Origin of the sequence: Allobosea sp. NPDC003192 (assembly GCF_050275675.1) — a bacterium.
Taxonomy (GTDB): Bacteria; Pseudomonadota; Alphaproteobacteria; order Rhizobiales; family Beijerinckiaceae; genus Allobosea.
Window position 1 is genome coordinate 1 of the sequence record NZ_JBNNPK010000018.1, and the last position, 55,658, is coordinate 55,658.

Genomic DNA, 55,658 nt, shown 5'->3' on the forward strand with positions numbered 1-55,658 from the left:
GGATCGACCTGATCAGTGAATCCGCCTCCAAATTGATCTGGAGACCGCTTTTCCCCGCCTGCTTGCGGTGCAAGCAGGCGGGAGCGGGCTCTAGAGGAGTCGCGTGACGGTTGGGTGACGCGGGGCGGCGCCGGAGAAGAGACCGGTCGCCGCTCAACGCGGAAGTGAAACAGGCCGTCTTGCACGGGGCTGAAATCAGGAAGACAAATCCCCATATCTCGCGCGACAATCGAACAAGAGCGCACGGAAAGGAGCCTCGCATGGGCCTGATGGACATGTTCGCCAAGACGGGGAAGCCGGCGGAGCGCGACTACCCCTTCCAGCTCACCGATGCAGAATGGCGCGCGAAGCTGACGCCGGAGCAATACCGGGTGCTGCGCGGCCATGGGACCGAGCGGGCGGGCTCCTGCGCGCTGAACTTCGAGAAGCGCGCCGGCACGTTCTCCTGCGTCGGCTGCGGCCAGCCTCTGTTCAAGTCGCACAAGAAGTTTGAGAGCGGCACCGGCTGGCCGAGCTTCGACCAGCCGCTCGAAGGCGCGGTCGAGGAAAGCGAAGACTACAGCTTCGGCATGCACCGGGTCGAGGTGCACTGCGCCAATTGCGGCGGCCATCTCGGCCATGTCTTCCCCGACGGCCCCCCGCCGACCGGCCTGCGCTACTGCATCAACGGCGTGGCGATGGATTTCGCGCCGGAAGTCTGACCTGCGTCAGAGTTTGGCCGTCCTGCGCCCGTCGATCAGGTCGCGGACGCGCCTTGCGAAGGCCTCCATCTCGAACGGCTTGGTCATGATGTGCATGCCTGGTTCGAGATGGCCGTGGTTGAGCACGGCGTTCTCGGCATAGCCGGTCACGAACAGCACTTCGAGCCCCGGCCGGCGCACGCGCGCCGCGTCGGCGAGCTGGCGCCCGTTCATGCCGCGGGGCAGCCCGACATCGGTGACGAGCAGGTCGATCGGCTGCTTGGTCTCGATGATCTTCAACGCCGAGGGACCGTCACCCGCTTCGATCACGGCATATCCCAGTTCTTCCAGCTGCTCGACGCAGAGCATCCTCACCAACGGCTCGTCATCGACGACGAGCACGGTCTCGCCGCCGGCGGCCGGCGCGGGATCAGCGAAATCCGAAGCGGCTTCGCCGGCTTCGACGACCTCGCCCATATGGCGCGGCAGATAGATGCAGATCATCGTGCCTTTGCCGGGCTCTGAATAGATCCGCGCGGCACCGCCGGACTGGCCGGCAAAGCCGTAGACCATCGACAGGCCGAGCCCGGTGCCCTGCCCGATCGGCTTGGTCGTGAAGAACGGGTCAAAGGCGCGCTCGACCACGTCCGCCGTCATGCCCGTGCCGGTGTCGGAAACGCACAGCGAGACATATTGCCCCGGCTTCAGGTCGCGCGCCTTGGCCGCCCGCTCGTCCATCCACCGATTGGAGGTCTCGATCGTCAGCCGGCCGCCATCGGGCATGGCGTCACGCGAATTGATGCAGAGGTTGAGCAGCGCGTTCTCGAGTTGCCCGGCATCGGCATGGACCGTCCATAGGCCGGCAGCGCCGACAGCCTCGATCGCGATCGTCGGGCCGACGCTGCGCGTGATCAGGTCGAGCATGCCGTTGACCAGCGTGTTCACGTTCACCGGCTTGGGATCGAGCGTCTGGCGCCGCGAGAAGGCGAGCAGCCGATCGGTCAGGCTGGCGGCCCGGCGCACTGCGCTCTTCGCGCCCGTCAGGAAACGCTCGGTGTCGGCGATCCGTCCCTGCGCGATCCGCGCCTGCGCCATTTCGAGGCTGCCGCCGATACCGGCGAGAATATTGTTGAAGTCGTGGGCGATGCCCCCGGTGAGCTGGCCGACAGCCTCCATCTTCTGGCTCTGGCGCAAGGCCTCCTCGATCTTCATCAACTCGGCCGAGCGCTTTTCGACTTCCTGCTCCAGCGTCGCATTGAGCTCGGCCAATGCGATCTCGGCTTTGCGGCGGGCGGTGATGTCCTGGAAGATGACGGCAACCTGCCTGCGGCTCGGCGGATCGATGCGGACCGCGGCGAGATCGAGATAGCGGCCGGTCGCGACGAGTTCCTGCTGGAAGCGGATCGGCTCGCCGGTACGCAGCACGGCGCCATAGCGCGCCACCCAAGCATCCGCCTCGTCCGGCACCATCTCGCGCAGCTTCTGGCCGACGACATTGGGGATGCCGGCATGCCGCTCATAGGCGGCATTGGCCCGGATATGGACATAGTCGCTGGCTGGGCCGTGCGGGCCGTCGAAGAACTCGATGATGCAGAAGCCTTCGTCGATGGCGTCGAAGAGCCCCTTGTACAGCGCTTCGCTGTCGCGCTGCGCCCGTTCCGCCAGGGTCCGCTCGGTGACGTCGGCCCCCTCGACGAAGATCGCGTTGACCTTGCCATCTGCGTCGCGCAGCGGCTGGTAGACGAAATCGAGGAAGCGCTCCTGCGTCGGCCCGCCGGGCTCGGCCTGAATCAGGAAGCGCGCGCCGTTCGCGGTGTAGGGCACGCCGGTGCGATAGACGTCGTCAAGGATGCCCACGACACCCTGCGCAACGGCGTCAGGCAACGCCTCCGCCAGGGTACGGCCAACGATCTCGCGATCGCCGATCAATCTGAGATAGCTTGGATTGGCGAGATCGAAGCGGTGTTCCGGCCCGCGCAGCAACGCCATGAAGGTCGGCGCCTGCTCGAACATCTGCGTCAGGATGGGGGCGATGAGGCCGGCGTCGCTTTGCACGTCGATCGTTCCGCAAATGTCGAGCTGAACTGCTCCGACACGACAGAATGCGCGGCGCCGGCTGCTGGTTCCTTCGCATGCGGGCGCAAGTGAGAAAAGATGGCTTTGTGCGGCCGTCGTCAAACCTCCGGCACCGCCCTTCTGGCCAGCGTCACTGCATCGACCGCCAGCGGCAGGTCGCCGAACTGGCCGGACCAGTGCCCACCGAGCCGCGTCGCGACGAAGGCGTCCGCCACCGCATGCGGCGCATGGCGGATCAGCAGCGCACCTTGCAGCATCAGCGCCAATCGCTCGGTCAGCAGGCGCGCCTGGCCCTCATGCCGGATGAGCTCGTGCAGGTCGTTGTCGAGCGCCTGCAGAGCCGCGTCATAGCGTCGGTCCTGACCGGAAACCGCATGGAACTCGGCGCGCAATGCCTGCAGCGAGCCTGGCTCGCGCTCGAGCGAGCGCAGCACGTCGAGGCAGATGACGTTGCCCGAGCCCTCCCAGACCGAGTTGAGCGGCGCCTCGCGATAATGCCGCGCCATCGGGTTCTCCTCGATGAAACCGTTGCCGCCATGGCACTCCAGCGCCTCGACCACGACGACGGGCGTACGCTTCGCCACCCAGTATTTCGCCAGCGGCGCGCCGATCCGGGCCAGCAACTTCTCGCTCTCCGACTGCTCCTGCCGATCCACCGCCGCAAACAGCCTAAAGGCGAGCCAGGCGGCGGCCTCCGCCTCGATCGCAAGGTCAGCGAGCACGTTCTGCATGATCGGCTGGTCGATCAAGAGGCGCTGGAACGCGGTGCGGTGCTGGGCGTGATGGCCGGCGAGCATCACCGCCTGCCGCATCAGCCCGGCCGAGGCCGCGGCGATGTCGAGCCGCGTATTGTGGTTCATCGACAGGCCGGTGCGCAGGCCCCGGCCGGGATCGCCCAGCATATGGCCGATCGCGCCGCGGAACTCGACCTCGGATGAGGCGTTCGAGCGGTTGCCGCATTTGTCCTTGAGCCGCTGGATCGCGATGCCGTTGCGCTCGCCATCCGGCCGCCAGCCCGGCACGACGAAACAGGAGATGCCTTCCTCATTGCGCGCCAGCGTCAGGAAGACGTCGGAATGCGGCACCGAGAAGAACCATTTGCTCCCATGCAGCGAATAGGTGCCGTCGCGATTGTCATAGGCGATGGTCTGGGTCTGGCGCAGGTCCGAGCCGCCCTGTGTCTCGGTCATCGCCATGCCGACGATCGCCCCTAGCTTGCCCGCTGCCGGTCCCTGCGACTTGTCGTAGCTCTTCGAGGAGATCAGCCCGCCCCATTGGGTCCAGAGCGCCCGGTCCTGCTTCAGCACGGGGATGGCCGAATAGGTCATCGAGATCGGGCAGCAGATGCCGCTCTCGCAGCCATACCAGAGATATTGCAGGGCGGCCCGCGCCACCTGCGCGCCCGGCCCCGGCTTGTTCCAGGCGAGCGCGTGGGTCTCCTGGCCGATGGCGCGGGCCATCAGCGCGTGCCAGGCCGGATGGAACTCGATCTGGTCGATCCGGTTGCCGAAGCGGTCATGGCTGCGCAGTTCTGGCCCGTGCCGGTTGGCGAGCCGCGCCATCTCGATCGTCTCGGCGGCGCCGACCGTCCGGCCGGCATCGTGCAGCCGCTCACTGGCCCAGCCGGCATCGAAGGCAGCGACGGCCGCCTTCAGCACCGGATCGGCGGCATAGGCGTCGTAATCGGCCAGCGGCGGCACCTGATTGGTGACGTGATGGGCGTGCCCTGGCGATGATCCTGCTGACGGCATCGGTCGCTCCTGGGATCTAAACTCTCTCAGCCCTCATCCTGAGGAGCCGTTTCGTCAGAAATGGCGTCTCGAAGGATGCTCCAGATGCCTCCCGAACCTCCTGGAGTATCCTTCGAGACGCGGGCTGGAGCCCGCTCCTCAGGATGAGGGCTTTCGGGAAGAATGGGCAAGCCGTCCAACCCTCCACAGCATGATCCAGCAATCGCCGGCGCGACACCCTATATTGACCGCGGAACGAATCACGATCGAGCAGCATCGCCCTTGTCAGATCACACCACCTCAGCCCCCCTGCCCCGTCCCGGCGGCCTCGCATCGCGCGCGGCGGCGCAGCCGGCTGCCGGCTATCTCATAGGGCTCAATCCGGAACAGCGCCTGGCGGTCGAGGCGACCGACGGGCCCGTCTTGGTTCTGGCCGGCGCTGGCACCGGCAAGACCCGCGTACTCACCACCCGCATCGCGCACCTCATCGCGACGGGCCGCGCCTTCCCCTCGCAGATCCTGTCGGTGACCTTCACCAACAAGGCGGCGCGCGAGATGAAGGAGCGCGTCGCCCATCTCGTCGGCCCGGTCGCCGAGGGCATGCCCTGGCTCGGCACCTTCCACTCGATCTCGGCCAAGCTGCTGCGCCGCCATGCCGAATTGCTCGACCTGCGCTCCGACTTCACCATCCTCGACACCGACGACCAGATCCGCCTGATGAAGCAGGTGATCCAGGCGGAAGGGATCGACGAGAAGCGCTGGCCCGGCCGCATGCTGGCAGGCTTCATCGACTCCTGGAAGAACCGCGGGCTCGCGCCGAAGGACGTGCCGCCGGGCGAGGCCGGCGTCTTTGCGTCGGGCAAGGGCGGCAAGCTCTACGCCGCCTATCAGGACCGGCTGAAGACGCTGAACGCCGTCGATTTCGGCGATCTCCTGCTGCACTGCCTGACGCTGTTCCGCGAGCATCCGGACGTGCTGGCGAGCTATCACGAGCGCTTCCGATACATCCTTGTCGACGAGTATCAGGACACCAACGTCGCCCAGTATCTCTGGCTGCGCCTGCTCGCCCAGGGCCGGCGCAACATCGCCTGCGTCGGCGACGACGACCAGTCGATCTATGGCTGGCGCGGCGCCGAGGTCGACAACATCCTGCGCTTCGAGCACGATTTTCCGGGCGCGACCGTGGTCCGGCTGGAGCGCAATTACCGCTCGACCGGCCATATCCTGGCCACCGCCGCCAAGCTGATCGCTCGCAATGAGGGCCGCCTCGGCAAGACGCTGCGCACCGAGGACGAGGCCGGCGAGAAGGTCACCATCACCGGCGCCTGGGACAGCCAGGAGGAAGCCCGCCTGATCTCGGACGAGGTCGAGGCGATGCAGTCCAAGGGCGAGAACCTCGCCGAGGTCGCGATCCTCGTCCGCATCTCCGCGCAGATGCGCGAGATCGAGGAACGCTTCGTCCATGTCGGCGTGCCCTATCGTGTCATCGGCGGCCCGCGCTTCTACGAGCGCGCCGAGATCCGCGACGCGATGGCCTATCTGCGCTGCGTGGTGAGCCCGACCGACGATCTCGCCTTCGAGCGCATCGTCAACGTGCCCAAGCGCGGCCTCGGCGACGCCACCATCCAGATCCTGCACAATTACGCCCGCGCCGCGCAGATCTCGCTGCTGCAGGCGGCCCGCGTCGTGGTCGAGAGCGAGGAGCTGAAGCCCAAGGCCCGCACCACTCTGCGCGAGCTGGTCGAGGCCTTCGGCCGCTGGCAGGCCAAGGCCGAGGCGATGCAGCAGGGCGAGCTCGCCGAGCTGGTGCTGGAGGAAAGCGGCTACACCGAGATGTGGCAGAAGGACCGCTCGGCCGACGCCGCCGGGCGCCTCGAGAACCTCAAGGAACTCGTCCGCTCGCTCGACGAGTTCCCCGACCTGCCGGCCTTCCTCGAGCACGTCTCGCTGGTGATGGACGCCGATAGCGGCGATGGCGGCGCCCGCGTCTCGATCATGACGCTGCATGCCGCCAAGGGGCTGGAATTCGACACCGTCTTCCTGCCCGGCTGGGAGGAAGGGCTGTTCCCGAGCCAGCGCGCCCTCGACGAGAACGGCCGCGCCGGACTCGAAGAGGAGCGCCGCCTCGCCCATGTCGGCCTGACCCGCGCCCGCAAGCGGCTGAAACTCTATTTCGCCTCGAACCGCCGCATCCACGGCCTCTGGCAGTCGAGCCTGCCCTCGCGCTTCATCGACGAATTGCCTGAGGACCACGTAGAGGTCGTCCAGGCGCCGACGGCCTACAGCCAGGGCGGCTACGGCGCCTCGCGCTTCGAGCGGATGGAAAGCTTCGGCTCCTCCTACCAGACGCCGGGCTGGCAGCGCGCCCAGGAGAACAAGGCCAAGTTCAGTTCGGGCGGAGGCTCCGGATTCTCCGACGCCGGCCAGCGCGGCTTCGGCTCAGGCGGCGGCCGTCAGCGCGGCCCGATGCTGATCGAGGGCGAGCTGACGGCGAAGTCGACGGGGACCTCGGCCTACGACCCCGGCGCCCGCGTCTTCCACGTCAAGTTCGGCCCGGGCTCGGTCGCCAGCGTCGACGGCAACAAGCTGACGGTGGATTTCGACAAGGCCGGGAGGAAGATGGTGCTGGACAGCTTTGTGCAGAAGGCGGGGTAGTTTCGGGGAGTTGGACACCGCTAATGGTGCAGCCCAAAGAGCTCGCAAAGGTAAGTCTCGGCGCAGGCGAGATAGCAGCGATCAAGCAATATATGGCCGGGGGCGCCCCTTACTGGAGCCGGCTGAGCTTGGCGCTTTGCATTCGGCTAATTGATCTTGAAAGCCGCCGCGGCGAAGCCCGAGACGTACTGGATGAAATTGAAGCTCTCGAAGGGCTCCGAGCACCTTTGAACACTAAGCCCGCTGCACCGTTCCGCAGACCTCCACTCAAAGGCTTCTGGCACAAGCATTTTTCGACATCTCGACATTTCGTGCGCAACATCGGTGAACGATGGGGCATCGCGAAAGGAGGCAACAAAGAACTAAGGGCGATGATCGAAGAGAGCGGGTCTCAATCGGGCTCCGATATCGAGAAAATGATTATGCGCACGGTCCATCGGTTCGTAATAGGCGGAGCTTCCGATCGGTCGCAAGCCAACCGCTTGACTGGCGACTGGATCATCTTCGCCAAGAACAAGGGTGGTGAGAATGTTTATCTCGACCTTGCGACGCATGAAGAAGGGCAGAACGCTCCTGACCAGCTTGTCCAAAAACTGATCGAAGGCAGCGAAGCAGAGTTCCCAGAGGTCTTTGCAGAAATCCTAGCAACTCCTTGAGGGCAAATGACCCATTACGTCGCCATCATCGAGGATGCTGGTCCGGACCATGCCGTCGGCGTCTGGTTCCCGGACCTGCCCGGCTGCTTCTCGGCCGGCGACACGCTGGACGAAGCGATGGCGAACGCGCCAGAAGCCCTGGCGCTCTGGATCAAGTCGATGATCGAGGACGGCAAGGCGATCCCGCGCGCCCGCACGCCGAGCGAACTGAAGGCCGATCCCGAGGTTGCGGCCGACATGGCGGCCCACGCGATCGCCCTCATTCCAGCACCGAGCCTCGCCTTCCAGCCGGCAGCGGAATAGCCCAGCGCTCATCCTGGCACGTCCCGGCCGTTGACCCCATCCTCGCAAACTTGACTGCCTACTTACTAGTAGGTAGAAAAATTCATGCTTGGCCCCACCACGACCTACGACGAAATCCTGAGCTGCGCGCGTTCGCTGCTGATCGAGGGCGGCTATAATGGCTTCAGCTATGCCGACATCGCCAAGGTGGTCGGCATCCGCAACGCCAGCATCCACCACCATTTTCCGAGCAAGTCCGACCTCGTCCGCACGCTCGTCGCCCGCTATCGCGAAGAGGCCGAGGCGGGCATCGCCGCTCTCGAGCGCCAGGTCGCCGACCCCGCCGATCAATTGCGCGCCTATATCGGCTATTGGGAGGCCTGCATCGCCGACGCCAGCGCGCCGTTCTGCGTCTGCGCCTTGCTGGCAAGCCAGATCCCAGTGCTGCCTGAAGAGGTCGCCCTTGAGGTGCGGGCACATTTCAGAGCGCTCTCCGCCTGGCTGACCTCGGTTCTCGAACGCGGAGCGCGGCAGGGCGGCCTGCACCTCACCGACACGGCCAAGGCCGAAGCCGAGGCCTTCATGGCCAGCGTCCATGGCGCGATGCTCTCGGCGCGCGCCTATGGCGATCCCAGGATGTTCGGCGTCATCACCCGCCCGCTCCTGGAGCGCCTGACGGCTCGGGGCTAGAGAGCCCTCTCCAAACGTGAAGCGCACGCCATGAACCTACCAACTAGTAGATAGATATAACTTCCCTGAACGGCTTGTCGCGACTGCCCCGCAACACCGTCAGGCACTCAAAGAAAGGACACGTCTCATGTTCGGCATTTCGACGCTCGGCTGGGTGCACACGCTCGGCAGCCTGCCCGCGATTCCCGCCGCAGCCTACATGCTGGCGGTCCATGGCCGGATCGTGCCGCGCTCGCCTGCGGGCACCCTCTACCTGATCTCCATGGTAATCGGCGCCGCCACGGTCTTTCTCGTCGGACATCAGCCGGTGAGCTACATCATCGGCGCGCTGACGCTGCTGCTTCTCGCGGTGGGCTATTCCGTCGGCCGCCTGCCGGTCTCCCTGGTGGTCGCGACTTATGTCGAGACCATAACCCTCAGCGTGACGGTGTTCCTGCTGATGCTGCCGACCGCCACCGAAATCCTGCGCCGCGTTCCGGACGGGCACCCGTTCGTCACAGACCTGAAATCCCCTCTGCTTCTCAGCGTGCAGGGCGGCATCCTCGCTGCGCTCGTGGTCGGCGTGACCGCGCAGATCATCCATCTGCGCAGAAAGGGCAAGACAGCGACGGCATGAAAGAGGGTGTTCGGCCCCGCGGCCGGTGCCTACCCCTCCTCCCGCTCCCGAAACGCCCTTCGCGCTGCCGAGACCTCGGCATGATAGGTCTCGGCCCAGGTCCAGACGCCGCAGAAGGCCGCGCTGAGCTCGCGACCGAGCTCGGTCAGCGTGTAGTCGACATGCGGCGGGATCACCGGATGGACGGTGCGCACCACCAGCCCGTCGCGCTCCATCTCGCGCAGCGTCTTGGTCAGCATCTTCTGGCTGATGCCGCCGACGATCCGCCCGCATTCGGTGAAGCGCAGCGTGCCGTGCTCCTCCAGCGCCTCCAGCACCAGCATCGTCCATTTGTCGGCGACCTGCGCGATCACCTGCCGCACCAGCGACTCCACCGCCTTCGAGACCGGCGGGATCTCCTCGCTGCGCTTATGCATCGCGGCCATCGCCTCGCGGATCGCATGCATGCCGACACTCTCCTTTTGGTGCGTATCGAACCTTTGGGCGCCTTCTTTCCACTAGAGAGTAGCGACGCCAGCTGATGTCTCGCAACCAGGAAAGGGATTTGCGATGAACATCACCGGCAACACCATCCTCATCACCGGCGGCGGCTCCGGCATCGGCCGGGCGCTGGCGGAGGCCTTCCACAAGGCCGGCAACCAGGTCGTCATCGCCGGCCGGCGCGAGCAGCTCCTGCACGAGGTGACATCCGCCAATCCGGGCATGGAGGCGCTCCTGCTCGACATCCAGGACAAGGACGATGTCGCGGCCTTCGCGCGGCAGGCGGTCGAGAGCTTCCCGGCGCTCAATGTCGTCATCCACAATGCCGGCATCATGCGCAGCGAGGCGATCGCGGCGGGCGATTTCCTCGCTACCGCCGAGGACACGATCGCGACCAACCTGCTCGGCCCGATCCGGCTCACATCCGCGCTACTGCCGCACCTGCTGAAGCAGGAGCGGGCGGCGATCCTGACCGTCTCCTCCGGCCTCGCCTTCGTGCCGCTGGCGACGACGCCGACCTACAGCGCGACCAAGGCCGCGATCCATTCCTGGTCGATGGCGCTGCGCGAGCAGCTCAAGACGACCCCGGTCGAGGTCATCGAGATCGCCCCGCCTTACGTCCAGACAGAACTGCTCGGCCCGCAGCAGGCGGTCGATCCCGCAGCGATGCCCCTGGCCGAGTTCATCGCCGAAGTGATGGCGCTGCTCGAAAGCGCCCCGGCCTCGGGCGAGGTCATCGTCGAGCGCTGCAAGCCGCTGCGTTTCGCCGCCGAGAACGGCCAGCTCGACGCTATCTTCGCCCAGCTCGCCGCGCAGCACGGCTGAGCGCCCTGCACTTGTGCGCCGGTCGTCCCGGACAAGCCGCGATAGCGGCGCCGATCCGGGACGACCAGCGGAGAATGCGCAACCGAATGACAAGCCGCCGCCACCCTGCTAAGCCGCGCCCATGCGCGAAGGCCTCCTGCCATCGACGGTCGCGACCGTCCTCGAACTCGAAACCAGCGGCGACAAGGCGCGCGCCTTGACCGAGCTCCTGGGCGAGGTCTTCGATCCCACAGAAACGGCCGTCTCCGCCTTCGAGGTCGAGAGCGGCGTCACCACCCTGTCGCTGAACGCGCCCTGGAAGGTCGAGATCTATTTCGCGACGCACCCGGACGAAGAAGCGGTGCGCGACATGCTCCGCCCCATCGTCGGCGACAGCATCGATGCCACGCCCTTCACCACGGTGAAGCAGCAGGATTGGGTCGCCGCCAGCCTGGACGGCCTGCAGCCGGTGCGCGCCGGCAGGGTCCTCGTCCACGGCTCGCATGACCGCGACGCCGTGAAGGTCAACGACGTCGCCATCGAGATCGCAGCGGCGCTCGCCTTCGGCACCGGCCATCACGGCACCACCGCCGGCTGCCTGCTGGCGCTCGACGCGGAATTGAAAAAGCGTCGACCGAGGAACGCCATCGATGTCGGCACCGGCACGGGCATCCTCGCGCTCGCGCTCGCCAAGCAGGTCAAGCGCAAGGTCGTCGCCGGCGACATCGACGCGATCGCGGTCGAGGTCTCCGCCAGCAATGCCCGGATCAACCACGCCCCGCAGGCGCTCGACCTCTATGTCGCGCCGGGCCTGCGCCACGCCAAGGCGGATCGCCCCCGACATTTCGACCTGATCTTCGCCAACATCCTCGCCGGCCCGCTGCGCAAGCTGGCGCCCGCGATCGCCCGTGCCCTGTCGGATGACGGCACGGTGATCCTGTCGGGACTGCTGGAGATGGACGTCGCCGGCGTGGTGTCGGCCTATCGCCATCAGGGGCTGGCGCTGGCGAAGCGCTCTTCGCGCGAGGGCTGGGCGACGCTGGTCATGAAAAGAGGCGGCGCAGCCGCCAGGCCGCGCCGCCTCTACTAGGCCTATCGCTTCGAGCGCTGCTGCGCTCAGAAGCCGAGATGGCCGTACTTTCCTTCGGCTTCAGCCTGCAGTGCGCGGGCGTCGTGCCAGACCGCGGCCGCGAACTTCGCGGCGTCGACGATCGAGTCATAAGCATGCTTGACGATGGCGATCATGGTCTTGGTTCCTTTGTTTGAAGCGCGCGGCGCGGTTCGCGGCCAGCAGCACTTGAAGTTCAGCGGTTGAAAGGCAGCTCGGCGTCGCCTTTCAGCGTCGTCTGCGGGAAGCCGCCGAGCACCAGCTCGCTCTCGCGCACCAGATAGTGATGGGCGCGCAGCTCACGCAGGGCCGAACGGCGGCGGCTCTCGATCATCGCGGCATAGAGACGCTGCCAGAAGCCCTGGCCGGCAGTCTTGGTTTCCGTCATCTCGGCGCGGGTCGCGACCGGAAGGACGTCGGTGGAATTCAGCACATAGGTCATAGGGTCTCTCCTCAGATCACGAAGGACAGTCCCGGTCGCTTCCTCGTTCTCTTATGCGACTAAAGTGGGCCGTCTTCGCACTTGCGAGAAGATATGTTCGCATCTGCTCAATATGCATAAAACGCATAACGAAAAATAAAATCCGTTAACGAGTGCGCACGTCGCATAACCAAGAGGCAGATAGCTCAAATGCGAGCCAGTATGCGCCTGCTGCGGAAGCAGGGGCGAAACGGCAGTTTTGCACTGGCCTTTCGCGCGCGCGGAGGCGAGCATGCGGCAAATCCCGCCTTGCCGAGCCCGACATGACCGATTCCCAAGCCTGCCGTTTCCAGTCCTTCTCCGAGCCGAGCGATCCCTCGCAGGTCGCGCCGCGTGTCGCCGCCTTGCGCGCCGCCCTGGCGAAACAGGGCCTCGACGGCTTCATCGTTCCGCGCGCCGACGAGCACCAGGGCGAATACGTTCCCGCCCATATGGCCCGCCTCGCCTGGCTGACCGGCTTCACCGGCTCGGCCGGCAACGCCGTCGTGCTCGCCGACAAGGCGGCGCTGATCGTCGATGGCCGCTACACTATCCAATCGGCAGCGCAGACCGACACCGCCGTCGTGACGCCGACGAAGATGGAAGAGACCCCGCTCGACAAATGGGTCGAGGCCAATCTGCCGGCCGGCGGCAAGCTCGGCTACGACCCCTGGCTCCACACCGTCGATGGCGTCGCCAGGTTGGAGAAGGCCGTCTCGGCGGCGGGCGGCATGCTCGTCCCGGTGACGCCGAACCCGATCGACGCGCTCTGGAGCGACCGTCCGGCGCCGCCGACAGCCCCGGTCAAGGCACACCCCGCCGCCTATGCCGGCGAAAGCAGCGCCGACAAGCTCGCCCGCATCCAGAAGGAGCTGGCCAAGGCTAAGGTCGACGCACTCGTCCTCTCCGATCCGCACGCTTTGGCCTGGGCCTTCAACATCCGCGGCGGCGATGTCGAGCACACGCCGCTGCCGCTCGGCTATGCCATCGTGCCGCGCGAAGGCCGCCCGACCGTCTTCCTCGCCCCGGAGAAGATCACCAACGAGGCCGGCGACGCCATCGGCGCGCTCGGCGAGATCGCTCCGCCGCAGGCGCTGGAGCAGCAGCTCAAGGCGCTCGGCGCCGCCAAGGCCAAGGTCCGGCTCGATTCCGCGACGGCGGCCTCCGCGCTCGCCACGCTGATCCGGGACGCCGGCGGCACGCCCGAAGCCGGGACCGACCCGATCGCGCTGATGAAGGCCAGGAAGAACGAGGCCGAGCTCGCCGGCAGCCGCCGGGCCCACTTGCGCGACGGCGCCGCAATCGTCCGCTTCCTGTCCTGGCTGGCGCGCGAGGCGCCGAAGGGCGGCCTGACCGAAATCGACGCCGTCGCGGCGCTGGAGGTCGAGCGGCTGAAGACCGGCGAACTGCGCGACGTCTCCTTCACCACCATCGCCGGCGCCGGCCCGAATGCAGCCTTGCCGCATTACCGCGTCACCGAAGCCAGCAACCGCAGGATCGAGCCCGGCATCTTCCTGGTCGATTCCGGTGGTCAGTACGAGGACGGCACCACCGACATCACCCGCACCATGGCGGTTGGCGAGCCCACGGCCGAGATGCGCGATCGCTATACCCGCGTGCTCAAGGGCCATCTCGCGATCTCGCGCGCCGTCTTCCCGAAGGGCACCTCGGGCGCCCAGCTCGACGCCTTCGCGCGCGCCCCGCTCTGGCAGGCCGGGCTGGATTTCGACCACGGCACCGGCCATGGCGTCGGCAGCTATCTCTCGGTGCATGAGGGGCCGCAGCGGCTTTCGAAACTCGGCACCACCCCGCTCGAGCCCGGCATGATCCTCTCGAACGAGCCCGGCTACTACAAGGAGGGCGCCTACGGAATCCGGATCGAGAACTTGATCGTGGTCGAGGAACGCCAGATTCCCGGCGCCGAGCGCACCATGTACGGCTTCGAGACGGTGACCTGGTGCCCCTATGAGCGGGCGCTCATCGACCTCTCGCTGCTCGACGAAGGCGAACTCGCCTGGATCAACGCCTATCACACCCAAGTCTGGAGCAACCTCGCGCCGCTGGTCGAGGGCGAGGCGAAGGCCTGGCTCGAGCAGGCGTGTTTGCCGTTGTGAGAAGATGAGGCGGGGGATCCCCTCTCCTGGAAGGAGAGGGGTAGGGGTGAGGTGTTCGGACTGAAAACGTTGGCCTGAACCCGACCGCGCGGTCAGCTCTCGCGGAACTGGTCGAATGGCCTACACTTCACCCTACCCTCTCCTTCCAGGAGAGGGTTCCCCGCGCTCTTTCCTGGGCCTGTCATCCCCACAAATCCGTCGACAGATACTTCAAGCCAGAATCGCAGACGATGACGGCGACCGTTTTGCCCGCCTCGGCGCCACCAAGCAGCTGAACCGCCGCCGCGACGTTCGCCCCGGCCGAGAAGCCGCCGAATATCCCCTCGAACCGCGCCAGCAGCCGCGTCGTCTCGCGCGCCTCCTCGCCGGTCACCTGCAGATAGCCGTCGACCGGCACATTCCTGAGAAAGGCAAGATCGGCCATCGAGTAACCACCACCCTGGATCGGATGATCAGGCCTGGCGACCGTCTCGCCCGCCGCGGCGGCAGCTCCCGCCGGCTCGACGACGTAGCAGCGCAACGTCGGGCTGCGCTCCTTCAGCGCCTTGGTCACGCCGGCATAGCTGCCGCCCGAGCCGATGAAATCGACGAAAGCGTCGATCGCCCCGCCGCTCTGCTCCCAGAGCTCCGGCCCGGTGGTGCGGTAATGCGCCAGCCAGTTGCCGTCGCGATGGAACTGGTCGGCGCGGAAGGCGCCGCGTTCCCTTGTGATCCGCTTCGCCTCGCGATCGACGAGCTCGAGGTCGCCGCCCGAGACCTGCCCCGGCACCGAGCCGGGCAGTTGCTCGACCAGCACCACTTCCGCCCCGAGCGCCCGCATCATCCGGGCGCGCTCCTCGGAATTGCCCTTCGACATCACGGCGATGAAGGGATAGCCCCTGATCCCGCAGACGATGGCGAGACCGGTGCCCATATTGCCGGAGGTGAGCTCGACCACGGTCTGGCCGGGCTTCAGCGCTCCCGAGGCTTCCGCCTCCTCGATGATCCCCAGCGCCGCCCGGTCCTTCTTCGAGAAGCCGGGATTGAGATAGTCGAGCTTGGCGAGGATCGTCCCGTCGACGCCGAGATGCCGCGTCAGCCGGTCGAGCCGGACCAGCGGCGTATCGCCGATCGCCTCGACCACGGAATCCATCACGGGGCGCATGCGTGTCCTCCCGGTCGGCTTCAGGCCACCATGCGCAAGGCAACCACGGTCGCGACGCCGACGGCAACCACGCCGAGCAGCGGCAGCCGCGTCGCGGCGAGGCCGCAGACCAGCGCCGCGACCGTCTCAGGCCAGCCGGTCGCCAATGCGCTCGGCGCGATCACCGCGATCAATACGGCGGGCGGGATCGCGTCGAAGGCGGCCTGCGCCCGCGGCGACAGGTTGAGCCGGCCGACGAGGGCAAGGCCGGCGATGCGGGTGAGATAGGTCACCAGCGCCATGCCGAGGAAGGCAGCGAGATTGATCGGGTCGAGGCTCATTCTGCCGGACTTTCGACAGGTGTCTCGGCGAGGTCGCCGGCAGCGATCCAGGCGGCGGCGAGCCCGCAGAGCGCTCCCGCCAGCACATGCCAGGGCGGACCGGCGAGCTTGTAGGCCAGCGCCGAGGCAAGGCCAGCCGCAGCTACCGTCCAGGCGGTGACACGGCCCTTCCAGAAGGCGGCGGTCAGCGCGATGAACAGCGCGGTGAAGGCGAAGTCGGCGCCGTAGCGCTTGGGGTCGCCGAGGGCGGCACCGATGATCGCGCCGGTGGTCGAGGTCGTCAGCCAGCCGAGCACGAAGGGCACGATCATGCCGAACCAGTAGGCCGGCGTCACCGGATGGCTGCGCGCCCGCTTCTCGGCCAGCGCCCAGTTCTCGTCGGCCATGTAGTACAGCCCGCCAAAGAGCTGCGCTGTCGAGAAGCCCTTGAGCTTCGGCGCGATCGAGGCGCTCATCAGGATATGGCGGGCATTGATCAGCGCCGTCGAGAACACCAGCGCGAAGATCGGCGCGGGATGCGTCCAGAGCTCGACCGCAGCAAATTGCGCTCCGCCGGCAAACACCAGCACGCTCATCAGGAAGACCTCGAACGGCGAGAGGCCCTTGCCGGCGGCGAGCGCACCGAACAGCAGCCCGATCGGCACAGCGGCAAGCGCTGCCGGCCAGATGTCGCCCAGCCCTGCGCGGGCTTCGTCTTTCCAGCTCATATCTTGTCCATCAGCCGTGATGGGCGGCGCGGAAGACGCCCGGCGTCACGCCGAGCCTCGCCTTGAAGGCGCGGGTGAGATGCGCCTGGTCGCAGAAGCCGGTGGCGGCCGCGACCGCGCCGGGGGATTCGCCACGCCGCAGCCGCTCTCTGGCACGGCGGATACGGACATCGACGAGATAGGCATGCGGCGTCAGCCCGGTCTCGCGCCGGAAGGCCCGGATCAGGTGGTGCCGCGGCAGGCCGGAGCGCTGGGTGAGGTCGGCCAGCGACAGGTCCTCGTCATAGCGCTGCTCGAGCAGCTCCTTCGTCTGCGCGATCGGCCCGCGCTCGCGCCCGACATCACGGATCGACAGATCGGCATGGCGCGACAGGCACCAGGCATAGGCGCGCAACAGGCCCTCCTCGCCGGCAAGGCCATCCCCGCCCTCCTCCAGCGCGCGATGCGCTTCGGAGAACAGAGCGGAGCCCTCCGGGTCCTGCACGGTCGGCTCGGGGAAGAACGGCGTGCCGATTGTCTCGTCGCCGGTGAGCGAGATCGCGACCTCGCGCATCAGCTCGATCGTCGGATAGGTCATCCGGTAGCGATAGCCGCCCTCGCTCGGTGCACCGTCATGGACATCGAGCGGGTGGTTGAAGACGAGATCGCCGGTGCGCGCGAAGAGCGTGCGGCCGCGGGCATGCCAGAGCTCGCAGCCGGAAAGGATGGTGCCGACCGCATAGGTCTCGTGGGCATGCGGCGAATAGGTATGGGTCGAGAACCGCGCCGACAGGCACTCCAGCCCGGAGAAGCGCGCCGCCGTGAATAGGCGGGCGTGCTCGCCCTCCCGGAGCGGCATCTCCTGCAATGCGTCGCCTTGGCTGATCAGATCCATGGCGCAAGATAGAGCGGAACCGCGCCCTCATGTCTTGAAGAAAAGTGATGGCGACGATCACGCGACCGTCGCCATTTTGTCGATCTCAGGGACGCGGCGGCTCCTTGCCGACGACCAGCACCAGCAGCGCGCCGGCGAGCGTCGCCACCGCCATGTAGCCGATCGGACCAAGGCCGCCGACATGGTTGACCAGCAAGCCGCCCAGCACCGCGCCGCTGGCGATCGCGACCAGGAACGCTGCCGTCACCAGCCCGCTCGCCGATTCGGCATGGTCGGCCGCGACACGCACCATCCAGGTCTGGAAGCCGACCGGCGCGAAACCGAAGGCGAAGCCCCAGAGCGCCACCGCGACCCCGGCCACGATCGCCGAGGCGCCGAACTGAAGCATGACCAGCCCCAGGATGCCGATTGCCAGCGCGAAGGAGACGATCGCAAGCTTGACGCCACGCCCGGCCACCGCCCCGCCAGCGAAATTGCCGACGACATTGCCGAGCCCGTAGCCGAGCAGCACGACGGTGATCGCTGCGACGCCGAGCTGCGGCGCATGCTCGAGGAAGGGCCGGATATAGGTGAAGCCGGTGAACTGCCCGGAGATGATGACGAGCACCGAGATCAGCATCAGCCGGATGCTCGGGCGCGCGAACAGGATTCCCAGCGTGCCCAGTCGCGGGGCCGCCTGCGGCGGCAAAGACGGCATCGTCGCCAGCAGCGCCAGCAGGGCGACACCGGCGAGCGCGGCCGAGAGCCCGAACACCATGCGCCAGCCGATCAGGGAATCGAGATAGGCGCCGAGCGGACCGCCGCCGATGAAGGCGGCCGAGACGCCGGCCGAGATCAGCGCGAGCGCCCGCGGCACGGACTGCGCCGGCACCAGCCGCAGCGTCAGAGCCGGCGCCATCGACCAGAAGCCGCCCAGCGCGAGGCCGAGCAGGAACCGCGCCGCCAGCAGCATGCCGAAGCCATTGGCCAGCGCCGTGACCAGGCTCGACACAGCGAGCAGCGCCAATAGCGACCAGAGCACGAGGCGCCGGTCGAAGCGGCTGGTGAGAATCGGGGTGAAGATCGCCGCTGCGACGCCGACCAGCGAGGTCACCGTCACCGTCTGCCCGGCGGCGCCGACGCTGATCGAGAGATCGGCGGCGATCGAGGTCAGGACGCTGGCGGGCAGGAATTCGGCGCTGACCAGCGCGAATACGCCCATGGAAAGGGCGAAGACCGCCGGCCAGGCGGCCGTACGCTCTTTGGGCACGATGTCGATGAGTTCGGCATCGGCTGTGGCTGACAAGGAATCCGACATCGGATGCTCCAAAAGGATCGGAGAAGTTCGGACACCGGAGTTAGGCGTGACCGGCTGGAGCTTCCATGCTAGAAAACCCGCTATGCTTGACCAATCGTCCAGAAAATCGGGACCGGACCCGCTGTCGGAGATGCTCCGAGGGCTCCGGCTCGAAGGCGTAGACTACGCCCGCTACGAGATGACGACGCCCTGGTGCCTGCTGTTTCCGGCCCAGCCGGCGGCGCGCCTGCATTTCATGGCCGAGCGGGGCTGCTGGCTGCGCACGCCCGAGGGCGAATGGGTCCGGCTCGAACAGGGCGATGCCGTGCTGATGCCGCGCGGCGTCGAGCATGCGCTGGCCAGCGAGCCCGGCCTTTCCGCGACGCCAAATGGCCATTGTGCCTTCCAGCACTGCTGCGGCGAGATCGCCGAGGCACGCGGCGGCGCGGGAGAAGGCGACGCGACCTTGTTCTTCAGCGCCAGCCTCTGCTTCAACGTCGACTCGCAGCACCCGATGCTGCGGATGATGCCGGAATTGATGTGGGTGCATGAAATGGCGGTGGCCGAGCCGGCCATCCCCGCTTTGCTCACCACCATGGCCTGCGAACTCGCGCTCGATCGCGTCGGCGCCGGCGGCATCCTCACCCGCCTCGCCGATGTCGTCGCCGCGGCTTTGATCCGCTCCTGGGTCGAGCGTGGCTGCGGCAGCGCTACCGGCTGGGTCGCCGCCGCCCGCGACCCGGATATCGGCCGCGTCCTCGCCGCGATCCATCTCAACCCCAGCGAGGACTGGACGGTCGATGCGCTCGCCAAGGTGATGCACGCCTCGCGTTCCGCCTTCGCCGAGCGTTTCGCCACCGTCGTCGGCGAGACGCCGGCCCGCTATGTCCTGCAAGTCCAGATGCATCAGGCCCGGCAATGGCTGGAGCGCGACCGGATGCGGATCTCGGCCGTGGCGCGCCGCCTCGGCTACGATTCGGAGGCGTCCTTCAGCCGCGCCTTCAAGCGCGTGATCGGCAAGCCACCGAGCCATTTCCGCAATACTGAACCGCCGATCCGCGCGACGCGGCCGGTCGACGCCTCGCCACGAAGCCTGGCCGAATAGCCCACTGGTCGAGGAAGCTCAGTCAGCCAGCGCTTCGGCCCGGCCTCCCGGAGGCTCGGTGAGCGGTGCGAAGCGCCCTTGCGCGAACAGTTCCTCGATGGTCTGCAGCGTCTTGGTGTAGTGCGCCACCAGCAGTGCACAGGCGTCCGCGGCGGTGCCGTTCAGGACAACCTTCATCAGCGCCTCGTGCTCGCTCTGGCCGTTGCGCGGTGTGTTGCCGTAGGCGTGCGAGATCGAGATGTAGCGCGCCGCATGGTCGGCGAGGATGTCGCAGAATTCGATGAGCCAGGGCGAGCCGCAATTGGCGAGCAACGCCCGATGGAAATTGCGATGCGCATCCTCCCAGCCGGCCCGCTCTTCCGGCTTGTCGGACCGGAAGCGCGACAGGCGGTGCAAGGCGAGCACGATACCCTCCTCCCAGTGCTCGTCGCGATTGGCGATCGCCTCTTCGAGTGCCTTGGTCTCGAGCCAGCAGCGCGTACGCACCAGGACGCGCCAGTCGTCGAGTGCGATCGCGGGCACGGCGAAACCGCGCTGCTCGTAGCGCTCGACCAGGCGCTCCGCCGACAGGCGTGACAGCGCCTCGCGCACCGCATTGCTGCCGACGCCATAGGTCGCAGCGATCGGCTCTATCCGCAGCTTCTCGCCGGGGCGGAACTCGCCCTGGATGATGTCGCTGCGCAGCTTCTGGTAGACCGTCGTCGACAGCGTGGTCTTTTCGCTCGGCTTCGCCATGCGTGTTCTCGGTTTCAGGCCGCTGGGCGCGGCGTCTTCGTGGTGATGCTGTTACTCGAACGCTGCCAGAACACGAATCGGTATTGCAGCCACGATACCAGCCCGAACATGGCGAGCCCGAGCAGGCTGAGATAGATGATCAGCGAGAACACCCGCGGCGTGTCGAGCTGGGAGGCCGCGACGCGGATCAGTTCGCCGAAGCCCGCGCCGCCGCCAAGAAACTCGCCGGCGATCGCACCCGAGACCACGCTGATCGCCGCGATCTTCAGTCCCGTGAAGAACTGCGGCAGCCCGGTCGGGATCTTGAGCTTGACCAGGGTCTGCAAACGCGAGGCGCCGATGCTCTTGAACAGCATCCGTGCGTTCTCATCGGCCGCGTGCAAGCCCGCCGCCGTGCCGACAATGATGGGGAAGACCGAGATAAAGGCGGCGAGCGCCACTTTCGACATGATGCCGAAGCCGAGCCAGGCGACGAAGAGCGGCGCGAAGGCGAGCTTCGGCATGGTGTCGATCGCGACGATGTAGGGCATCACCGCCCGCTCGCCGAAGCTGGTCTCGCCGACCAGGATGCCGAGCGTGACCCCGATGGTCAGTGCGACGACGAAGCCCCAGACGACTTCGCTCGCCGTCACCCAGAAAGCCGGCAGCATGTAGTCGCCCGCGCTGAGATTGCGGCCGACGAACCCGATGTCGCGGATCGTGTCGGCCGGGGTCGGCAGGATCAGCGGCGAGACGATCCCCGATGAGGCCACGCCCTGCCAGAGGCCGAGGAACAGCACGAGCAGGCCGAGCATCGAGACCCAGCGCGGAATCCGCGAAGCGAACGAGACCTTCTCCGCCCAGACGGTATCGGCAGGCAGCGCAGCCGCGGACTTGTCGACGACATCGCTCACAGGAAGGCTCCCTTGTCGAGCAGGCCGCGGATCTCGCTGACATAGGCGCCGAATAGCGGCAGCGTCGTCATGTCGAGCGTGCGCGGCCGCGGCAGGTCGATCGCGATGCTGCGCGCGATCCGGCCGGGCCGAGCCGACATCACATGCACGATGTCGGAGAGGATGACCGCCTCCGCGATCGAATGCGTCACCAGGAAGGCCGAGGCGTTGCGCTCGCGGCAAATGCGCTGCAGCTCCATGTTCATGAAGTCGCGCGTGATCTCGTCGAGCGCGCTGAACGGCTCGTCGAGCAGCAGCACGTTGGGCTCGGAGATCAGCATCCGGCAGATCGCGGCGCGCTGCGCCATGCCACCGGAGAGCTGAGAGGGGTAGGTCGCCTCGAAGCCCTTGAGGCCGACGAGCTCGAGCAGGCTTCTCGCCCGCGGTGCCGCCGCCTCGGCCGCGGCGTGCCCCTCGCGCACCTCGATCGGCAGGAGGATATTCTGCAGGGTCGTCCGCCATGGGAACAGCGTCGCCTGCTGGAACATCATGCCGATATCGGAACGCGCGCCCAGCACCGGCGTGCCAGCCAGCATCACCCTGCCCTTCGAGGGCGGAGTCAGTCCGGCCATGATCTTGAGCAGGGTCGACTTGCCGCAACCGCTCGACCCGATCACCGCGTGGAACTCACCCTGGCGCAATGTCAGGTCGACGCTCTCCAGCGCGACGACGCTTTCGCCATAGACCTTCGAGACCCTGGTGAGCTCATAGACCGGCCGGGCAAGCTGCCCGGCCGCTTCGGCCGTCGCCAATGTCATTTCGGCGCGTTCCAGGCCGCGATCAGATCGTTGGAATAGGCCTTGCTGAGATCGTCGAGCGGCTTCTTGAGATCGCCCGAGGCGAGCAGCGTCTTCTGCCACATCTCCCAGGCCTCCGGATTGTTGTAGCCGAAGCCCTTGGCGGGATCGAGCGGCGCCGTCAGGCGGTAATAGACCTCCATCAGCGCCTCGGCGAAGGGCATGTTCTCCAGCTGCTGCGGATTGCCCATGCGCGCATGCTTCAGCACCGCCGCCTTGTTGGCCGGGTCGAGCCCGAACTTGGTGCCACGCACCAGCGCCCGGCCGAAGCGCTCCAGCATGCCACGGTTCTCGTCGAGATATTTGCGGGTGACGACATAGCCATTGCCGAAATAGGACTGGAAGCGCGGCGGTGTCAGCGAGCGCAGCTTGATCCCGCGCAGGCTCAGCGTGGCTGCACCGGCGGTGTCGGAGGCGTAGGCATCGATCGCCTTCTGCATGAAGCCGGCGACCGCCATGCCGCCCTCGCCCACCGTGATGAACTTGTAGTCGGCGCCCTCCTTCATGCCCTCGGCATCGAAGATCGAGCGGACGAAGGCGACCTCGGCGCCATCGGCCGTGCCGACGCCGATGACCTTGCCCTTGAGGTCGGTCGGCTTCTGGAAGGCGGAGGTCTCCGGAACGACGAGGTTGAACTGGCTGCGCGTGAAGTAATTGTAGATGTAGACGAGGTCCTGGCCGCGCTCGCGCGCTGCCATCAGCGGCCCGGGCCCCGGATGGGCGAGCTGGGCCTGGCCGGCGAGCAACGCCTGGATCGCGGCAGCCGAGCCGTTGACGCTGCGCGGCGTGATCTTGAGCTTCTCTTCGGCGAAGTAGCCCTCGCCGATCGCAGAATAGAGCGCGAAGTAGCCCAGCCCGCCCGGGCTCGGATAAACGATCGTCAACTCGTCCAGCGCCTGCGACAGCGCCTTGGGCGCCGCAAATGCGAAAGGCAGCCCCGCGGCCGCCGCCATGAACTGCCTACGTTCCATCCCGTTCCCCTTGGATTTTTAAACGCGAACGAGGGAACGATGCACCATCACGGCCGCATGTCAAATTAAATTCATATTTTTTATCTCAAACAGAAAATATGCAGATTTATGTAGACTCCCGATTGGCGCGTCCTATGCTGGCTTTGTCGCCAACCAGCCACGGCCGCTCGATGACCACGCTCGCAGATTTCGCTGTCCCCGCTCCGACCCAGCCGACCCTGCCGATCATCGGCTCGTCGGCGCGCTTTCCGGTCCGGCGGATCTATTGCGTCGGCCGCAACTATGTCGCCCATGTCCGCGAGATGGGCGGCGACGAGACGCGCGATTTCCCGCTGATCTTCCAGAAGCCGGTCGACGCGGTCGTGCAGGATGGCGGCACGGTGCCCTACCCACCAATGACCGACGACTTCCATTTCGAGCTCGAGCTCATGGTCGCGATGAAGTCCGGCGGTTACAACATCCCGCAGGACGAAGCGCTGTCGCACGTCTTCGGCTACGGCATCTGCCTCGACATGACCCGCCGCCGCCTGCTCAACACGCCGGACGGGCCGCGCATTCCCTGGGAACTCAAGAAATCCTTCGACCATTCCGCGCCCTGCGGGCCGGTCTACCCGGTCGAGCAGGTCGGCCACCCCGCATCGGGCAGCATCAGGCTCGAGGTCGATGGCGTCGCCCGCCAGAATTCCGACCTGTCGCTGATGATCTGGCGCACGCCGGAGATCATTTCCACGCTGTCGAACTACTACTCGCTGGAGCCGGGCGACGTGATCATGACCGGCACGCCCCACGGCGTCGGTGCCGTGCTGCCAGGCAACGTCCTCGTCGGCAGCATCGAGACGCTCGGCTCGCTCACCGTCACGATCGGCGAGCCTGCGGTCGCAGCCTGAGGCAAAGCACTCTATCGTTCGGCGATTCCCTTAGAGCCGGACGACCATGAGCATCCGCCAGCAACTGACCGAGCGCTTCTTCCGCTATCTCGCGGTCACCAGTCAGAGCGACATCCGCGCGACGACGCTGCCGAGCACGCCGGGCCAGCAGCGTCTCGCCGAATTGCTGGCCGATGAACTGCGCGCGCTCGGCCTCGATGATGTCGTCATCGACGATCGCGCCACCGTCACGGCGCTGAAGCGCGGCACCGTCGCAGGCGCACCGAAGATCGGCTTCATCGCCCATCTCGACACCTTCGACGCCGGCCTTTCGCCCGATATCCGCCCGCAGCTCCTGCGCTTCGAAGGTGAGGACCTCTGCCTCAATCGCGAGCAGGACATCTGGCTGCGCGTCGCCGAGCATCCGCAATTGCGCAACTGGCAGGGTGCCGAGATCATCGCCAGCGACGGCACCAGCGTGCTCGGCGCCGACAACAAGGCCGCGATCACAGTGATCATGACCTTGCTCGCCAATCTGCGCCCGCAGGACCAGCACGGCGACATCGCCATCGCCTTCGTCCCGGACGAGGAGATCGGCCTTCGCGGCGCCAAGGTCCTCGACCTCGCCCGCTTCCCCTGCGACTTCGCCTATACAATCGACTGCTGCGAGCTCGGCGAAGTCGTGATCGAGAACTTCAACGCCGCAAGCGCCGAGATCACGCTCACCGGCGTCAGCACCCATCCGATGTCGGCCAAGGGCGTGCTGGTGAACCCGGTGCTGATGGCGCAGGACTTCATCGGCCGCTTCGACCGTGCGCAGACGCCGGAGCACACCGAAGGCCGCGAAGGCTATGTCTGGTTCAACACCATCACCGCCAATGCCAGCGAGGCGAGGCTCGGGGCGCTGATCCGCGATTTCGACAGGCAGAGCTTCGTTGCACGCAAGCGTCGCATCGAGGAGGTCGCGGCCGAGATCGCCGCGCTCTATCCGACCGGCCGTGTCGACTGCGTGGTGAGCGACACCTATGGCAACATCCATGACAGCCTCGGCTACGACCAGCGCCCGGTCGACCTGCTCTTCGGGGCGCTGGAGGCGCTGCAGATCCGGAAGAAGCAGATCCCGATGCGCGGCGGCACCGACGGCGCGGCGTTGTCGGCCCGCGGGCTACCGACGCCGAACTTCTTCACCGGCGCCTATAATTTCCACTCGCGCTACGAATTCCTGCCGGTCCCGGCCTTCGAGAAGTCGTATGAGGTGGCGCGGATGATCTGCACGCTGGCGGCGGGACGGAGTTAGGCGGCCGTTTTCCGTCATGGTCGGGCTTGTCCCGACCATCCACGTCTTCATGCGGACAGGGCGGCGTTCAAGACGTGGATGCTCGCCACAAGGGCGAGCATGACGGTGAGCCTACCCGCCCACCAATTCGAACCAGCCGGCCTCGTCGATCACCTTGACGCCGTGCTTGGTCGCATCCTTGAGCTTCGAGCCTGCGCCCGGCCCTGCAACCAGCAGATCCGTCTTCGACGAGACCGAGCCGGCGACCTTGGCCCCCAGCCGCTCGGCCATCGCCTTGGCCTCGTCGCGGGTCATGCGCTCCAGCGCCCCGGTGAAGACGACGATCTGGCCGGCGACCGGACTGGACGAGGCCACCGCCTCCAGCGGCTGCGGCGTCACTTCCGCAAGCAGCCGGGCGAGCATCTGCTGGTTGTGCTCCTCGGCGAAGAACTGCAGCAGCGCCTCGACTACGGTCGGGCCGACGCCGTCGATCGCATCGAGTGCCGCGCGCTCCTCGCTCTCCGGGTTCTCTGCGGCGAGGCAAGCGGCCTCAAGCGCCTCGAACGAGCCGTAATGGCGCGCCAGCAAACGGGCATTGGTCTCGCCGATATGGCGGATACCGAGTCCGAAGATGAAGCGGTTGAGCGGCGGTTTGCGCCGGTCGTCGATCGCCTCGAACAGCTTCTTCGTGCTGGTCGCGCCGAAACCTTCCTTGTCCTTCAGCTTCTTGAGGTTCGCAGCATCGCGCTGCGCCAGCGTGAAGATGTCGGCCGGCTGCTTCACCGGCAGATCGGGATCGTCGTGGAAGAACTCGATCTGCTTGTCGCCGAGTCCGTCGATGTCGAGCGCGTCGCGCGAGACGAAATGCTTGAGACGCTCGACCGCCTGGGCCTCGCAGATCAAGCCGCCGGTGCAGCGGCGCACCGCATCCTCCTTGCCCGAGCGCGGATTATGCTCGCGCACCGCATCCGAACCGCAGACCGGGCAGGTCGTCGGGAAGACGTAGGGCTGCGCATCGGCCGGGCGCTTGGCGAGGTCGACCGCTTCGACGCGCGGAATCACGTCGCCGGCGCGCTTCACCGTGACGGTGTCGCCGATGCGGATGTCGCTGCCGTCACGGATCGGCAGCCCCTTCGAATCGAAGCCGCGGATATAGTCCTCATTGTGCAGCGTCGCATTGGTGACGACGACGCCGCCGACCGTCACCGGCTTCAGGCGCGCCACCGGCGAGAGCGCCCCGGTGCGGCCAACCTGGATGTCGATCGCCTCCAGCACGGTGCTCGCGAGCTCGGCCGGGAACTTGTGAGCGATCGCCCAACGCGGCGCCCGCGCGACGAAGCCGAGCCTGGCCTGCAGCGCGAGATCGTCGACCTTGTAGACCACGCCGTCGATGTCGTAGCCGAGGCTCGCACGCTGCGCCTCGATCGACCGGTAATGCGCCAGCAACTCTTCGACGCTCTCGCAGCGCGCCATCAGCGGATTGGTCCTGAAGCCCCAGCGCGCGAAGGCCTCGACGACGCCGAACTGCGTCTGCGCCGGCAGAACCGGCATCTCGCCCCAGGCATAGGCGAAGAAGCGCAAGGGACGTGATGCCGTGATCGAGACGTCGAGCTGGCGCAGCGAGCCGGCGGCGGCGTTGCGCGGATTGGCGAACTCACGTTCTTCCTTGTCGCGCTGGCGCTGGTTGATCGCGGCGAAATCGGCATGGCCAAGATAGATCTCGCCGCGAACCTCGGCGATGTCAGGCACGTCCTTGCCCTCCAGCCGGTGCGGGATCTCGGAAATTGTGCGGGCATTGGCGGTGACGTCCTCGCCCTCCTCGCCGTCGCCGCGCGTCGCGGCGCTGACCAGTTCGCCTCCCTCGTAGCGCAGCGAGAGCGAGAGCCCGTCGATCTTCGGCTCGGCGGTGAAGGCGATCGGCTGGTCGTCCTTGCGGCCGAGGAAGGTGCGCACGCGCGTGACGAAATCGGCAATGTCCTCGTCGGCGAAAGCGTTGTTGAGCGAGAGCATCGGCACGCGATGCCGGATCTTGGCGAACTTGCCCGAGGGCTTGGCACCGACCTTGTCGGAGAGCGCCTCGGCGCCTTTCAGCTCCGGAAAAGCGCTTTCCAGCGCCGTGAGTCGCCTGAACTTCGCGTCGAAGGTCGCGTCGTCCATGATCGGCGCGCTGTCGCTGTGATAGGCCTCGTTCGCGGCCGCGATCTCGGGCGCGAGCGCCTGATGCTCGGCGCGCGCGGCCTCGGGGGTCAGATCTTCGACGGGAGTGGGAACAGTGTCGGCCATGGCGCAGTTCTAGTTGAGGGGAGGTCCGCTGCGAAGCGCCTGTTTCACGATCTGGCTACGCCGATTTGTGGCAGGAGCGCGTCGGGTGTAGGCTTCTCCCGCTGAAATGGATGCTCGACGCCTCGCAGGTCTTGACCGGAGGATCGCGTCAGGACCGCCAAGGCGAACCGGGCCGTAACCGGGAAGAACGCCATGGCCGATACCCATATCCATCATCCCCCGATGGCGGCGAACGATGCTGCGCCTGCCGATGCCTTGCCCGTCAACGAGATCGGCATCGCCGATATCAAGGATGCCCTCAGGCAGGGCTATGCCGACTTCATGGCTCAGCCGAGCCACCTGCTCTTCATCGCTTTGATCTATCCGATCGCCGGCATCCTGCTCGCCCGCCTGACGGTGAGCTACAACATCTTCCCGCTGCTGTTCCCGCTGGCCTCGGGCTTTGCCCTGCTCGGCCCCTTCGCCGCGATCGGCCTCTATGAGATCAGCCGCCGCCGCGAGCTCGGCATGGACACCTCCTGGAAGCACGCGCTCGACGTCGTGCACTCGCCCGGCATCGGCCAGATCGCGACGCTCGGCGCGCTGCTGATGGGCGTCTTCCTCGCCTGGCTGTTCAGCGCCTGGGTGATTTATCGCTGGCTGATGGGCGACGTGCCGCTCGACTCGTTCGAGAGCTTCATGACGCCGCTGCTGACCACGGTGAACGGCTGGACGATGATCATCCTCGGCAATGCGCTTGGGCTGCTCTTCGCCATCCTGGTGTTCTCGATGACGGTGATCTCCTTCCCGCTGATGCTGGACCGGCATGTCAGCATGGCGACCGCGGTAAAGACCTCGATGGCGGCCGTCGAGAAGAGCCCGCGTGGCATGCTGTACTGGGCGCTGACGATCACGGCGCTGCTGGTGCTCGGCTCGCTGCCGGTCCTGGTCGGCCTGATCCTGGTCATGCCGATCCTCGGCCACGCCAGCTGGCACCTCTACCGCAAGGTCGTGCCGCGGTAGGCGCCGCCATCTCCTCGCCGTCATGGTCGGGCTTGTCCCGACCATCCACGTCTTCGCCTCATTGATCGAAGGCGGTGTTCAAGACATGGATGCTCGCCACAAGGGCGAGCATGACGGTTGATCCTGCTCAATGCTGATCAACCGACACCTCGCGCGTCAGCCCACGCCGGACCAGCCCGACTGCGAGCAGCACCGGCAGCGAGGCGATCAGCCCCATCGCCGAGAGCCGACCCCAGAGCGTCTCGTCCTCGTTGATCAGCGTCGCGATGAAGGCCGGAAGGGTGAATTTCGACGGCGTCTGGATGAAGAGCAGAGCGAACAGGAACTCGTTCCAGCTCATGATCGCGACGAAGACCGCGGTCGCGACTAGGCCGGGCATCAATAGCGGCACGACGATCTCCAGCAGCCGCTTCAGGAAGCCGGCGCCGTCGAGCATCGCCGCTTCCTCGAAGGAATAGGGCACGTCGCGCACGAAGCCGAGCAGCATCCAGATCGCGAAGGGCAACGCCAGGATCTGGTTGGCGAGGATCAACCCGAGATGGGTGTCGAGCAGGCCGAGCGCCCGCAGCACCTGGTAGAGCGGGATGGCGAGCGCGATCGGTGGCGCCAGCTTGATCACCAGCACGAAGCCGAGGAAGACGATGTCGAAGCGCTTGGGCAGTTCGAACCGCGCCAGCGCATAGGCCGCCGGCAATCCGGCCAGCAGCGACAGGCCCACCGTTCCCAGCGCCACCGCGATGCTGTTGAGCCCGAGCCGCCACATCCCGCCGTCGAGCAGCACCCGGTAATGCGTCAGCGTCGGCTCCTGCGGCCAGAGCGCGATCGAGGTCGAGACATATTCGGCCGGCGGCTTGAACGAGGTCGCGACCATCCAGAGCAGCGGGATCAGCGAGAGCGCGCAGAGGCCGAAGGCGGCGATGATCCGGATCATCGGCCCGCTCCCTTGAGCAGCGACGCCGCATAGACGGCGGCGAGCAGCCCGGCGACGACGATCATCACGACCGCCGCGGCTGAAGCCAGCCCGATGTCGAAGAAGCGGAAGCCCTGACGGTAGACGAACATCGAGACCGTCTCGGTGGCCTGCCCCGGCCCGCCGCCGGTCATGGCATAGACCTTGTCGAACAGCTTGAAGCTGTCGACCGAGCGCAGCAGCGCCGCAACGAAGAGATAGGGCGCGAGCAGCGGCAGCGTCATGTCGCGAAAGCGCCGCCACGGCCCGGCGCCATCGACCCGGGCGGCCTCGTAGACGTCCTGGGGGATCAGCCGAAGCCCGGCGAAGATGATCAGGAAGGCGAAGGGCGCGGTTTGCCAGAGGTCGACCAGCACGATCGACCAGAGCGCGAGATTGGGATCGAACAGCCAGGGCACGCCGGGCAGGCCGATTGTGCGCAGCAGGTTGTTGAGGAAGCCGAGATCGAAATGGAACCAGGCCCGCCAGATCGCGGTGACGACCATGGTCGAGAGCACGAAGGGCGCGAGCAGCAGCGCCATGATCAGCGTGCGGCCGGGAAAGGCGCGGTCGAGCAGCAGTGCGAGACCTAAGCCCGCGGCGACTTCGAGCACGGTCGAGACCACCGTGAACAGCACGGTGTTGGTCACCGCCTGCCGGAAGAAGCGGCTGTCCCAGAGCTCACGGAAATTCTCCAGCCCGACGAACTTGGCGTTCTCGAAGCCGTAATCGGTGGCAAACAGCGAGAGCGCCAGCGTGCGCCCGAGCGGATAGAGCGTCAGCGCAACGAAGATCAGCAGCGCCGGCGTCAGCAGGAGCCAGGGTAGCAGGCGGCGTGAGGCGGTCATTGCGTCCAGACGGAAAGCGGGCCGCCTCGCAGGGAGGCGGCCCGCGTTAGGGTCAGCGCGAGAGCGCGCGGGCGATCTGGGCGTTGGCCTCGCTCAGCGCCTGCTTGGGCTGCATCTGGCCGATCAGGGCGAGTTGGAGATAGTCGCCGAGAATGGTCTCGACGCGGGCCCACTGGCTGATGCGCGGGCGGGCCTGAGCGACGTTCAGCGCCTCGAGCTGCGCCGGGTACCAGCGGTACTTGGCGACGAGGTCCTTGTCGTTGAACAGCGCGGCGAGCGTCGGCGGGTTACCGGTCTCAAGCGCGATCAGCTTCTGGTTCTCAGGGCTGGTGACGAAGCGGATGAAGTCGGCGGCGCGCGCCTTGTTCGGCGAGTCGGCGGGGATGCCGAGCAACCAGGCACCCAGCATCGGCGCCGGTCCCTTGACCTCGCCCGGTGTGGCGACGACCTCGACCTGGTTCGCGACCTTCGAGGCGTTGCCGTCGAGCGTGCCGGCCCAGGACGACCACATCTCGACCGCGATCGCGGCACGGCCCTGCTGGATCGCGTCGCGCAGTTCGGTCGCGTTGTAGGTCTCGACGCCCTTCGGCGCGAGCGCTTTGAACGAGAGGAACTGGGTCAGTGCCTTCTCGGCGGCGGGCGTGTCGAGCACGGCCTTGCCGTCGGCGCTCACCACGTCGCCGCCATGGGCCCACAGCACCGGCAGGAAGGAGGTGACGATCGGGTTGCCCTTGATGCCGCGGAAGACCAGCGCCGAGACGCCCTGCTCCTTGTCCTGGATCGCCTGCGCCGCCTTGACGACGTCGCTCCAGGTCTTGGGCCGCTCGAAGCCGTGCTTGGCGAGCAGGTCCTTGCGATAGGCGAACATCGCGATGTTGCCAACGAAGGGCGCGGCATAGAGCTTGCCGTTGTGCTTGGAGACGTCGACCGCCGACTTGACGAACTCGCCCGGCAGGCCACCGACAGTGTCGAGATCGGTGAGCCAGCCGCGCGCCATGAATTCCGGCGCCCAGATGTCGTCAAGCATGGCGACGTCGGTCGCCGCGGTCTTCTCGCGCGCGCCGACCGCGAGGCGTTCATAGAGCGGGCCGCCCCCGAGCTCGAGCCGCTCGATCTTCACGTTCGGATTCTTGGCCTGATAGAGCTCGACCATCTTGGCCAGCGCCGGAGCGAAGCCGGCGTCGCGCCCGGCGATCACCAGCCGGTCCTGCGCGGCGGCGGGCAGGCTCAGCCCGGCCAACATCAACACGGCGCCGAGCGCCTTCGCAATCGTCCTCATGGCATTCCCCCGTCCGGGTCTCTGCCCGGGCGGGCATTGTGGGAGCGGATGGCTGGGGAGTGCAACAGATATACGACGATTTCGGAACAATCCCGCGCGGCGCGGCGTTCGAATGATGCTGCGGCGCTGCCGCGCCGATCATCGGCCGTTGCGCTGCGACGGCAACGCAACCTGAGGGGGCTCCGCCATGAACAACATCATCTACATCGTCGGCCTGGTCGTCGTCGTCCTCGCGATCCTGTCCTTCCTCGGTCTGCGTTGATCGAACGGCAACCCTTGGCTGATTGGTGAAAGGACGCACCGATGCGTCATGCTCGCCCTTGTGGCGAGCATCCACGTCTTGAGCACCGCATTGGACAGGCGAAGACGTGGATGGTCGGGACAAGCCCGACCATGACGGCAAAGCCGAGAATCAGCCGGCGCTCAGCGATCGTCGCGGCGCGGCTTCTTGCCGGTGAAGGGCTTCTTCGCCGCGAACGGCTTCTTCCCGCCGAAGCTCTTGGCCGCAGGCCGGCCATCGCCGTGGCGCTCGCCGCCATGCGCGGCGCCGAACGGCTTCTTGCTACCCTCGAACTTGCCGCCCTTGAACTTGCCGGCGAACGGCTTGCCGCCAGGCTCGCCCTTCTTGTCGAAGGAGGGCCGCTCCGGCCGCAGGATCGCGGTTTCCTCATAGACGGGTTCGCGGTCGCGCCGCGTCGGGTCGTAAGGCTTGCCGAACGGCTTGCGCTTGCCTTCATAGGGCTTGCGCTCAGCCGAACGCTCGTCGCGGGCCGGATGGGCCCCACGCGGCGCATGGCTCGCCTTCTCGCCGAAGGGCTTGGCCGGCCGGCGCTCGGCTTCGCCGGTCACGGGCTCGATCGTGATCCGGTCGCGATCGGGCACGCGCGTCAGCTCGGCGAAGCGCTCGGCGACATCGGCGTCGATCTCGACCTTGGTCTCGCGATCGAAGATGCGGATCGCGCCGACCTCGTCGCGGGTAATCTGGCCGCGCCGGCAGATCATCGGCAGGAGCTTGCGCGGATCGGCACCGTCCTTGCGGCCGGTGCTGAGCCGGAACCAGACCGTCTCGCCACGCGGGCCGGAGCGTTCGCCGCGCTCGCGGTCACCCGGCGTGCGCTTCTGCGCGTAATCCTCGCTGCTGCGTACCGGACGGCGCTCCTCATGGCCGAAATTGGGATCGCCGACCTCTTCCGTCGCCGGCAGGCGTGAACGGTAGACGCGCACCAGCGCCGCCGCGAGCTCTTCGGCCGAACGCCCGGCGAGCAGAGCGCCGATCATGCCAGCATCGTCTTCGCCGGCTTCGCCCGAGAGCAGCGGGTCCTGCAGCATGCGCTCCTGATCGAGCGCGCGGATCTCGTCCTGCGTCGGGGCGGCGACCCATTCGGCTTCGGCACCCGCTCCGGCGAGCAGCATCTGCGCCTTGCGCCGGCGCGAGGGCGGCACCAGCAGCGCGCTGATGCCCTTCTTGCCCGCCCGGCCGGTGCGGCCGCTACGGTGCTGCATTACCTCGGGATCGTTCGGCAGCTCGGCATGGATGACGAGCGTCAGGCCCGGCAAGTCGATGCCGCGGGCCGCGACGTCGGTGGCAACGCAGATGCGAGCCCGCCCATCGCGCAGCGCCTGCAGCGCCGAATTGCGCTCGCTCTGGCTGAGCTCGCCCGAGAGCGAGACGGCCGCGAAACCGCGTTCCAGCAGCGCCGCTTCGAGATGGCGCACAGCGTTGCGGGTGTTGCAGAACACCAGGGCGCAGGGCGCGTCGTAGAAGCGCAGCAGGTTGACGACGGCAAGCTCGCTCTCGCGCGGATAGACGCGGATGGCGCGGTATTCGATATCGGCATGGCCGCCCTCGGTGCCGGCGACCTCGATGCGCAGCGCATCGCGCTGATAGCTCTTGGCGAGCGCGATGATCGCCTTCGGCAATGTCGCCGAGAACAGCAGGCTGCGGCGCTCTTCCGGCGCAGCCTGCAGGATGAATTCGAGATCGTCGCGGAAGCCGAGATCCAGCATCTCGTCGGCCTCGTCGAGCACCACCGCCTTCAGCGCCGAGAGATCGAGCTGGCCGCGATCGAGATGGTCGCGCAGGCGGCCGGGCGTGCCGACGACGATATGGGCGCCCTCGGCCAGCAGCATCGCCTCGCGCCGCGGGTCCATGCCGCCGACGCAGGCGATGATCCGGGCCTTGGCCTCGCCATAGAGCCAGGCGAGCTCGCGCTGGACCTGGAGCGCAAGCTCGCGGGTCGGCGCGACGATCAGCGCCAGCGGCAGTCCTGCGCGTGGCAGAACCTCGGCCTCGCCGATCAGGTCGGCACCGAGGGCGAGGCCATAGGCCACTGTCTTGCCCGAGCCGGTCTGCGAGGAAACCAAGAGGTCGCGGCCGGCGGCCGCCTCTTCCAGCACGGCGGCCTGGACAGGGGTCGGCTCGCTGTAATTGCGGTCGGCGAGCGCACGCGCGAGCGGCGCGCTCGTGGAGATGAAGGACATGCGATGTCAGGCCTTAGATTGCAGCTGGCGGGTCGGCAGCACGCAGAACGAGGGGCAGCGCCGGACGCGGCACCGCGATATTGCACTGCACATAGAGGAAACCGCGGAAAAAGGGAATGCAGCATCAGCCGGTCCCGCATGCGGCAGCGGACGCCGGCCATGCTGCCCGTTCCGTTGCCCGCGACGAAAGCCGCGTGATCTAAACAAGCGTCACCGAAGCGGAGATCGGCGGATATGAGCAAGACCTGGCGGCGGTTCGGTTCCTACGACGTGCTCATCCTGGACGATGGCGTGTTCGAGGCGCCGCTCGATGTGCTGATCCACGGCGACGGCGAGACGGCGCGCGACGAGGCTGTGGCGCGCTGGGGCAAGCCGAAGGTCAGCATCCCCGTCAACTGCTTCGCCTTGAGGGGCGCCGACGGGATCACTTTAGTCGACGCCGGCACCGGCCCATCCTGGGGCGAGGCGATGGGCCATGCACCTGCAGCCATGGCGAAGGCGGGCATTGGCCCGGAGCAGGTCGAGCGTGTCCTGATCACGCATCTCCATGGCGATCATGCGCTCGGCTTGTTCGATGGCGAGCGCGCCCGTTTTCCAGACGCCGAGATCATCGTGCCCGAAGCCGATTTCAGCTTCTTCGGGGAGGAAGCCAACCGCGCGCAGACACCACAGAACCGGCAGGGCGGCTTCGCAGTGACGGCGGCGGTGAAGAAGCATTATGCCGGCCGCATCCAGCCTGCCCCGGCTGGCATCGTGCGCCCCGGCATCACGCTGGTCCCGCTTCCCGGCCATACCGCCGGCCATAGCGGCTACCTGATCGAAGGCGAACAGAGCCTCCTGCTCTGGGGCGACGTGCTGCACCTCTCCGACCTGCAGGCGACCGCTCCTGGGATCGGCTTCGTCTACGATTTCGACGCCGCCACCGCCCTCGCCTCCCGCCGCGCCATCCTCGAACGCGCCGCCCGCGAAGGCTGGCTCGTCTCGGGCAGCCATATCGAAGGCTTCAGACGCGTCATCACTGACGGCACGGGATACGAGCTGATCCCGGCCTGAGTGCAACTAGCCGCGCGTCCCGGCTGCATCGAGCAGCTTGCCGGCCGCCGCCCGCGCTTCCTCGGTGATCGAGGCGCCGGCGAGCATGCGGGCAATCTCCTCGCGCCGGCTGCCATCCCGCAGCGGCGAAACGCGGGTGACGGTGCGCTCGCTCGCGCCCTCCCCGCCCTCAGCCGATTTCGCGATCAGGAAATGCTGGCCGGCCTTGGCCGCGACCTGCGGCGCGTGCGTCACGGAGATCACCTGCACCCGCGCCGCCAGCCGCGCCAACCGCTCGCCGATCGCATCGGCCACCGCGCCGCCCACGCCGGTGTCGATCTCGTCGAAGACCAGCGTCGGGGCCGAGCCGCGCTCGGCCAGCACCACCTTCAGCGCCAGCATGAAGCGCGAGAGCTCGCCACCTGAGGCGACCTTCATCATCGGCCCCGGCCGCGTGCCCGGGTTGGTCTCGACCCAGAACTCGACGCGGTCGAGCCCTTCCGGCCCGCGCGCATCGGGATCGCTGTCGATCTGCGTGATGAACCGCGCCCGCTCCAGCTTGAGCGGTGGCAGTTCCGCCTTGACCGCGGCATCGAGCGCCGACGCCGCGCGAATGCGCCCGGCCGAGAGCACCGTCGCCAGCGCGACATAGGCGGCTTCGGCCTCGGCGAGCTCGGCCTCCAGCCGCTTCAGCGACCCTTCGCTCTCGTCGAGTGCGGCAAGGTCTGCCGCCATGGTCTCAGCCAGCGCCGGCAGCGCATCGACCGGCACGTCGAATTTGCGCGCCGCCGCCCGCAGGGCGAACAGCCGCTCCTCGACCCGCTCCAGCACGCGCGGATCGAACTCTGCCGCGCGCACCGCTGCCTGCAGGGTCTCGCCGGCCTCTTCGAGCGCGACCACCGCCGTGGTCAGCGCGGCGATGGATGGATCGACCAGCTCCGGCGCCTGGGCTGCGCGCCGTTCCAGCCGGCGCAGCACGCCGGACAGAGCGGCGACGGGAGAGGCCGTGCCGCCGACCGCCTCGAACGCCTCGATAATGTCGCGCGCAACCTTCTCAGCCGCCATCATGCCCTGGCGCTTGGCGGCGAGCGCCTCTTCCTCATCCGGCTCGGGCGCGAGCTTGCCGAGTTCGGCGACGGCATGACGCAGGAAGTCCGCCTCCTTCCGCGCAGTCTCGACCCGGATGCGCTGGCTCTGCAGGGCCTGGCGCGCCTTCTTCAGGGTCTCACTGGCGCGGGCGACCTCGGCCGCCTGCTCTGCGAGTTCGCCGAAGCCGTCGAGGATGGTGCGATGCTGGGCCGGATCGGTCAGGGCCCGGTCGTCATGCTGGCCATGGATTTCGACCAGCGCAGCGCCGATCATGCGCAGGATCTGGACACTGACCGGCTGGTCGTTGACGAAGGCGCGGGTGCGACCGTCGGCGTATTGCACGCGCCGCAGGATCAGGTCGCCGTCGGTGTCGATCTCCTGCGCCTGGGCGAGCACGCGCGCCGGATGCGACATCGGCAGATCGAAGACAGCGCTGACCTGTCCTTGCGCCTCGCCATGGCGCACCAGACCGCCATCGCCGCGGGCGCCGAGCGCCAACGCGAAACCGTCGAGCAGGATCGACTTGCCGGCGCCAGTCTCACCGGTCAGGACGCTGAGCCCGTCATCGAGACCCAGGTCGAGCCGGTCGATCAGAACGATGTCGCGGATCGAGAGCTGAGCGAGCATGACGACTCAGCCCCCTTGTGCCGGCTGCAGATAACCTCGTCGGGGCACCAGCAGGCAGCCCTCAGAGCAGGATGCGAAAAAGTGGGAACCGGTTTTTCGCAAGAATCCTGCTCTGAACTCTTAGAGTCGATCACATTTTATGATTTTGGATCGGTTCGATCCAAAATCATCGTGATCTAGAGGCGGCCGAGACCGGTTATCCCGACGACGGCGCGCGTGAAGCCGTTGAAGGCCCGGCTGATATAGGAGCCGCGATCCTCGCGCGGCTGCAGGCCGCCACTCTCCAGGAGCGTGTAGGCGTCCTTGTACCAGGGGCTGTCCGGGAAGTTGTGGCCGAGCACCGCGGCGGCGGTCTGCGCCTCGTTGGTGATGCCGAGCGCCATATAGGCCTCGGTCAGGCGCATCAGCGCCTCCTCGACATGGCGCGTGGTCTGGTACTTGGTGATGACGTCGCGGAAGCGGCCGACAGCGCCGGTGTAGTTGCGCTTCTCGAGATAGAAGCGCCCGACATTCATCTCCTTGCCGGCAAGCTGATCGCGCGCGACCAGCATCTTCTCGCGTACGTCGAGCACATATTCCGACTTCGGATAGCGATCGAGCAGCTCCTGCATGGCGCGTAGCGCCAGGTCGGTGCGCTCCTGGTCGCGCGTCGCATCCGGGATCTGGTTGTAATAGGACATCGCCAGGATGTACTGCGCATAGGCCGCGTCCGGGCTGGCCGGGTTCTGCGCCAGGAAGCGCTTGGAGGCGGTGATCGCGTCGTCGTATTTCTGCGCCTCGTAGTTCGAATAGGCGGCCATGATCAGGCCCTTCTTCGAATAGGGCGAGAACGGCGCCTGCTTGTCGATCTCGTCGAACTTCTTGTTCGCGCCTTCGGTGTCGCCGTTCTGGAGACGCGCGAGACCCTCGTTGTAGAGCTTGTCGGCAGGAACCTCCGGCAGCACTTCCGGCTTGTAGGTCTCGGGCCGATCGAACGGATTGAGCGCGCTCATCGTGTCGCAGCCGCCGAGCGCGGCTGCGAGGGCAAGAGCCAGCGCGAGACGCTTGCTGCCGCTCGTCGATTCGCCGGAGTTGAATGTCTTCAGCCGCATGACGCTCACTTCATCCGTCCTTATGACGCCCCTTCGACAAGAGCGCGCGAAATGGCTTTAGCTCAGAAGCAGCCTTTTCGCCAAGCGTGACGGGCGCTTCATGCAGTGCGATCGCCGTTTCCAACAGGAAACGGGCGAATGCAAGGCGTGGCGTCGCGTAATACCCTGCTCAGTGCAGATCGGGCGCGAGCGCGGCAGGCACCGGGCCGGCCGCCATCTGCACCGCGTGGTGGGCGTAGACCGGCTGCGCCTCCACGATCGCGTAATTGGCGCGGTCGGCGAACAGAGCCTCGAGGATGCGGACATTCATGCGATGGCCGCCGCAATAGGAGCGGAACTCGCCGAGGATCGGATAGCCGGCGAGCGCGAGATCGCCCACCGCATCGAGGACCTTGTGACGCACGAACTCGTCGGCGTAGCGCAGGCCTTCGGGATTGATCACCTTGTCGTCGCCGATCGCGACGGTGTTGTCCAGCGAGGCGCCGAGCGCGAAGCCGGCCTTCCAGAGCTGCTCGACGTCGCGCATGAAGCCGAAGGTGCGGGCGCGGGAAATCTCGCGGGCATAGGCCTCGGGGTCGAGATCGAAGATCTTGCGCTGGCGGCCGATGGCGGGGGTGTCGAAGTCGATCTCGACATCGAGGCGGAAACCGTTCTCGGACGGAGCCAGCTCGGCGAAGGCGCGGCCTTGCTCGATCCGTACCGGGCGCAGCACCTTGAGGTAGCGGCGGGTCGCGCCGAGCGCGACGAGGCCGGTCGCCTCGATGGCAGCGACGAACTCGGCGGCGCTGCCATCCATGATCGGCATCTCGGGCCCGTCGATCTCGACCAGCACATTGTCAAGGCCAAGGCCGGCGCATGCCGACATCAGATGCTCGATCGTGGCGACGGAACCAGAGGCCTGGTCGCCGATCACCGTGCACAGCTCGGTGGCGCTGACCTTGTTGTGGCGAGCGTGGATCAGTTGCTCATGGCCGCCTTCGAGGCCCTTGCGCAGGAAGACGACGCCGGAATTCGCAGTGGAAGGCCGCAGGGTCAGGCAGGCGGGAGCCCCGGAGTGAACGCCGATGCCTTGCAGGGTCACGGGCGAGCGTAGGGTCGTCTGCCGTTCAGCCATCATACTCAGTATCCGTCTCGAGCGCGACGATCTTCGGGCCGGCGCCTTTCGGCGCAACCTGTTCGACGATCGACGCGGTTCCCTGATTTGCTAGCGAACTCGGGACTAATCCCGAATCCCCCTACCTAGTGATGCGCTGCAAGATACGCGCAGGCGCACTCGCTTCAAAATCACGCTTTCTTTCGCTCTGTAACAGAGGTTACAAAGCCAGAAAACCTTAACCATCTGATTGATGTTTATGGTTTTTTAGGCGTTAAAAAAGGCCCGGCGGAGGGTTCCGCCGGGCCGTTCGTTTAAACCGGTTGAACCGGTTCTTGCAACTCAGTTCGACTGGCGGCGTAGGAAAGCCGGGATCTCGAGCTGATCCTCTTCGGTGTTGCGCTGCGGCGCGGCGCGGCCGAGCTGATCGAGCTGGCCCTGGGCCGGACGGGTCGCCGGGGCGGGCGGACGGCGCATGAACTCGGCATGGGCGGCGCTGGGGCCGGCTGCCGGAGCAGGCGGAGCCTGGCGCGGGGCCGGAGCCGGCGGCGCCATCGGAACCTCGGCGTGCTCGTCCTCCTTGCGGCCGAAGCCGACCGAGGCCAGGCGCTGCATCAGCGACATGCGCTTCTGCTCGACCGAGGCCGGCGCGGGAGCCGGCACCGCGCCGCGGCTCTGCGCGATCTGGTGCTGGGCCGGCAGCGGCAGGTCCTCGACGCGTGGCATGCGGGTCGGGCGGATCACGGCGCGCTCGGGAACCGGCGGGATGAAGCTGTCCTCGTGATGCGGGATCGAGGTCTCCGGCATCGGAGCCTCGACGACCGGCGGGGCGACCATGGCCGGACGCGGCTGGGCCGGCTCGATGCGGACATCGGCGGCGAAGCTCGGGACCGGGGCCGGCACGGAGACACGGACCGGCTCCGGCATCACGGCCTCGGCGACGGGAGCCGGCATCGGCATCGGCGCCGGAGCGGCGGAGGTGCGGACGTTCGGGACGGCGGAGCGCAGCCGCGCCTCGGCCTTCAGCCGCTCGGCGACCTCGGCGATGCGGGCTTCGGTCGGGTCGAGCTCGCCCTGGGCGCTGATCGGCTTGTCGATGCCGGTCGCGACGACAGAGACGCGCATCGTGCCTTCCAGTGCCTCGTCGAAGGTGGCGCCGACGATGATGTTGGCCTCGGAGTCGACCTCCTCGCGGATGCGGGTGGCGGCCTCGTCGACCTCGTAGAGCTTCATGTCGCGACCGCCGGTGATCGAGATCAGCAGGCCGCGCGCGCCCTTCATCGAAACGTCGTCGAGCAGCGGGTTGTTGATCGCAGCCTGGGCGGCCGAGAGCGCTCGCTTCTCGCCCTGGGCCTCGCCGGTGCCCATCATCGCCTTGCCCATGCCGCGCATCACGGCGCGCACGTCGGCGAAGTCGAGGTTGATCAGGCCGGGACGGACCATCAGGTCTGTGATGCAGGCGACGCCGGAGTAGAGCACCTGGTCGGCCATGCCGAAGGCGTCCGCGAAGCCGGTGTTCTCGTTGGCGACGCGGAACAGGTTCTGGTTCGGGATGACGATCAGCGTGTCGACGGCTTCGTTGAGCTCGCCAATGCCTGCCTCGGCCATGCGCATGCGGCGCATGCCCTCGAACTGGAACGGCTTGGTGACGACGCCGACGGTGAGGATGCCCATGTCGCGCGCGACGCGGGCGATCGCCGGGGCCGCCCCCGTGCCGGTGCCGCCGCCCATGCCGGCGGTGATGAACACCATGTGGGCACCCGCCAGGTGATCGCGGATCTCGTCGATCACCTCTTCGGCGGCCGCGCGGCCGACTTCCGGCTGCGAGCCGGCACCGAGACCCTCGGTGACCTGGAGCCCCATCTGGATGATGCGCGGGGCACGGGAGAGCGCGAGCGCCTGAGCGTCGGTGTTGGCACAGACGAAGTCCACGCCGTCGAGTCCGGCCTCGATCATGTTGTTCACGGCATTGCCGCCGGCGCCGCCGACACCGAACACGGTGATCCGGGGCTTCAGTTCCCGGATGTCCGGGGCTTGCAGGTTCATCGCCATGATTGCCTCTTTCACTGTCTTGTCCGGCTCCTGGCGGGCCGTCCCGTCTTCCACGCCAGGGGCCTGAGCCCCGCTCTGCTCGTACTCACCCCGGTCCGCACTGGCCTTTCGGCAGCGCGGGCCGCAACTCTAGAAACTCTCGCGCAGCCAGCGGCCGACGCGGGAGAAGTAGCCGTCGTGCGCGTGGGCGAAGAAGGACGCCCCTGCCCGCGGCTCGAAATGTTCGACATGTGCGACCTGCGGATAGACCAGGAGGCCGACCGCCGCCGCAAAGGACGGGCCCTTGCCCGCTTCCGGCAGGCCCTTGATCCCGAGCGGGCGGCCGGTGCGGACCTGGCCACCGAGCACGCGCCGCGCCACTTCCGGCATGCCGGTGAGCTGGCAGGCGCCGCCGGTCAGGACGACACGCCGCCCGGCCTCGGCCGAGAAGCCGGCCGCCTTCAGCCGGTCGCGCACCAGTTCGAGGATCTCCTCGACGCGCGGCTTGATGATCCGGACCAGATGCGACTTCGACAGATGGTTCGGCATGTCGCGCTCGTCGTCGTCGACCTGCGGCACCGCGATCATGTCGCGCTCGTCGGAAGGGCTGGCGATCGCCGAGCCGTGCAGCGTCTTCAGCCGCTCGGCGGCGGAAACCCGGGTCGAGAGCCCGCGCGCCACGTCCATGGTGATGTGGTTGCCACCGACGGCGACCGCGTCGGCATGGGTCAGGTGCCCGCCGGAGAAGACACCGAGCGAAGTCGTGCCGCCGCCCATGTCGACCACGACGACACCCATCTCGGCTTCGTCGTCGACCAGAACGGAAAGGCCCGCCGCATAGGGAGTCGCGACCACCGCCTCGACCTCGAGATGGCAGCGCTCGACCGCAAGCATGACGTTGCGCGCCGCCGCGGCTTCCGAGGCCACGACATGCATGTCGACCGAAAGCGCCCCGCCGATAAGGCCGCGCGGATCGAGCACGCCGGGCGAGCCGTCGAGCGCGTAGCCGGTCGGCAGCGCATGCAGCACCGCCTTGCCGGGCCGGATCGCATGGGTCGCCGCCGCGGCGAGCACGCGCTTCACATCGGAGTCACCGACCGAGCCGCCGCGCAGGTCGACGCTGGCCTGGTAGTGCTGCGAGTTCAGGCGGCCGCCGGTCAGGTTCACGATGACGGACTGGACTTCGACCTTGGCCATGCGCTCGGCCGCGTCGACCGCGGCGCGGATCGCCCGCTCCGAGCTTTCGAGGTCGATGATCGCGCCGCCCTTCAGGCCGAGCGAGCGCTGGTGGCCGATGCCGATGATGCGTGCGACATGGGTACGTCCGCGCAGCCGCTCGTTCGCCTCGGCCGGGTTCAACTCGGCGATCAGGCAGACAACCTTGCTCGTGCCGATATCCAGAATCGACAAGGTCGCGCTCTTGCGCGACGACAGCGGCCGCATCCGCGGGGTCAGGCCTTGCGAGATCAAGCTCATGCCTCGCCGCCCTTCTTCTTGGTCTTGCTCTTGAGCTGCTCGAACCGCGTCGTCGCGGCTTCTTCGGTCAGGCGCATGGTCACGCGGTCAGGCTGGCGCATATCGATGGCGATCAGGTCCTTCTCACTGATTCGGAAATCCTGTTCGAGGCTTGCGAGGCGCTTCAGCGCAGCGCCGGCGCCCTGCTCCGGCAGCCGGATGTCAGCGCCGGTGTCGAGCTTCAGGTTCCAGCGACGGCCTGCGACCAGGCTGCCGGCCCGGATGCGAGAGCCGAAGGAGCCGGCCTCGCCGAGCAGCGTGATGTATTCCTTCGCCCTCTTGTTTGCGTCGGGGCCGACGACCAGCGGCAGATAGGCGAAGCGGCCATCGTCCATCTTGTCGATCACGGTGCCGTCCTGGGCGATCAGGAACAGCTCGCCCTTGACCTGCCAGAGCGCATAGGGCTCGCGCTCGGTCAGGCTGATCGAGATTTCGCCGGGATAGAGCTTGCGGACCGAGGCTTCGCGGATCATCGGCGTCGCCTCCAGACGCCTGCGTGCCTCGTCGGCATCGAAGAAGGCGAGCGAGATCTTCGGGTCGATGCCCGCCGCGACCAGCACCTCGATCTCGGAGAGCCCGCTCAGGCCCGAGATGGTGATGCGGTCGATGCCGAGCCCGACGAGCCGGGCGAGCGCATGCCGGGGCTCGCCATAATTCTCGCGGAAAGTTTCATAGTGACCGCCCAAGACCGCGCCGCTCACGCCCGCGAGGGCCAGGAAACCGATCGCCAGGAAGGAGCCGATGCCGCTCGGCAGCCGCTCGGCCAACGGCACGGCGACGGCGCTGCGGCGCGAGCCGCGGAACCAGCGGCGCGAGCGCTCGCCGACGAGGAGCTGCGGCCCCGTCACGCGCATCGGCAGGTTGGCCCCGGCGAACACCGGTTCCACCTTCACCGATTCAAGGAGGCGTCCTCGACGATCCATTTGACGAGCTCACCGAAGTTCATGCCCGCATGGGCGGCTAATTCGGGCACCAGGCTAGTCTCGGTCATGCCCGGCTGCGTGTTGACCTCCAACCAGACGAGCGTGTCGCTCGCATCGTCGTAGCGGAAGTCTGAACGGCTGACGCCGCGGCACCCGATTGCTTGATGCGCCGTTAACGCACACTCTTCGATTTGGCGGTAAAGATTCGGTAAAATTTGCGCCGGGCAGATGTGGATTGAGCCGCCTTTGGCATATTTGGCGTCGTAGTCGTAGAACTCGCCCGTCGCCGCCCGAATCTCGGTTACCCCCAAGGACTTGCCGTCCATCACCGCGCAGGTCAGTTCGCGCCCGGCAATGAAGGTTTCGGCCAGCATGGTCTCGCCGCAGGGCCAGTCCGTCCGGGCGATTTCCTGGGGCGGGTGCTCGCGGCCTTTCTTAACGATCACCACCCCGACCGACGATCCTTCGTCGATCGGCTTGATCACATAGGGCGGCGGCAGGACATGCCGTTTCGCCGCCTCGAAGCGCGAGACGCTGACGCCGTGCGCCACCGGCACGCCGGCCGCCGACACGACCAGCTTGGCCTTGTCCTTGCGGATGGCGAGCGCCGAGGCGAGTACGCCGGAATGGGTATAGGGAATGCCGAGGATCTCGAGCATGCCCTGGATGATGCCGTCCTCGCCGAAGCGGCCGTGCAGGGCGTTGAAGGCGACGTCGGGCTTCAGCTTCGCCAGCACCTCGGCGACATCGCGGCTGACCTCGACGCGCGTGACGCGATAGCCGACGCCTTCCAGCGCCCGAGCACAGGCCGCGCCGCTGCTGAGGCTGACCTCACGCTCGACGGACCATCCGCCCATCAGCACTGCGACATGCTTGCTCATCAAGGTTCCTGACACCGAACTCCTGGGTCCGAACCTGATCCGACATGGTTAACGACGCGTTAACGAAGGGCGCTGCCGGTTAATGACGAGCCGGCTGTTGCACGCCGGACTCACTCCCCTTCCCCGGCAGCGACCTTGGCCAGCAGCGCCTTGAGTTGCTCGCGCTCCGCCGGGCTGAGCGCCGAGATCAGCGCCGCTTCCGTCGCCACATGCGAGACGACGAGCCGCTCGATCAGCGCAAAGCCGTCAGCCGTGAGCACAATGCGCAGGCTGCGACGATCCTGTGGATCGGCCTGCCTTGCGATCAGCCCGCGCTTCTCCAGCCGGTCGAGCCGATTCGTCATCGCCGAGGTCGAGAGCATCATGTCCTTGGCGAGCTCGGACGGGGTCAGCGAGCCACCCTGCTCGCCCTGGCGGCGCAGGGTCATCAGCACGTCGAAGCCGGCGAAGTCGAGATCCTCGCCGACGAGATTGCGCCCGACGCCGAGGCGGACCCGCTCAGCAGCGCGCCAGATCGCGCCGCAGACCGCCATCGGGCTCGGGTCGAGGTCGGGCCGCGCCCGCCGCCATTGCGCCAGGATCGAATCGAGCGGGCCGCCCTGCCCGGCTTCGTCAGCTTGACTCATGGAAATCCCGCGCCTAATTATCCCGTATCAAATAATTCGATATCGAATTATCTTAGATCAAGTAATCCTACCTGACTGCAAACCACGATGCAAAGGGAGGCCGCCATGGCCGACAGCAAGACCCGCATCCTGTTCGCGACGATCCTGGCACCCATCCTCTGGGGCTCGACCTATGTCGTCTTCACCCAGACGCTTCCGGTCGAGCATCCGCTGTTGGTCGGTGCGCTACGCGCTCTGCCCGCCGGCATCCTCCTGATGCTGCTCGGACCCGGCCTGCCGCCGCGCGACAAGCTCCTGCCGCTCGCCATCATCGGCTTCGCCAATATCGGCCTGTTCTTCGGCATGCTCTTCCTCAGTGCGTCGCGCCTGCCGGGCGGGCTCGCCGCAACGCTCGGCTCGATGCAACCGCTGATCGTCGCCTTCCTCGCCTGGCCGCTGCTGCTGCGCAGGCCGCGCCTAGGACAAGTCATCGCCGCGCTCGCCGGCACGATCGGCGTCGGCCTCCTGGTGATCGACGACAGCGTGAAGCTCGACGCGATCGGCGTCATCGCCGCGCTGATCGGCGCCGCCTCGATGGCGACCGGCACCGTCTTGATCGAGCGCTGGGGCAAGGTCGGCACGCCGCTGGCGCTCGCCGCCTGGCAGCTTACCCTTGGCGGACTGCTGCTCCTGCCGGTTGCGCTTCTGGTCGAGGGCCTGCCGCCGGTTCCGACGGTCCGCAACCTCGTCGGCCTGAGCTATCTCGTGGTGATCGGCACCGCCTTCGCCTACTGGCTCTGGGTGCGCGGTATCGCCACGATCGGCACGGGCGTCGCCTTCCTCAGCCTGCTCAGCCCGCTGGTCGCGACCTTCCTCGGCGCTGCCCTGCTCAACGAATGGTTCAATGCCCAGCAATGGCTCGGCATCGCCATCATCTTCGGCTCGACAGTCGCAGGTATCATGCTGTCACAGCGCATGCCGGCGCAAACGCCGGCTCCCACTCAGGCAGCGACGCCGAACCGCTTGATCTCCCAGTGCAATTCGTAGCCTGAATTGTCCTTGACCCGGCGGCGGACCTCTTCGCCCAGCCCCTCGATATCGGCGGCGCTCGCGCCGCCGGTGTTGATCAGGAAGTTGCAGTGCATCTCCGAGACCTGCGCCCCGCCGATGCGCAGCCCGCGGCAGCCGGCGGCATCGATCAATTGCCAGGCCTTGCCGCCTTCGGGGTTCTTGAAGGTCGAGCCGCCGGTGCGCTCCTTGATCGGCTGCGCCGCCTCGCGCGCCGAGGTCACCCGGTCCATCTCGGCGAGGATCGCGGCCTGGTCGCCCGGGCGGCCCTGGAACAGCGCAGAGGTGAAGATGATGTCGGCGGGCGCGGTCGAATTGCGGTAGCTGAAGCCCATATCGGCATGTGAGAACGTCACGATCTCGCCCTTGCGGGTGACGCCGCGCGCCTCGACCAGCACGTCGGTGGTCTCGCCGCCATGCGCGCCGGCGTTCATCCTGAGCGCACCGCCGATGCAGCCGGGAATGCCGCGATAGAAGGCGAGCCCGTCGAGCGAGGCATCGGCCGCGGCGCGCGCCACCTTCACGTCCGGAACGGCCGTCCCAGCGCGCAGCCGGTCACCGTCCTGCAGGCTGATCTCGCCGAACGCCTTGCCGGCGAGGCGGATGACCACACCGGGAATGCCGCCATCGCGCACGATCAGGTTCGAGCCGAGACCGACCACGGTGACCGGGATCTCGGCCGGAAGCTTACCGAGCAGATAAGCGAGATCGGCCTCGTCGGCCGGGGTGAACAGAATTTGCGCCGGCCCGCCGACGCGGAACCATGTCAGCCCCGCCATCTCCTGATTGGCGAGCAGTCGCCCGCGCAGGTCCGGCGCCGCGGCGCGAATGTCGGGGGTGATGTCTTGGAAAGGCATGAGCTTACCCGCGCGTCTCCTTCTCCCCTCGGGGGAGAAGGTGGCCCGGCGAAGCCGGGTCGGATGAGGGCCGCCCGGCGAGACCGACATATTCGGTGATCTCGCGCAGAACGAATTCGAGGTTTCCTAGAACCCGCTCGTTCGAAAAGCGCAAGACCCGATAGCCCTCGCTCCGCAGAAAGGCATCGCGGCGCCGATCCCGCTCGCGCGCTTCATCTGTTTCATGGGGCTCGCCGTCGAGCTCGACGATCAACCGATGCTCAAAACAACAGAAATCCGCGATGAAAGGGCCGATCGCCAGCTGGCGCTTGAACTTGAGGTCTGCGAAGCGGCGGTTACGGACCGCCTGCCAGAAGGCGGCCTCGGCGCGCGTTGGTTCTTGGCGCTGATCGCGAGCGAAGGAGAGAATGTCGGTCGTGTTCTTGCGCTCCACGACCGGCCCTCATCCGTCAGCGCTTCGCGCTGCCACCTTCTCCCCCGAGGGGAGAAGGAAGAGAAGCAAGCTCCCCCGGCAGGGCATAGGCCCATTGCGTGATGTTCCCCGCCCCGAGGCAGACCACGTAATCGCCCGGCCCGGCCAGCTCGGCGACCATGCCGGCGAGCTTGTCGGAGGATTCCAGCGGCAGCGTATGGCGATGACCGCGCGCCTTGATCGCCGCCACCAGCGAGTCGCGATCCGCACCCGCGATCGGCTGCTCGCCGGCGGCATAGGTGTCGGCGATGATGACCGAATCCGCGTCGTTGAAGCAGGCGGCGAAGTCGGCGAACAGGCTCGCCAGGCGGCTGTAGCGATGCGGCTGCATCACCGCGATGACCTTGCCCTTGGTCGAGGCGCGTGCCGCCTTGAGCACGGCGGCAATCTCGACCGGATGATGGCCGTAATCGTCGAAGATCAGCGCGCCGTTCCACTCGCCGGTCCTGGTGAAGCGGCGCTTCACCCCGCCGAAGCCGGCGAGCGCGGCGCGGATCTGCTCGACCGGCACGCCGAGATCATAGGCGACAGCGATCGCGGCAGTGGCGTTGAGCGCGTTGTGATGGCCCGGCATCGGCATGACGAGATCGCGCACCACCTCGTCGCGGCCGGTCTTGCGGTCCCGAATCAGCAGCGTGAACTTCGCCTGCCCGCCGGAGAGATCGATGTCGATCAGACGGAAATCGGCCTGCGGGTTCTCGCCATAGGTGACGACGCGGCGGTCCTCGATCTGGCCGACGAGGCCCTGCACCGTCGGATGGTCGATGCACATCACGGCGAAGCCGTAGAAGGGCAGGTTCTCGACGAAGGAACGGAAGGCCGCCTTGATCGCGTCGAAGGTGCCGAAATGGTCAAGGTGCTCGGGGTCGATATTGGTGATGATCGCGACATCGGCCGGCAGCTTCAGGAAGGTTCCGTCCGACTCGTCGGCCTCGACCACCATCCAGTCGCTTTCGCCCATGCGGGCATTGGTGCCGTAGGCGTTGATGATGCCGCCATTGATCACGGTCGGGTCGAGCCCACCCTTCTCGAGCAGAGTCGCGACCAGCGAGGTCGTCGTCGTCTTGCCGTGGGTACCGGCGATGGCGACGCAGGATTTCAGCCGCATCAATTCGGCCAGCATCTCGGCGCGGCGCACCACCGGCAGGCGCTTCTCGCGCGCCGCCATCAATTCCGGATTGTCGCGTTTGATCGCGGTCGAGACCACGACGACCTCGGCCTCGCCGATATTCTCGGCCTTGTGGCCGACGAAGGTCCTGATGCCCTTCTCGGCGAGGCGCTTGACGTTGGCGCCGTCGGAGGCATCCGAGCCCTGCACCTCGTAGCCGAGATTGTGCAGGACTTCGGCGATACCGGACATGCCGATGCCGCCGATGCCGACGAAATGGATGGAGCCGAGCTTCGGCGGCAGCTTCATGATGTATCGCGTCCTGAGATGATCAGCCTTGGGCGGTCTGCAGCACGAGCCGCGCCAGGCGGTCGGCCGCATCCGGTATGCCCGCGCTCTTGGCCGCCAGAGCCATCGCCGTCAAGCGCTGCGGCTCGGCGAGGAGCGTGGAAAGCTCGGCGGCGAGGCGCCGCGGCGAGAAATCGTTCTGCAGGATCGTCATCGCCCCGCCCGCCCTGGCGAGCACGCCGGCATTGGCAGCCTGGTCCTGGTCGAGCGAGCCCGGCAGCGGCACCAGCAGCGACGGCCGGCCGATAACCGTGAGCTCCGCGACGGTCGAGGCGCCGGAGCGTGCGACCACCAGATGCGCCGCCGCCATCCGCGCCGGCAGGTCCTTGAAGAACGGCGCGAGTTCGAACTTGATGCCGAGCGACGAATAGATTTTCCTGACACGCTCATCGTCCTCGGAGCGCGCCTGTTGGACGACCGACAGGCGGCTGCGCTCCTCCGCCGAGAGCAGCTGAACCGCCGGCGGCACGATATCGGCCATCACCCGCGCGCCCTGGCTGCCGCCGAAGACGAGGAGGTTGAGCCGACCTTCCGGTTCGGCATAGGGCGAGGCCGCCTCGAGCACCGCCGGCCGCACGGGATTGCCGACCTGCGAACACTTTGCCGCCTGTTCCGGCGTCAACCCACCGACCTCGGCGAAGCCGGTGGCGATCGCCTTCACCCGGCTGGCGAGGAAGCGATTGGCACGGCCGATCACCGCGTTCTGCTCGTGCAGGAGTGTCGGCACGCCCATCAGCGCCGCCGCGAAGACCGGCGGCACCGTTGGATAGCCGCCGAAGCCGACGACGATGGCGGGCCGCAACTGCTTGATCGCCTGCCGTGCCGCGAGCCCGCCGCGCAGCAGCACCAATGCCGCCTTCGCCATCGCGATCGGCGATTTGCCGGAGGGGGTCGCTGCCGGCACGGCGTGGATCGATTCCGCCGGGAAGTTGCCGGCGTATTCGGCGGCGCGCGTATCGGTGATCAGCGCGACCCGAGCGCCGGCTCGGTGCAGAGCGTGGCTCAGCGCCTCAGCCGGGAAGAGATGCCCGCCGGTGCCGCCCGCGGCGAGCACGACGAGCGGCGCCTGTCCGCCAGCGTTCACGAGCGCCGCCCCGGCTCGCCGAAGCTTTCGGCGCGCGGTCGCTTGCGCGTCAGCGCCAAAAGGAAGCCGGTGCCGAGCGCCAACGAGATCAGCGAGGAGCCGCCATAGGAGATGAACGGCAAGGTCATGCCCTTGGCCGGCATCATGTGCAGGTTCACCATCATGTTGATCGCCGCCTGGATGCCGAAGAGCAAAGCAAGGCCGGTGACGCCGAGCCGGACGAACGGGTCTTCGGCGCGCTGCGCCACGAACAGCGCTCGGAGCACGATGATCGCGAAGAGCAGCACCAGCACCATGCAGACGACGATGCCGAATTCCTCGGCCGTCACCGCGAAGATGAAGTCGGTATGGGCGTCCGGCAGGATGCGCTTCACCGTGCCCTCGCCCGGGCCCTTTCCGAACCAGCCGCCCTGGGCGAAGCTTTCCAGCGCCGTGTCGACCTGGAAGGTGTCGCCCGAGCCCTTGTCCATGAAGCGCTCGATGCGGGCGCGGACGTGCGGCACGAGTTCATAGGCAATGAACAGGCCCACCGCGCCGATGCCGCCCAGCCCCATCACCCAGAACCAGTGCAGCCCGGCGACGAAGAACAGCCCAGCCCAGACCAGGGTGATCAGGATAGTCTGGCCGAAATCGGGCTGCAGCACCAGCGGCACGATGGTGATCGGCAGCAGCAGGAAGGCGAGGATCGTACCGGGCAGATCGGGGCGGCGATGGCCTTCGGAGAAAGCCCAGGCGGCAAGCACGACGAAGGCCGGCTTGAGGAATTCGGAAGGCTGGATCGAGCCGAGCGGCCCGAGCGTCAGCCAGCGCTTGGCGCCTTTGACCTCGACGCCGAAATAGAGCGTGCCGACGACGCCGGCGAGCGAGAGGACGAAGATGACCAGTGCGATGCGGCGCACCTGGCGTGGCGCCAGCAGCGATGTCGAGAGGAAGATCGCCAGCGCCACCAGCAGATAGACGACCTGGCGATTGACGAAGTGGAAGGTCGAAAGGCCCAAACGCTCGGCGACCGGCGGCCCGCCGGCCATCAGCAGCACGACGCCGGAGACCATCAACGCCACCAGCGTCGTCAGGATGACGCGGTCGATCGACCACCACCAGCGGCCGCTCAGGCTCGGTTCTGCGCGCGAGACCATCGTTCACAAGGCTCCGTACGGGCGGGCAGATCGAGGCGCCCGCTCCGACGAATCACTCTGTCAATGAATGGTTAACCGATTGATTCCGATCGTCGGCTTGTCGGGACGCAAAGCACCATTGCCAACAGGCGGATCAAGTCTCGGGATAGGGCGTCCCGTCCTTGTGCAGGAAGCGGCCGTCCCTGCTCGGGCTCATCATGTCGATGTCGGAGCAGGTGATCACGTCGTCCGCAGAGCGGCTGCCGACTTCCAGATAGACCGCGACCGCATCCGAACGGTTGATCATGTGGTGGCCGTTGCCGCTGTTCCCGGCGAAGGCAGCGCAATCGCCGGCGCGCAGCAGCGTCTCGCCCTCATCCTCGACCAGGACCAGCTCGCCTTCGAGCAGATAGACGAACTCGTCCTCATGCGAATGCCAGTGTCTCTGGCTTGACCAGCCGCCCGGCGGCAGCCGCATCAGATTGACGCCGAAATCGGTCAGGCCGCCGGCATTGCCGAGCCGCTTGCGGATGCGCTCGGCGCAAGGCGCATCGAAGGGCTTCGGATAGCCCGAGCCCTTGCGCTCGGGAACAGTTGCGACATCGATCTTGGGCATGAAGATCTCCCCAGTACAGGGAACTCCGCCGCAAAGCGGGCCCCTAGGCCAGCGCCGCGACGCGCTCCACCTTGATCTCGTCTTCATGGGCGCGGGCCTCGACCAGATCATAGGCCGCCTGCATGCGCAGCATCGTCTCGGCCCGGACACCGAACGCCTTTTCGAAGCGGATCGCCATCTCGGCCGACAAGGCAGCCTTGCCGTTCAGGAGATTGCTCATGGCCTGCCGCGTCACGCCCAGTTTCTCGGCCGCTACGGTCACGCTTAAGCCATAAGACTCGACGATTTCGGTCCGTAGCCACGCGCCGGGATGCACGGCGAAGCTCGAATGAAGCTTGATGGCCATCAGTGATAATCCTCCAGATCGATATCCTCGATCATGGCTTCGGATTCAGTTCAACTTTCCTCCGCCGTCATTCCGGCCGCAACCAAGCGGAGCGCCGGAATGACGCAAACTGAATAGCAAAAGCCTACCGCGCTGCGATCGCCTCGAATCCCGGCAGCGCCTTGACCAGCGCCCTGAACGCGTCGCCACGGACCTCGAAATTCGGGAACTGATCGTAGGAGGCGCAGGCCGGCGAGAGCAGCACTGCGATCTCGCCGCTCCCCTGCTGCGCCAGCGCCGCCTTGGTCGCGGCGGCAACCGCAACGTCGAGCGTGCCGCTGCGCTCGTAAGCGACGCGGCCGTCATCGTCGAAAGTGCCGGCGAAGAGGTCGCTCGCCGCGCCGATCAGATAGGCGCGGGCGATGTTGGGAAAATAGCGCCGCAGCGACTCGATCCCGCCTTCCTTGGCCTTGCCGCCGAGAATCCAGAAGATCTCGCGGAACGATGTCAGCGCCTTCTCGGTGGAGTCAGCATTGGTTGCCTTGGAATCGTTGATGAAGACGACGCGGCCGATGCGGCCGAGCTCCTCCATCCGGTGCTTCAGCCCGGGATAGCTCTTGAAGCCGGCGGCGATCTCCTCGGCCGTCAGGCCGAGCGCCGCGCAGGCAGCAAAGGCAGCCGCGGCATTCTGGGCATTGTGGCTGCCGCGCAAGGAGCCGATGCCCCCGAGATTGGCGACGACCCTGGGCTTGCCGTCCTTGACTTCGACGATCCGGGTATCGAGTTGGCCGGCATTGGCGGTGACGCCAGCGAAGACACCTTCGTCGAGCGGCTGCTCGCCGCTGATCTTGACCAGAGGTTTGCCGGAAGCTGCGCGCCGGCGCGCCATCTGCTTCGACGGCTCGTCGTCGACGCCGATCACCGCGATGTCGGAGGCTGCGACGAGCCGCTCCTTGATCGCACCATAGGCTTCGAAGGTGCCGTGCCGGTCGAGATGGTCCGGCGTCAGGTTCATCTGGATGCCGACGCTCGGCTTGATCGAAGGCGCGAGATCGATCTGGAAGGTCGAGCACTCGACGACATGGATGCGATTATCGGCCGGCGGCTCCAGGGCCAGCACGGCGGTGCCGATATTGCCGCCCATCTGCACGTCGCGGCCGGCCGCCTCCAGCACATGCGCGATCAGCGCCGTGGTCGTCGACTTGCCGTTCGTGCCGGTAATGCAGACCGCGGGCGCGGCGGGCGCGATCTTCGCCCGCTCCAGGAAGAACAGTTCGATGTCGCCGATCACCGGGACATCAGCCGCTTTCGCCTTCTCGACTGTCCAGTGCGGCGCCGGATGGGTCAGCGGCACGCCGGGTGAAAGCACGAAGGCGGCAAAGCCCGACCAGTCGGTGCTGGCAAGATCGACGACGGAGAGCCCCTGGGCCGCAGCCTTGTCGCGGCTCGCCTGGTTGTCATCCCAGCAGGCGAGCTTGGCGCCCCCGGCAACAAGCGCCCGCGCCGTCGCAAGCCCCGAGCCGCCGAGGCCGAACAGCGCGAGCGTCTTGCCCGCATAGACCGTGACGGGTGTCATCAACGCAGCTTCAGCGTGGCGAGGCCGACCAGCGCCAGCACCACCGAGATGATCCAGAAGCGGATCACCACCTGCGGCTCGGTCCAGCCCAGCTTCTCGAAATGATGGTGGATCGGCGCCATCAGGAAGACGCGCTTGCCGGTGCGCTTGAACACCGCGACCTGGATGATCACCGAGAGCGCCTCGACCACGAACAGGCCGCCGACGATGGCCAGCACGATCTCGTGCTTGATTGCGACCGCGATGGTGCCGAGCATGCCACCGAGGCCGAGCGAGCCGGTATCGCCCATGAAGATCTGGGCCGGCGGCGCATTGAACCAGAGGAAGCCGAGCCCCGCCCCCATCATCGCGCCGCAGATCACCGCGAGCTCGCCGACGCCGGGGACATGGTGAATCTGCAGGTAGTTGGCGAAGATGGCGTTACCAGCGAGATAGGCGATAAAGCCGAAAGTGCCGGCCGCGATCATCACCGGCACGATGGCGAGCCCGTCGAGCCCGTCGGTCAGGTTCACCGAATTGCCAGCGCCGACCACGACGAAGGCGGTGACGAGCGGGAACAGGATGCCGAGCGGAATCATCCATTCCTTCAGGAACGGCAGCGCGAAGCCGCTGGCGATCGCCGGCGGGCTGACCTGCATGATCGCCGTGCAGGCGGCGAGCGCGATGATGATCTCGAGGCCGAGGCGCGCCTTGCTGGAGAAGCCCTTGTGGGACTGCTTCGTCACCTTGAGGTAGTCGTCATAGAAGCCGATCGCGCCGTAAGTCGCGGTGACCCCGAGCACGATCCAGACGTAAGGGTTGCGCAGGTTGCCCCAGAGCAGCGTCGCGACAAACAGCCCGGTCAGGATCATCAGCCCGCCCATGGTCGGCGTGCCGCGCTTGGCGAGATGCGATTCCGGCCCGTCGGTGCGGATCGGCTGGCCCTTGCCTTGCTTGATCCGGAGCCAGGAGATCGCTGCCGGTCCGAAGAAGAAGACGAAGAGCAGCGCCGTCGCCGTCGCCCCGCCGGCACGGAAGGTGATGTAGCGGAAGACGTTGAGGATCGGGAACGACCCCGCGAACTCGGCAAGCCAGACCAGCATCGAACCTTGTTCCCTACTCAGTCGTCGGCCTGGACGACCGGAAAGCGAGCCGTCATCGCCTTGACGATCGGCCCCATGCGCGTACCGAGCGAGCCCTTCACCGTGACGACGTCGCCGGCGCGGACGGCATCGAGCACATAGGGCTCGAGGTTGCTCGCCTGTGCGGCATAAGCGCCGCGGCGGTGCGAAGGCAAGGCGTCGTAGAGGGATCTCATCAGCGGGCCACAGGCGAAGACGAGGTCGATCCCGTTGCCGGTGACCGCGTCGGCGAGCCCCTTGTGCAGCTCCGGTGCGGTTTCGCCGAGCTCCAGCATGTCGCCGAGCACGGCGATGCGCCGGCCTCGGCCGGCGACCGGCATGCGGCCGAGATTTTCGATCGCAGCCCGCATCGAGGCCGGGTTGCCGTTATAGCTCTCGTCGATCAGCGTGAACGGGCCGGCCGGCGCATGCAGCACCTGCCGCGCGCCACGCCCCGACGGCGGCGTCAGGTCGGCGAGTGCCAGCGCGGCCAGAGCCAGATCGGCGCCGAGCGCCTCGACTGCCGCCAGCACGGCGAGCGAGTTCAGGACGATGTGCTTGCCCGGGCTGCCGAGCTTGTAGGTCACCGCCCGGCCCATGACATTGGCTTCGGCGGTCGAGACATCCGGCTTCAGCGCGCAGCCGAGCAGCCGCACATCAGCGGCCTCGCTCTCGCCGAAGGAAATGACGCGCCCTGCCCCGGCGGCCAGCGCTAGCTCGCGCAGCAGGCCGGTCTGCGGGATGTCGGCATTGATGATCGCCGTTCCACCCTGCTTCAGCCCACCGAAGATCGCCGCCTTCTCGCGGGCGATCCCTTCCAGCGACCCGAAAGCGGCGAGGTGCACCGGCTGGATCGTGGTGATCACGGCGACGTCTGGCTGGACCATCTTCGTCAGCGGCAGGATC

At 67.1% G+C, this 55,658-nt stretch carries 52 protein-coding genes (1 of these 52 running past the window's edge); 15 read left to right on the plus strand and 37 right to left on the minus strand.

Going from position 1 to position 55,658, the window contains the following annotated elements:
* Positions 1-269: 269 nt before the first annotated feature.
* Positions 270-701 (plus strand): peptide-methionine (R)-S-oxide reductase MsrB, encoded by a 432-nt coding sequence (gene msrB, locus ACQKLX_RS21670; RefSeq protein WP_427363763.1) that lies wholly within the window; start codon positions 270-272, stop codon positions 699-701.
* Between the two features lie 6 nt (positions 702-707).
* Here the strand turns inward: msrB and ACQKLX_RS21675 are convergent, their stop codons facing one another.
* Both ACQKLX_RS21675 and ACQKLX_RS21680 read right to left on the minus strand, forming a co-directional pair.
* Positions 708-2,693: a PAS domain-containing protein gene (locus ACQKLX_RS21675; protein ID WP_427363764.1), complete on the minus strand. Its 1,986-nt coding sequence runs from the start codon at positions 2,691-2,693 to the stop codon at positions 708-710.
* A gap of 161 nt (positions 2,694-2,854) precedes the next feature.
* On the minus strand, positions 2,855-4,507 hold the full coding sequence (locus ACQKLX_RS21680; RefSeq protein ID WP_427363632.1) for an acyl-CoA dehydrogenase family protein: 1,653 nt from the start codon (positions 4,505-4,507) through the stop codon (positions 2,855-2,857).
* Between the two features lie 261 nt (positions 4,508-4,768).
* Between ACQKLX_RS21680 and ACQKLX_RS21685 the strand changes: the two genes are divergently transcribed.
* The 5 genes from ACQKLX_RS21685 to ACQKLX_RS21705 all read left to right on the plus strand — a co-directional run bounded on the left by ACQKLX_RS21685 (position 4,769) and on the right by ACQKLX_RS21705 (position 9,385).
* Positions 4,769-7,141 (plus strand): UvrD-helicase domain-containing protein, encoded by a 2,373-nt coding sequence (locus ACQKLX_RS21685; protein WP_427363633.1) that lies wholly within the window; start codon positions 4,769-4,771, stop codon positions 7,139-7,141.
* A 23-nt stretch (positions 7,142-7,164) separates the two neighbouring features.
* Positions 7,165-7,797: a hypothetical protein gene (locus ACQKLX_RS21690; RefSeq protein WP_427363634.1), complete on the plus strand. Its 633-nt coding sequence runs from the start codon at positions 7,165-7,167 to the stop codon at positions 7,795-7,797.
* Positions 7,798-7,803: 6 nt separating this feature from the next.
* Complete coding sequence (locus ACQKLX_RS21695) at positions 7,804-8,100, plus strand: type II toxin-antitoxin system HicB family antitoxin (protein WP_427363635.1); 297 nt, start codon at positions 7,804-7,806, stop codon at positions 8,098-8,100.
* A gap of 84 nt (positions 8,101-8,184) precedes the next feature.
* Positions 8,185-8,769 carry a TetR/AcrR family transcriptional regulator gene (locus ACQKLX_RS21700; RefSeq protein WP_427363636.1) on the plus strand — a complete coding sequence of 195 codons (585 nt, stop codon included), beginning with the start codon at positions 8,185-8,187 and terminating at the stop codon, positions 8,767-8,769.
* Between the two features lie 127 nt (positions 8,770-8,896).
* Positions 8,897-9,385 carry a hypothetical protein gene (locus tag ACQKLX_RS21705; protein ID WP_427363637.1) on the plus strand — a complete coding sequence of 163 codons (489 nt, stop codon included), beginning with the start codon at positions 8,897-8,899 and terminating at the stop codon, positions 9,383-9,385.
* A gap of 29 nt (positions 9,386-9,414) precedes the next feature.
* Here ACQKLX_RS21705 and ACQKLX_RS21710 read toward each other — a convergent pair whose 3' ends face one another.
* On the minus strand, positions 9,415-9,810 hold the full coding sequence (locus tag ACQKLX_RS21710; protein WP_244543479.1) for a winged helix-turn-helix transcriptional regulator: 396 nt from the start codon (positions 9,808-9,810) through the stop codon (positions 9,415-9,417).
* Positions 9,811-9,934: 124 nt separating this feature from the next.
* Between ACQKLX_RS21710 and ACQKLX_RS21715 the strand changes: the two genes are divergently transcribed.
* Together ACQKLX_RS21715 and ACQKLX_RS21720 are read left to right on the plus strand one after the other, a co-directional pair.
* The gene (locus tag ACQKLX_RS21715) at positions 9,935-10,690 is read left to right on the plus strand and encodes an SDR family oxidoreductase (RefSeq protein ID WP_427363638.1); all 756 of its coding nucleotides are present in this window, start codon (positions 9,935-9,937) and stop codon (positions 10,688-10,690) included.
* 121 nt (positions 10,691-10,811) lie between these two features.
* Positions 10,812-11,759 (plus strand): 50S ribosomal protein L11 methyltransferase, encoded by a 948-nt coding sequence (locus ACQKLX_RS21720; protein ID WP_427363639.1) that lies wholly within the window; start codon positions 10,812-10,814, stop codon positions 11,757-11,759.
* A 26-nt stretch (positions 11,760-11,785) separates the two neighbouring features.
* On the opposite strand, the gene ACQKLX_RS21725 is transcribed toward ACQKLX_RS21720, so the two are convergent.
* Both ACQKLX_RS21725 and ACQKLX_RS21730 read right to left on the minus strand, forming a co-directional pair.
* Entirely contained in the window at positions 11,786-11,914 is a 129-nt protein-coding gene (locus ACQKLX_RS21725) for a hypothetical protein (protein WP_326875042.1), read from the minus strand.
* 59 nt (positions 11,915-11,973) lie between these two features.
* Entirely contained in the window at positions 11,974-12,219 is a 246-nt protein-coding gene (locus tag ACQKLX_RS21730; RefSeq protein ID WP_427363640.1) for a hypothetical protein, read from the minus strand.
* A gap of 302 nt (positions 12,220-12,521) precedes the next feature.
* On the opposite strand from ACQKLX_RS21730, the gene ACQKLX_RS21735 reads away from it, so the two are divergent.
* Complete coding sequence (locus ACQKLX_RS21735; protein WP_427363641.1) at positions 12,522-14,351, plus strand: aminopeptidase P family protein; 1,830 nt, start codon at positions 12,522-12,524, stop codon at positions 14,349-14,351.
* A 181-nt stretch (positions 14,352-14,532) separates the two neighbouring features.
* Here the strand turns inward: ACQKLX_RS21735 and ACQKLX_RS21740 are convergent, their stop codons facing one another.
* The 5 genes from ACQKLX_RS21740 to ACQKLX_RS21760 form a co-directional block, all read right to left on the minus strand.
* Positions 14,533-15,495, minus strand: a complete 963-nt coding sequence (locus ACQKLX_RS21740) for a PLP-dependent cysteine synthase family protein (RefSeq protein WP_427363642.1) — start codon at positions 15,493-15,495, stop codon at positions 14,533-14,535.
* A gap of 20 nt (positions 15,496-15,515) precedes the next feature.
* Entirely contained in the window at positions 15,516-15,815 is a 300-nt protein-coding gene (locus ACQKLX_RS21745) for an AzlD family protein (RefSeq protein WP_284170957.1), read from the minus strand.
* A complete protein-coding gene (locus ACQKLX_RS21750; protein ID WP_427363643.1) occupies positions 15,812-16,522 on the minus strand; it encodes an AzlC family ABC transporter permease in 711 nt (236 codons plus the stop codon). Before ACQKLX_RS21750 ends, ACQKLX_RS21745 begins: the two co-directional genes overlap by 4 nt.
* Before the next feature lie 10 nt (positions 16,523-16,532).
* Positions 16,533-17,396 (minus strand): AraC family ligand binding domain-containing protein, encoded by an 864-nt coding sequence (locus ACQKLX_RS21755; RefSeq protein WP_427363644.1) that lies wholly within the window; start codon positions 17,394-17,396, stop codon positions 16,533-16,535.
* Positions 17,397-17,481: 85 nt separating this feature from the next.
* The gene (locus ACQKLX_RS21760) at positions 17,482-18,693 is read right to left on the minus strand and encodes an MFS transporter (protein ID WP_427363645.1); all 1,212 of its coding nucleotides are present in this window, start codon (positions 18,691-18,693) and stop codon (positions 17,482-17,484) included.
* 82 nt (positions 18,694-18,775) lie between these two features.
* Here ACQKLX_RS21760 and ACQKLX_RS21765 point away from each other — a divergent pair, with 82 nt between their 5' ends.
* On the plus strand, positions 18,776-19,777 hold the full coding sequence (locus ACQKLX_RS21765) for an AraC family transcriptional regulator (RefSeq protein ID WP_427363646.1): 1,002 nt from the start codon (positions 18,776-18,778) through the stop codon (positions 19,775-19,777).
* Between the two features lie 18 nt (positions 19,778-19,795).
* On the opposite strand, the gene ACQKLX_RS21770 is transcribed toward ACQKLX_RS21765, so the two are convergent.
* Genes ACQKLX_RS21770 through ACQKLX_RS21785 form a run of 4 tightly spaced genes read right to left on the minus strand, consistent with a single transcriptional unit; the run spans position 19,796 to position 23,212 of the window.
* Positions 19,796-20,512: a GntR family transcriptional regulator gene (locus tag ACQKLX_RS21770; protein ID WP_427363647.1), complete on the minus strand. Its 717-nt coding sequence runs from the start codon at positions 20,510-20,512 to the stop codon at positions 19,796-19,798.
* Between the two features lie 14 nt (positions 20,513-20,526).
* Positions 20,527-21,405, minus strand: coding sequence for an ABC transporter permease (locus ACQKLX_RS21775; RefSeq protein WP_427363648.1), 879 nt, complete (start codon positions 21,403-21,405; stop codon positions 20,527-20,529).
* Positions 21,402-22,202, minus strand: coding sequence for an ABC transporter ATP-binding protein (locus ACQKLX_RS21780; RefSeq protein ID WP_427363649.1), 801 nt, complete (start codon positions 22,200-22,202; stop codon positions 21,402-21,404). The genes ACQKLX_RS21775 and ACQKLX_RS21780 overlap by 4 nt, the downstream gene beginning before the upstream one ends.
* Positions 22,199-23,212 (minus strand): ABC transporter substrate-binding protein, encoded by a 1,014-nt coding sequence (locus tag ACQKLX_RS21785; protein ID WP_427363650.1) that lies wholly within the window; start codon positions 23,210-23,212, stop codon positions 22,199-22,201. The genes ACQKLX_RS21780 and ACQKLX_RS21785 overlap by 4 nt, the downstream gene beginning before the upstream one ends.
* 170 nt (positions 23,213-23,382) lie before the next feature.
* Here ACQKLX_RS21785 and ACQKLX_RS21790 point away from each other — a divergent pair, with 170 nt between their 5' ends.
* Both ACQKLX_RS21790 and pepT read left to right on the plus strand, forming a co-directional pair.
* The gene (locus ACQKLX_RS21790; protein WP_427363651.1) at positions 23,383-24,099 is read left to right on the plus strand and encodes a fumarylacetoacetate hydrolase family protein; all 717 of its coding nucleotides are present in this window, start codon (positions 23,383-23,385) and stop codon (positions 24,097-24,099) included.
* A 46-nt stretch (positions 24,100-24,145) separates the two neighbouring features.
* Entirely contained in the window at positions 24,146-25,375 is a 1,230-nt protein-coding gene (gene pepT, locus ACQKLX_RS21795) for a peptidase T (RefSeq protein ID WP_427363652.1), read from the plus strand.
* Positions 25,376-25,486: 111 nt separating this feature from the next.
* Here pepT and ligA read toward each other — a convergent pair whose 3' ends face one another.
* Entirely contained in the window at positions 25,487-27,637 is a 2,151-nt protein-coding gene (gene ligA / locus ACQKLX_RS21800) for an NAD-dependent DNA ligase LigA (protein WP_427363653.1), read from the minus strand.
* Positions 27,638-27,859: 222 nt separating this feature from the next.
* Here ligA and ACQKLX_RS21805 point away from each other — a divergent pair, with 222 nt between their 5' ends.
* Positions 27,860-28,639, plus strand: a complete 780-nt coding sequence (locus ACQKLX_RS21805; protein ID WP_427363765.1) for a DUF2189 domain-containing protein — start codon at positions 27,860-27,862, stop codon at positions 28,637-28,639.
* Positions 28,640-28,766: 127 nt separating this feature from the next.
* Here ACQKLX_RS21805 and ACQKLX_RS21810 read toward each other — a convergent pair whose 3' ends face one another.
* From ACQKLX_RS21810 to ACQKLX_RS21825, 4 genes are all read right to left on the minus strand, one after another.
* The gene (locus tag ACQKLX_RS21810) at positions 28,767-29,570 is read right to left on the minus strand and encodes a carbohydrate ABC transporter permease (protein ID WP_427363654.1); all 804 of its coding nucleotides are present in this window, start codon (positions 29,568-29,570) and stop codon (positions 28,767-28,769) included.
* Complete coding sequence (locus ACQKLX_RS21815) at positions 29,567-30,436, minus strand: carbohydrate ABC transporter permease (protein WP_427363655.1); 870 nt, start codon at positions 30,434-30,436, stop codon at positions 29,567-29,569. Before ACQKLX_RS21815 ends, ACQKLX_RS21810 begins: the two co-directional genes overlap by 4 nt.
* A 52-nt stretch (positions 30,437-30,488) precedes the next feature.
* On the minus strand, positions 30,489-31,715 hold the full coding sequence (locus ACQKLX_RS21820; RefSeq protein WP_427363656.1) for an ABC transporter substrate-binding protein: 1,227 nt from the start codon (positions 31,713-31,715) through the stop codon (positions 30,489-30,491).
* 423 nt (positions 31,716-32,138) lie between these two features.
* Entirely contained in the window at positions 32,139-34,196 is a 2,058-nt protein-coding gene (locus ACQKLX_RS21825) for a DEAD/DEAH box helicase (protein ID WP_427363657.1), read from the minus strand.
* A gap of 234 nt (positions 34,197-34,430) precedes the next feature.
* Here ACQKLX_RS21825 and aidB point away from each other — a divergent pair, with 234 nt between their 5' ends.
* Positions 34,431-35,249 (plus strand): AidB family quorum-quenching N-acyl homoserine lactonase, encoded by an 819-nt coding sequence (gene aidB / locus ACQKLX_RS21830; RefSeq protein WP_427363658.1) that lies wholly within the window; start codon positions 34,431-34,433, stop codon positions 35,247-35,249.
* Positions 35,250-35,255: 6 nt separating this feature from the next.
* Here the strand turns inward: aidB and recN are convergent, their stop codons facing one another.
* The 8 genes from recN to ACQKLX_RS21870 form a co-directional block, all read right to left on the minus strand.
* A complete protein-coding gene (gene recN, locus ACQKLX_RS21835; RefSeq protein ID WP_427363659.1) occupies positions 35,256-36,944 on the minus strand; it encodes a DNA repair protein RecN in 1,689 nt (562 codons plus the stop codon).
* A gap of 176 nt (positions 36,945-37,120) precedes the next feature.
* Positions 37,121-38,035: an outer membrane protein assembly factor BamD gene (locus ACQKLX_RS21840; protein WP_427363660.1), complete on the minus strand. Its 915-nt coding sequence runs from the start codon at positions 38,033-38,035 to the stop codon at positions 37,121-37,123.
* Positions 38,036-38,204: 169 nt separating this feature from the next.
* Positions 38,205-39,152, minus strand: coding sequence for a UDP-3-O-acyl-N-acetylglucosamine deacetylase (lpxC, locus tag ACQKLX_RS21845; RefSeq protein WP_427363661.1), 948 nt, complete (start codon positions 39,150-39,152; stop codon positions 38,205-38,207).
* A 318-nt stretch (positions 39,153-39,470) separates the two neighbouring features.
* Entirely contained in the window at positions 39,471-41,180 is a 1,710-nt protein-coding gene (ftsZ, locus tag ACQKLX_RS21850) for a cell division protein FtsZ (RefSeq protein ID WP_427363662.1), read from the minus strand.
* 129 nt (positions 41,181-41,309) lie between these two features.
* The gene (ftsA, locus tag ACQKLX_RS21855; protein WP_427363663.1) at positions 41,310-42,635 is read right to left on the minus strand and encodes a cell division protein FtsA; all 1,326 of its coding nucleotides are present in this window, start codon (positions 42,633-42,635) and stop codon (positions 41,310-41,312) included.
* The gene (locus ACQKLX_RS21860; RefSeq protein ID WP_427363664.1) at positions 42,632-43,561 is read right to left on the minus strand and encodes a cell division protein FtsQ/DivIB; all 930 of its coding nucleotides are present in this window, start codon (positions 43,559-43,561) and stop codon (positions 42,632-42,634) included. Before ACQKLX_RS21860 ends, ftsA begins: the two co-directional genes overlap by 4 nt.
* A gap of 2 nt (positions 43,562-43,563) precedes the next feature.
* On the minus strand, positions 43,564-44,478 hold the full coding sequence (locus tag ACQKLX_RS21865) for a D-alanine--D-alanine ligase (protein ID WP_427363665.1): 915 nt from the start codon (positions 44,476-44,478) through the stop codon (positions 43,564-43,566).
* A 110-nt stretch (positions 44,479-44,588) separates the two neighbouring features.
* Positions 44,589-45,104, minus strand: a complete 516-nt coding sequence (locus tag ACQKLX_RS21870; RefSeq protein WP_427363666.1) for a MarR family winged helix-turn-helix transcriptional regulator — start codon at positions 45,102-45,104, stop codon at positions 44,589-44,591.
* Positions 45,105-45,209: 105 nt separating this feature from the next.
* Between ACQKLX_RS21870 and ACQKLX_RS21875 the strand changes: the two genes are divergently transcribed.
* On the plus strand, positions 45,210-46,130 hold the full coding sequence (locus tag ACQKLX_RS21875; protein ID WP_427363667.1) for a DMT family transporter: 921 nt from the start codon (positions 45,210-45,212) through the stop codon (positions 46,128-46,130).
* On the opposite strand, the gene murB is transcribed toward ACQKLX_RS21875, so the two are convergent.
* The 10 genes from murB to ACQKLX_RS21925 form a co-directional block, all read right to left on the minus strand.
* On the minus strand, positions 46,085-47,008 hold the full coding sequence (murB, locus tag ACQKLX_RS21880; RefSeq protein WP_427363668.1) for a UDP-N-acetylmuramate dehydrogenase: 924 nt from the start codon (positions 47,006-47,008) through the stop codon (positions 46,085-46,087). The genes ACQKLX_RS21875 and murB overlap by 46 nt on opposite strands.
* 4 nt (positions 47,009-47,012) lie before the next feature.
* A complete protein-coding gene (locus ACQKLX_RS21885; RefSeq protein ID WP_427363669.1) occupies positions 47,013-47,441 on the minus strand; it encodes an endonuclease domain-containing protein in 429 nt (142 codons plus the stop codon).
* A 16-nt stretch (positions 47,442-47,457) separates the two neighbouring features.
* On the minus strand, positions 47,458-48,897 hold the full coding sequence (murC, locus tag ACQKLX_RS21890) for a UDP-N-acetylmuramate--L-alanine ligase (protein WP_427363670.1): 1,440 nt from the start codon (positions 48,895-48,897) through the stop codon (positions 47,458-47,460).
* Positions 48,898-48,919: 22 nt separating this feature from the next.
* Positions 48,920-50,020, minus strand: coding sequence for an undecaprenyldiphospho-muramoylpentapeptide beta-N-acetylglucosaminyltransferase (murG, locus tag ACQKLX_RS21895; RefSeq protein WP_427363671.1), 1,101 nt, complete (start codon positions 50,018-50,020; stop codon positions 48,920-48,922).
* Entirely contained in the window at positions 50,017-51,156 is a 1,140-nt protein-coding gene (locus ACQKLX_RS21900; RefSeq protein ID WP_427363672.1) for an FtsW/RodA/SpoVE family cell cycle protein, read from the minus strand. The genes murG and ACQKLX_RS21900 overlap by 4 nt, the downstream gene beginning before the upstream one ends.
* Before the next feature lie 133 nt (positions 51,157-51,289).
* Positions 51,290-51,751: a cupin domain-containing protein gene (locus tag ACQKLX_RS21905; RefSeq protein WP_427363673.1), complete on the minus strand. Its 462-nt coding sequence runs from the start codon at positions 51,749-51,751 to the stop codon at positions 51,290-51,292.
* A 43-nt stretch (positions 51,752-51,794) separates the two neighbouring features.
* Positions 51,795-52,097, minus strand: a complete 303-nt coding sequence (locus ACQKLX_RS21910; RefSeq protein WP_427363674.1) for a HigA family addiction module antitoxin — start codon at positions 52,095-52,097, stop codon at positions 51,795-51,797.
* A 124-nt stretch (positions 52,098-52,221) separates the two neighbouring features.
* Positions 52,222-53,652: a UDP-N-acetylmuramoyl-L-alanine--D-glutamate ligase gene (murD, locus tag ACQKLX_RS21915; protein ID WP_427363675.1), complete on the minus strand. Its 1,431-nt coding sequence runs from the start codon at positions 53,650-53,652 to the stop codon at positions 52,222-52,224.
* Positions 53,652-54,734 carry a phospho-N-acetylmuramoyl-pentapeptide-transferase gene (gene mraY, locus ACQKLX_RS21920; RefSeq protein WP_427363676.1) on the minus strand — a complete coding sequence of 361 codons (1,083 nt, stop codon included), beginning with the start codon at positions 54,732-54,734 and terminating at the stop codon, positions 53,652-53,654. Before mraY ends, murD begins: the two co-directional genes overlap by 1 nt.
* Before the next feature lie 17 nt (positions 54,735-54,751).
* Positions 54,752-55,658: the 3' portion of a UDP-N-acetylmuramoylalanyl-D-glutamyl-2,6-diaminopimelate--D-alanyl-D-alanine ligase gene (locus ACQKLX_RS21925; protein ID WP_427363677.1), read on the minus strand. It continues 521 nt past the right edge of the window; the window shows 907 of its 1,428 coding nt (coding positions 522-1,428); its start codon lies off the right edge, out of view — the gene reads right to left on this strand; its stop codon occupies positions 54,752-54,754.

What these genes read in the sequence shown, in the direction of transcription:
- murD (WP_427363675.1), bottom strand. Translation starts at nt 53,652, where the DNA reads ATGACACCCGTCACGGTCTATGCGGGCAAGACGCTCGCGCTGTTCGGC.
- ACQKLX_RS21765 (WP_427363646.1), top strand. Translation starts at nt 18,776, where the DNA reads ATGCTTGACCAATCGTCCAGAAAATCGGGACCGGACCCGCTGTCGGAG.
- ACQKLX_RS21760 (WP_427363645.1), bottom strand. Translation starts at nt 18,693, where the DNA reads ATGTCGGATTCCTTGTCAGCCACAGCCGATGCCGAACTCATCGACATC.
- lpxC (WP_427363661.1), bottom strand. Translation starts at nt 39,152, where the DNA reads ATGATGGCTGAACGGCAGACGACCCTACGCTCGCCCGTGACCCTGCAA.
- aidB (WP_427363658.1), top strand. Translation starts at nt 34,431, where the DNA reads ATGAGCAAGACCTGGCGGCGGTTCGGTTCCTACGACGTGCTCATCCTG.
- ACQKLX_RS21710 (WP_244543479.1), bottom strand. Translation starts at nt 9,810, where the DNA reads ATGGCCGCGATGCATAAGCGCAGCGAGGAGATCCCGCCGGTCTCGAAG.
- ftsA (WP_427363663.1), bottom strand. Translation starts at nt 42,635, where the DNA reads ATGAGCTTGATCTCGCAAGGCCTGACCCCGCGGATGCGGCCGCTGTCG.
- ACQKLX_RS21750 (WP_427363643.1), bottom strand. Translation starts at nt 16,522, where the DNA reads ATGAGCTGGAAAGACGAAGCCCGCGCAGGGCTGGGCGACATCTGGCCG.
- recN (WP_427363659.1), bottom strand. Translation starts at nt 36,944, where the DNA reads ATGCTCGCTCAGCTCTCGATCCGCGACATCGTTCTGATCGACCGGCTC.
- ACQKLX_RS21810 (WP_427363654.1), bottom strand. Translation starts at nt 29,570, where the DNA reads ATGATCCGGATCATCGCCGCCTTCGGCCTCTGCGCGCTCTCGCTGATC.
- ACQKLX_RS21865 (WP_427363665.1), bottom strand. Translation starts at nt 44,478, where the DNA reads ATGAGCAAGCATGTCGCAGTGCTGATGGGCGGATGGTCCGTCGAGCGT.
- ACQKLX_RS21780 (WP_427363649.1), bottom strand. Translation starts at nt 22,202, where the DNA reads ATGACATTGGCGACGGCCGAAGCGGCCGGGCAGCTTGCCCGGCCGGTC.
- ACQKLX_RS21785 (WP_427363650.1), bottom strand. Translation starts at nt 23,212, where the DNA reads ATGGAACGTAGGCAGTTCATGGCGGCGGCCGCGGGGCTGCCTTTCGCA.
- pepT (WP_427363652.1), top strand. Translation starts at nt 24,146, where the DNA reads ATGAGCATCCGCCAGCAACTGACCGAGCGCTTCTTCCGCTATCTCGCG.
- ACQKLX_RS21730 (WP_427363640.1), bottom strand. Translation starts at nt 12,219, where the DNA reads ATGACCTATGTGCTGAATTCCACCGACGTCCTTCCGGTCGCGACCCGC.
- ACQKLX_RS21805 (WP_427363765.1), top strand. Translation starts at nt 27,860, where the DNA reads ATGGCGGCGAACGATGCTGCGCCTGCCGATGCCTTGCCCGTCAACGAG.
- ftsZ (WP_427363662.1), bottom strand. Translation starts at nt 41,180, where the DNA reads ATGGCGATGAACCTGCAAGCCCCGGACATCCGGGAACTGAAGCCCCGG.
- ACQKLX_RS21820 (WP_427363656.1), bottom strand. Translation starts at nt 31,715, where the DNA reads ATGAGGACGATTGCGAAGGCGCTCGGCGCCGTGTTGATGTTGGCCGGG.
- ligA (WP_427363653.1), bottom strand. Translation starts at nt 27,637, where the DNA reads ATGGCCGACACTGTTCCCACTCCCGTCGAAGATCTGACCCCCGAGGCC.
- ACQKLX_RS21770 (WP_427363647.1), bottom strand. Translation starts at nt 20,512, where the DNA reads ATGGCGAAGCCGAGCGAAAAGACCACGCTGTCGACGACGGTCTACCAG.
- murC (WP_427363670.1), bottom strand. Translation starts at nt 48,897, where the DNA reads ATGAAGCTGCCGCCGAAGCTCGGCTCCATCCATTTCGTCGGCATCGGC.
- ACQKLX_RS21690 (WP_427363634.1), top strand. Translation starts at nt 7,165, where the DNA reads ATGGTGCAGCCCAAAGAGCTCGCAAAGGTAAGTCTCGGCGCAGGCGAG.
- ACQKLX_RS21695 (WP_427363635.1), top strand. Translation starts at nt 7,804, where the DNA reads ATGACCCATTACGTCGCCATCATCGAGGATGCTGGTCCGGACCATGCC.
- ACQKLX_RS21905 (WP_427363673.1), bottom strand. Translation starts at nt 51,751, where the DNA reads ATGCCCAAGATCGATGTCGCAACTGTTCCCGAGCGCAAGGGCTCGGGC.
- murB (WP_427363668.1), bottom strand. Translation starts at nt 47,008, where the DNA reads ATGCCTTTCCAAGACATCACCCCCGACATTCGCGCCGCGGCGCCGGAC.
- mraY (WP_427363676.1), bottom strand. Translation starts at nt 54,734, where the DNA reads ATGCTGGTCTGGCTTGCCGAGTTCGCGGGGTCGTTCCCGATCCTCAAC.
- ACQKLX_RS21745 (WP_284170957.1), bottom strand. Translation starts at nt 15,815, where the DNA reads ATGAGCCTCGACCCGATCAATCTCGCTGCCTTCCTCGGCATGGCGCTG.
- ACQKLX_RS21705 (WP_427363637.1), top strand. Translation starts at nt 8,897, where the DNA reads ATGTTCGGCATTTCGACGCTCGGCTGGGTGCACACGCTCGGCAGCCTG.
- ACQKLX_RS21740 (WP_427363642.1), bottom strand. Translation starts at nt 15,495, where the DNA reads ATGCGCCCCGTGATGGATTCCGTGGTCGAGGCGATCGGCGATACGCCG.
- ACQKLX_RS21735 (WP_427363641.1), top strand. Translation starts at nt 12,522, where the DNA reads ATGACCGATTCCCAAGCCTGCCGTTTCCAGTCCTTCTCCGAGCCGAGC.
- ACQKLX_RS21790 (WP_427363651.1), top strand. Translation starts at nt 23,383, where the DNA reads ATGACCACGCTCGCAGATTTCGCTGTCCCCGCTCCGACCCAGCCGACC.
- ACQKLX_RS21715 (WP_427363638.1), top strand. Translation starts at nt 9,935, where the DNA reads ATGAACATCACCGGCAACACCATCCTCATCACCGGCGGCGGCTCCGGC.
- ACQKLX_RS21825 (WP_427363657.1), bottom strand. Translation starts at nt 34,196, where the DNA reads ATGTCCTTCATCTCCACGAGCGCGCCGCTCGCGCGTGCGCTCGCCGAC.
- ACQKLX_RS21875 (WP_427363667.1), top strand. Translation starts at nt 45,210, where the DNA reads ATGGCCGACAGCAAGACCCGCATCCTGTTCGCGACGATCCTGGCACCC.
- ACQKLX_RS21720 (WP_427363639.1), top strand. Translation starts at nt 10,812, where the DNA reads ATGCGCGAAGGCCTCCTGCCATCGACGGTCGCGACCGTCCTCGAACTC.
- ACQKLX_RS21675 (WP_427363764.1), bottom strand. Translation starts at nt 2,693, where the DNA reads ATGTTCGAGCAGGCGCCGACCTTCATGGCGTTGCTGCGCGGGCCGGAA.
- ACQKLX_RS21870 (WP_427363666.1), bottom strand. Translation starts at nt 45,104, where the DNA reads ATGAGTCAAGCTGACGAAGCCGGGCAGGGCGGCCCGCTCGATTCGATC.
- ACQKLX_RS21680 (WP_427363632.1), bottom strand. Translation starts at nt 4,507, where the DNA reads ATGCCGTCAGCAGGATCATCGCCAGGGCACGCCCATCACGTCACCAAT.
- ACQKLX_RS21900 (WP_427363672.1), bottom strand. Translation starts at nt 51,156, where the DNA reads ATGGTCTCGCGCGCAGAACCGAGCCTGAGCGGCCGCTGGTGGTGGTCG.
- ACQKLX_RS21815 (WP_427363655.1), bottom strand. Translation starts at nt 30,436, where the DNA reads ATGACCGCCTCACGCCGCCTGCTACCCTGGCTCCTGCTGACGCCGGCG.
- ACQKLX_RS21910 (WP_427363674.1), bottom strand. Translation starts at nt 52,097, where the DNA reads ATGGCCATCAAGCTTCATTCGAGCTTCGCCGTGCATCCCGGCGCGTGG.
- ACQKLX_RS21755 (WP_427363644.1), bottom strand. Translation starts at nt 17,396, where the DNA reads ATGGATCTGATCAGCCAAGGCGACGCATTGCAGGAGATGCCGCTCCGG.
- ACQKLX_RS21725 (WP_326875042.1), bottom strand. Translation starts at nt 11,914, where the DNA reads ATGATCGCCATCGTCAAGCATGCTTATGACTCGATCGTCGACGCCGCG.
- ACQKLX_RS21840 (WP_427363660.1), bottom strand. Translation starts at nt 38,035, where the DNA reads ATGCGGCTGAAGACATTCAACTCCGGCGAATCGACGAGCGGCAGCAAG.
- ACQKLX_RS21700 (WP_427363636.1), top strand. Translation starts at nt 8,185, where the DNA reads ATGCTTGGCCCCACCACGACCTACGACGAAATCCTGAGCTGCGCGCGT.
- msrB (WP_427363763.1), top strand. Translation starts at nt 270, where the DNA reads ATGGACATGTTCGCCAAGACGGGGAAGCCGGCGGAGCGCGACTACCCC.